We start from the raw sequence: 53564 nt of genomic DNA, 5'->3' as shown, positions 1-53564 counted from the left end.
AACCCCTTTTTAGCCTTCCAAAACATTCAAAAAAATTACCTGAACTTCGCTAGATGTGTTACTGTTTCTCTAAGCGGGTGCAAATATACAACTGTTTTTAATACTGACAACTTTATTTTGAAAAAAAATTATTTTTTTCTGAAGCAATAAAAACAACAATTCTAAGAACAACTCTTACAAATAAACCCCTATTTGTTAGCGGCTGCAAAACTACAACCTTTTTTGACTTTACAAACTATCTTTTGAAAATAATTTGAAATAAATTTTAAAGCCAATTAAACAAACATTTATAAGAACTACCGCTTGCAGTCAAACGGGTGGCAAAGATACACAGAAGTTCAAGTCTGACAAGTATTTTTTGATATTTAATTCAAATAAAAATCTAATCCTTTGACCTTGTTTAGTCTAGCTTTATTATTTATTTATTGAAGCATTTTTATCACTCACTTACTGCTAAAAAAGATACCCGTAAATAGACGACAAAGACTGTTTTCTTCCTACAAATAGTAAAGGTGTCTTATTGTAGAGCTTTTTGTGGATCTACTTAAGCTTTCGCGAAAGCGTAATTATTTAAAGAAAGAAGTTCCAAACGATACCAAAACGTATATTAAAGTCTCTATATGGATACCCTGGTGCGCTATAAAAGTCGTTACCTGTAAAGCTACTATTAAAGTGTTCGGCCTTGAGAAAGATTCTGGTCTGGCGAACTTTCATATTAATAAAGAAGTCTAGCAGGGGGAAGTTTCCAAACTCTTGAGAGTTTTGCACATAAAATTCTGCGAGTATGGGGTCATATGCATTGAGATTATACTTTGTAAAGTAGTTTGCAGTAAACCCTGTTTGTAAAAAAAGTGCTTTTTTAAACAAACGGTCTGTAAAATATAAGCTTCCTCTACCTACGAAATCTGGAACATTAAGCACTCCCTCTGCCCCACTCACGTTTTGATATGTGGCAGTGAGATCTAGATTAAACTTCTTATACTTGATATTTTTACTGGCTGTGACCTGAAGATGATTTATGGACTCACTGGTTTGAAAAGAGTTTACAAGTGAGTCTACAGGATCTAATGCAAAATATGCATAGTCTTTTATAGTAGCGGCAGAGGCTTTGAGGTTTACCCACTTTTTTGAATCTAACTGAGCCGTGAGTGTATTAGTCTTTACAGTTGCATAAGCTTCTTGATTAGACCAGTTATAGTTTATATAGTTGCTTTGAAAAAGTAGATGGTTAAATCCTGCCGGTCTTGCATTGCTCAATATACTTGCCGAAAAGCGCTTGTCTTTATCTATAGCATATCCAGCTTCTCCATATATATTGTATCCATCAAAATCTCCTGAGACATTTACTTGAGCATCTCCCAGTATATCAAAACCACCTATTTTATTTTTATACCCTCCTCCTACTGCAATTGTGGTAGTTTGTATTCTATTAGGTACTCTTACCGTTTGCTCGTCTATACCATCACCATCTTGATCTATACCTTGTATAAGTACTGCATCATAGCCATAGTTAAAATACGTAGCATTTGCTTGAAACTTGAGCTGCCCTAGTTTTTTATCTTCATAAACAACGTTAAGTTCGTTATAGGTTTCTTCGTGATCTGTTCTATCAGAAAAGTCGGTTTGTCTAAATGCTTCTCCAAAAAGATCATTTGCTGCATCTTGGCTATATCTATAAAATTTGTTCTCGCTATTAAAAATGTGACCTACTCTCAAACTATAATCTTTAAGGCTATCTTGTTTTTGAATAATATTATAGTGATGGTTTACATACACTCTTGTACCATCTAGTATATTTTCGGCATCTTCAAAGTTTACTGGCAATCTTGATCTATCATCAAAATCTTCGTCACCACTATTAAACTGCTCTATACCTAAAGTGGTTAATCCTCCGTTTTCTTGATTACTTAAATCTTGAGCAACCCAGTGTGCCTTTATGTAGTATCGCTTATTTTTTGTGTTATAGCTACCCGCAAATCTAAAATTACCCGAACTGGTTAATGCATTTTGATATTTACCTAAGCTACGCACTCCTTTATAAGCTATAGACATATTAAGTCTAGGGTGTATATTAAGGGTAAAGAAAGCATCTAGTTGTTGTCCTTGCTCAAAGGCGCTCTTATAAAACAACTCTGTGAGCGGTGTAGGTAGGTAGTGATACTTTATATCTTCTACCTCTTGATAAGCAAAGTGTCTAGCATTTGCAATATAGCCAGGCGTGGTGCGCCTGTTATCAAAATGATGTATGAGTGTATTGTTAGTTTGCCCGGTGTTTGCAAACGGCAATAAACCATAGCGGTCTTTACGCAGGTAATTAAATTTATAATCCTTTTCTATAGTAAGAGTAGTATCTACATATAAGGTATCTCTTTTTACAGAGATAATCTTATAATCCTCTACAGGAGGTCTTTCAAACTCTTTAATATTTGTAGATTTTGCATCTCTAGCATTAAGCGGGTCGTTATTATCACCAAGACCTTCACTTCGTTGCAATGTAGGCGTTTGCTGTATAGGTGATGTTTGCCCAAAGACTGCTACTTGCACTAGACAAAAAATAAACCCAAAAATCTTATTCATATAAACAATTTGATGTGTCAAAATTACATTATTTGCACCGATTCTAGTATTTTGACCCGTTCAATATATGCTTAAACTTAAATATCATACTCATCTTATAGAATGTGGCACAGACGAGGCTGGTCGTGGCTGTCTTGCAGGACCCGTTACGGCAGCTGCTGTGATGCTGCCCGATAGTTTTATAAACGAGATTCTTACAGATTCAAAACAACTCACAGAGAAGAAACGTGATTTACTCAAACCTATTATAGAGCAACAAGCAATTGCCTACTCTTTTTCTCACGTGATGATGGAGGAAATAGACGACATTAACATCCTTAACGCCTCTATCACTGCTATGCATCGTAGTATTGAGGGTATGATAGGTACGCTTTCGCGAAAGCAAAAAAAACCGCAACACATACTTGTAGACGGTAATCGCTTTAAACCATTTACTGGCCTAGAGCACACAACTGTTATTAAAGGTGATGGAAAATACCTCCCCATAGCCGCGGCATCTATCATTGCCAAAACAGAGCGTGACCTATTTATGGACCGCATACACGAAGAGTACCCTATGTATAACTGGAAAAAAAACAAAGGGTATCCTACAAAAGAACATCGAGAAGCGATACGCACCTATGGTATTACAAAATACCACCGCAAAAGCTTTAAACTATTACCCGAACAATACTCGCTAGACTTTACTTTTAAAGACCATAAGTAATATACTGTTGAAAAGGTGGTCAATAATATTATGACCACAAAGGCCGTAGGTCTCACACAAGACTGTATTTTTGAACAACCAGTCTTTACTATTTATGAAAATTCTATTATACCTCTCTGCCGTAGTTGTATTGCTAGCTAGCTGCACAACCTCAACAAAGAACTCGTCTTCACTCACAAAATACATTCCTCGCAAGGCATCTGTTGTTGTAAAAACTACAGATCTTAAAGATTTTAAAAGTGCGCTAGTCAATAATGATTTCATACAAGAGCTGGGCACCACTAGTCTATACAAAACACTAGTAGATAACCAAGCCGCATTTGCAGCTGTACAACCAGATGGAGAGACACTGTTTTGCTATACTAAGCTAGGTCGCAAAGCCTACGATTTGAGCATTATTACAAAAAACCACCTAGGCCTTTTTAAAAATGACTCAACACTTATAAGAGAAGCCTCACTCAATGACAAAAAAATTAAGTCACTAGGAGCAAATGCTCATTACCTTATATATAACGATGTTTTTATAGCAAGCACCTCAAAAATTTTACTTGAGAATGTGCTAAGAGAGAAAAATAGAGAAACGTACACAGACCCTTTGTTTGACCGTGCCTATAATTCTTCTAGTAACAGTGCGACTGCTTCTATTTTTATAAAAGGATCTGAAGGAGGAGATTTATACAAAACACTCTTTCCTGCAGCTGGCGTAAATGCGCTTAAAGACTCCTTTACTTGGGCCACGGCAGATATTGACCTTGACCAAAATGATGTACGTCTCAATGGCGTGGTACTCGTACAAGACTCTACAAACTTGCGTCTCTCCCTACTCAAGAACACAAACCCTGTGGTAAACAGAATCACTAGCATTACTCCCACCGCTGCCGTAGCTGTAGAAGCTATAAGCTATGACAGCTGGGAACAACTTAAATCTAATAAAGCAGACTTGCTCAAGGTAGACCTTGCTCAATATAATATCCCGCAAGAAGACCTCTTTGCTAGTTTTACAGAGATAGGTGTTATTCATCTTGCAAAGAGTTCGGTGATTGTAGGTGTTTCGGCAGATGTGAGTGTTACAGATAATGTGCTTGCAAGCGGGTCAGAACTTGCGACCTTTAGAAAAGTTAAGATATATGAAGTTGGGAATGCTTCCGCTTTCGCGAAAGCGTACTCACCTCTACTCAACCTCTCTTCTCCAAAGATGTATGCCACAATAGATGACTTTTATCTCTTTGCCGAAAATCAAGAAGCACTAGAAACTGTTATTGCAAATTATCAAAACCAAGCAATATTAGCTACCAGTGCGGCATTTGCTCCTACAAAAAACGCATTGAGTCGTGCATCAAGTTACTTGCACATCACAAATCTTGATAGCAAAAACTACCAGCAACTTGTATCACAACAGGGACAGAAAAACCTAAAAGAAACTACGCTAGAAGGCTATCACTATGCCGCTCTACAACTCGTGCAAGAGAAAGATTACCTACTGCTCAACACGACAATACTTAAAAATGAAGACAACACTACAGATGCTAGCATTGCACAAATTGCAAATGTGAAGCTCAGTGCACCTATTACAATGTCTCCACAGCTGGTAAAAAATCATCGTACAGATGGACAAGATATTGTTGTGCAAGACATAAATAATACCTTATACCTTATAAGTAATGCTGGCAAGGTGTTATGGCAAAAGGATCTGGATGGTCAAATACTGGGCGATATGCAGCAGATAGATATCTATCGTAACGGGAGATTACAGCTAGCCTTTACCACAGAGAAGTCGTTCTATATTCTAGACCGTAATGGTAATGATGTGGGGCCATACCCACTGTCTTTTAAAGATACGATCACGCAACCACTTGCGATATTTGACTATGATAACAATAGCAACTATCGTTTTGTTATTGTGCAGGGTGAAAAGGCACTTATGTATGATAAAAAGGCAAGCCCTGTTTCTGGATTTACCTTTAAAGAAGCTACGAGTACAGTTATATTTCCGCCAGCACACATACGTATTGCAAATAAGGATTATATCGTAATTGCCGAAAACAATGGAAAACTCAACATCTTGAGTCGTACTGGTACTTCTCGTATAGAGGTGAAGAAAAAAATAAACTTTGGTGATGTGCCAGTTTATAGAAACAGAAATACGTTTGAAACATATACTGTAAACGGAGAGAAGGTAAGAGTCACTACAAAGGGAGAAATCGTACAGACCATCTCAGATTTTGACTCAGACTCACGCATAGCGCTAGGCAAGTCTCTTGCGGTAGGACAGCGAGAGAATCTACTATTAATAAACGGTAAGAAAAAAGAAATAGCTTATGGTTCTTATAGTGCTCCACAAGTTTTTGAAGCTGCAAAAAAGCAATACATCACACTTACTAATACAGAATCTAGTGAGGTGTATCTATATGACAGCAAAGGAAATCTACTTCCTAACTTCCCTATTTACGGCACATCAAAAGCCTCTGTAGGTTTACTAGAAAAAAACAAGTCACTAGGTTTTGTCACACAGGGTGGTGACAAGTCTATCCTTATTTATAAAATAAACTAGTAAAATAGATTTTAAGTAATTGAGAGATGTGGAAATTACTCTGCAACTTCCGGAGTAATAAACTCCGCTTTAAAAAGGGCTGTAAAATGTTTTTTAAGCTTAGCCTTCACCTCCTCTTGATCTACTGTAGCTTTACCTAGCTCTACATTAAGTGAGGTAACGGCCTTATCTTTTATACCGCAAGGTATCATAAGATCAAAATAGCCTAGATCTGCATTTACATTAAGTGCAAAGCCGTGCATAGTAACCCAGCGGCTCGCTCTCACACCCATAGCACATATCTTTCTGGCAAATGGCGTCCCTACGTCAAACCAAACTCCCGTCTCCCCTGGAGAACGCTCGGCTTTGAGTCCGTATTCGGCTAGAGTGAGAATAACCATCTCTTCAAGTAAGCGCAAATATTTATGTATATCTCTAAAGAAGTTATCAAGATCTAATATAGGGTATCCCACTATCTGACCCGGCCCGTGGTAAGTAATATCACCACCTCTATTTATTTTATAGAATGTAGCATTTTTTTCGGCTAGCTCTTTTTCACTCACAAGCAGGTTAGACATATCACCACTCTTACCTAACGTAAAAACGTGTGGATGCTCTACAAAAAGAAAATGGTTATGAGTTACTAATCCTGCATCTTCTCTTCTGTTTGCAATTTTCATTGCAACAGTTTTCTTAAAAAGCTCATCTTGATAGTCCCAAGTTTCTTTGTAATCGCGATGTCCTAAATCCTGAAAAATGATATTTTTATTCACGCCGCAAAGGTAAGAATTACTTCACATTAAAAAACCTCCTACCAGATGGTAAGAGGTTATAAAATATCGTTAAAGACACTGTAGCCCCAACATAAAGCAATCACTTTTGTTCTTTCAAAAGATCATCAACACCTAGCAAAATAATGCTACTATATCGACCTCTCTTTAATTTTTGGGATTGTTTAAAATAACGAGTGCTGCAATCACGCCAGGCACCCAGCCACAGAGCCAAAGTAAGAAAACTATTAATACAGACCCACACCCTTTACCTATAACAGAAAGGGGCGGAAAAAAGATGGCTAGTAAGACACGCCAGATACTCATATAAATTGATTTTGATAGGTTACCACAAAGGTAACGCTTGATTGATGTACTTAATATGTCTACATATTATTAGAATTGTTACAAGCATTTCATTTCTGACCCTGCTATGACTATCTTTGCAAGCTTAAAAATTACCGTATGCAACTGTCAGAACAAGAACAAGTACGCCGCCAGAAATTATCTCGCTTGCGCGAAATAGGAATCAACCCCTATCCCGCAGCACAATACCACGTGACTCACGCTTCCGCGAAAGCGAAAAATGACTACACAGAAGGTGAAAAAGTAGTAATGGCTGGAAGGCTAATGTCAAGACGTATACAAGGAAATGCCTCTTTTGCCGAAATACAAGATGGTGAAGGTCGCATACAAGTATACTTTAACCGTGATGAAATCTGTACAGGAGAAGATAAATCTAAGTATAACGAGGTTTATAAAAAGCTTCTTGACATAGGAGACTTTATAGGTATAGAAGGTGAGATGTTTACCACTAAGGTAGGAGAGATCACTGTGCTTGTAAAAGACTTTACTCTATTAAGTAAAGCACTCAAGCCATTACCACAACCACGCACAGATGATGAAGGTAAAGTGCACGATGCATTTACAGATCCAGAGATGCGTTACAGACAGCGATATGTAGACCTTACTGTAAACCCGCACGTAAAAGAGGTTTTTGTAAAACGTACAAAGCTCTTTAACGCAATGCGTAATTTCTTTAACGACGCAGGATACTTTGAGGTTGAGACACCAGTATTACAACCTATCGCAGGTGGTGCAGCTGCAAGACCATTTATAACACACCATAACTCACTAGATATGCCATTATATATGCGTATTGCAAATGAGTTATACTTAAAACGACTTATTGTAGGTGGTTTTGAAGGAGTATATGAGTTCTCAAAAAACTTCAGAAATGAAGGAATGGACCGTACGCACAATCCAGAATTTACCGCAATGGAAATTTATGTAGCCTATAAGGATTACAACTGGATGATGGACTTCTGTGAGCAATTACTAGAGACTTGTGCCATTGCAGTAAATGGTACAACAGAGGCTACCTTTGGAGAGCACAAGGTAGACTTTAAAGCTCCATATGCCCGCGTTACTATGGCAGATAGTATCAAGCACTTCACAGGTTTTGACATTAACGGTAAGACCGAAGATGAGATACGCGCCGCTGCAGAGGGTATGGGTATCGAGGTAGATGATACAATGGGTAAAGGAAAACTCATAGATGAGATTTTTGGAGAGAAGTGTGAGGGTAACTATATACAGCCTACCTTTATTACAGATTACCCTAAAGAAATGAGTCCGCTTTGTAAAGAGCACCGCGATAACCCAGAGCTTACGGAGCGTTTTGAACTTATGGTATGTGGTAAGGAAATTGCAAATGCATACTCAGAGCTTAACGACCCTATAGATCAAAGAGAGCGTTTTGAAGCTCAGCTAGAACTTGCAAAGAGAGGTGATGATGAGGCAACAGCCTCTATAGATTATGACTTCTTAAGATCATTAGAGTACGGAATGCCTCCTACATCTGGTATGGGAATAGGGATGGATCGTTTAATAATGTTCTTAACAAATAACCAGTCTATACAAGAAGTACTTTTCTTCCCACAGATGAAACCAGAGAAGAAAGCACTTGACCTTAATGAAAATGAAAAAGCCATTTATGAATTACTCAAAAAGGAAAGTCCGCAGGAGCTTAGTGTTTTAAAGACAGCTGCCGGATTAAGTAACAAGGCTTGGGATAAAGGAATAAAAGGGCTTACAAAAATGGGCGCCGCAAAAGTTTCAAAAACAGATGACGGTCTATTTGTAACCATCGCAGACTAAGGTAACCGCCTTTCTTACTATATAAAACCTCTGTCTATCGGCAGGGGTTTTCTTATTTTTAGTGATGTGCTCAATGTTATAATTGATAACTACATCTTCATTATATGAGTTTATGAGGGCTTTATTACGCTTTCGCGAAAGCGCACTTACACCTAGCAGCATTATACTTCCCTAAGTGAAAAGGACAGTTTACAGTCATATAACTGGCATTTGCGCATTTATAATTTTAAGAAAGAGTTTCTCCCCATAGTTTTGATATAAACAAAAACACATTTATTATGAAAACAAAACACATCACAACAAAGAAGAAGGTAACAGGCGCCATTGCGACTATCTGTATGGTTCTAGCCTTCGTGTTTACATCTCAAACGGCACAAGCACAAGCTGTAGAGCGCACAGTATCTGGCGTAGTAAAAACGCATAATAGCGTTGTACCAGGAGCGGCAATCGTTCTCAAAGGAACAAACATAGGTGTTATGGCAGATGACGATGGCGTTTTTACCTTTCCGCAACCACTTAAGGATAATGATGTTCTTATCGTAAGCTCAATGGCTTTTGAAGATATGGAGGTAAAAATTGAACGTGGCACTACCTACATCGAACCATTTTTAGAAGGTACAGCCATTGTTATTGTAGGAGCTTTGAGAACTGCACCTGCCCAAAAGAAAGCTATACCTAAATCTATGTAACTATATGTACAAGCTTACGCTCTTTATATTCTTCATCTTCACAACTGTGACAAGTGCACAGCGCTCAGACTTTGCACACATTGACTTTACAACTGCCGATTATAAGGCATCACTTCTTGAAGGTGAAGAATTATATAATCTCCCACTATTAAGCCACAAACTCACCTCAACGCTTACTACAGATGTTGAAAAATTTAGAGCAATTTATTACTGGGTTACTCATAATATAAAAGGCAATGATGCACTTACACGCAAGAGCAAGAAGATGTATCTGGATAAAAGTTACTCAGATGCCAAGCGTTCTGTGTTTAAGCAAGAAGTTCTTACAACGTTAGTTAATGATAAGGAAACCCTGTGTACTGGATATGCCTATCTAATTAAAAAGCTTGCCCTATTATCTGGAATCACTTGTGAGGTCATAAATGGGTATGACCCTACAAGTACTTTTAAATCAAATGGGAAACTTATTGCAAATCACGCGTGGAATAGCATACAACTTAACGGGAAATGGTATGTATGTGATGCCACCTGGTCTAGCGGCTATACTGATGTTAAAAGTCAACTTTTTATTTACGACTTTGACCCTAGCTACTTTTTAATGGAACCAGAGGAGTTTTTAAAAAAGCATCACGCTACTAATGAACAATGGAACGACTTACTTGTAATGCAATAATGATATTACATTTTACCACTAGGCTGTTTATCTAGCCACTGCAGGTAATAAATTACGTTTGTTAACACATCACCATCTACATCACCATCTTGTGTATTGTTTATTGCTATACTAGCATTATAAGTGGGGATATAAATAAACAGCGTCCCCCAAAAACCAGAATGCAAATAGGTCTCTACGTCAAGTTTTTTACTGTAATAGCTATCAAAACCTAGACGTTGCTTAGGGATATTTCCTTCCTTATACCTGCCATCTAGTAATAGCATTGTGTCTAAGGTATTTTTATTTTCAAAAACACGATTATTAAAAACCGCTTGAAGAAATACACTTAAATCTCTTGTAGTAGAAACCAGACCACCACCTCCATATAAATCTACAGAGTTATGCCACTTTGTAGCATCAAGACTACCTACATAGCGATGCACTTCTTGTGGCAACTCTTGCGTAGGTTCTTCTAGACTTTGTAAATAGGTAGACGTCATACCTAGCTCGTCAAACTTAAGTAATGACCTAAGTGCAGCCGCAAGATCGAGCTTAGTTGTGCGTTCTATGATTTCGCCAAGTAAGATATAACCTGTATCGCTATAATTATTTTCTGCTCCGGGAGCAGCATAAGGACTCCCATTATCTATTGCAAATTGTATTTGCTCTGTACGGCTCCATATTTTGTTTGGAGTTTTTGAAGCGGCTTCTATATATTCTGGCCCTCCCTCTGCATAATCATATAAACCACTTGTATGACCTAGACAGTGGCGTATAGTTATTTTATCTGGATCATAACCGCCCTCTTTAAGTAATGCGATATGCTCCTGAGAGATATATTTTGAGATAGCATCTTCTAGCAACACTTCGCCTTGCTCATATAGACGTAATATAGCCACAGCTACAAATACCTTAGTCACACTCGCTATTCTAAAAGGCTGATTTGCCTTTAACAACGCATCCTTATCTATACTATCATATCCAGCCGCTCCAGAAAAATCTATTTTGGCAAAAGGGGCAATTACAGATAATGAGACACCGGTTACATCTTGCTTTGTATCAGTAAAAGTGTCATCTAGAAAAAATTGCAGCTGCTTATCAGTATCTTGAGTATAGTTTACCTCTTGTGTACTGCTGCAGCTTAGGGTTATTAAACAAAGTGCAATTAGGTATGGGATATATTTCATTTGTGTTATTTTTTACAAAGATTACGCTTTCGCGAAAGCGGTCATTGTAAATTTTCGTCAAAAGTAGTTAGGTCTTACTTCTATAAAAGATGGTGTCTTTAAGAGTTGTGACGGTGTATGATTTGTATATCTTTTTATCTCTTTAATAAAATGACTCTGATCATAATATCCATACTTTACTACATAATGCTGCCAGTCGCTATTGCGAGTGACATATAATTCTCGTATGGCTTTTTTATATCGCTGGAGTGATTGAAACTTTTTTGGAGTGAGACCTGTATCTCTCTTGAAGTGACGCTCTAGTGTAGAATAGGAGTAATTTGTAGCCTTAATAATAGTTTGTATATCACAACTAGCACTCACTTCTTGTGCCATTGCTACTACAAAACCTTCTCGCTCCTTTTTATACCTCTCTGCAAACCATTGATCTAATTCGCTTGCAATTTCTGAAGGTGATAATGTGAGTAGATGAATCTTAAGTAGCTCGACATCCATCCCAAAAACATCATCTGCAAAGGCGACGCTGTCTTTCATAATGGCTTCTGTCTTAAGGTCTAAAAATGGTTTGAGCGAAGACAGTCCCCTGCTTTTAAATTTTATGATGATACAGCTTTTGAGATGCGAGAGATCTACAACCACTTCCTTATGAATAAAGCTATACAACTTACTTCTATTAGATGTATAGGTTTTCCCCATATAGCTCATTGTGTAATGACCATCTAGCACAATAATCATATCTGGAGTGATGCCAGGGTATGCATACATTGTAGGGCTTCCCATAGACAAGAGCGCAGCATCTTTTACAATCCAGTAATGGTCTATGTGCTTTTTTACCTCTGCCATATGTGGCTCAAAAATCATAAGACCAAGCTACTCATTAAAAAATAGAAACCTACTCTTAAAAAACTGTTTTTGAAAAGTTCACTATTTTTTTTCGACTCAATGGTTAATTACAAAATTGATTTACTATGAAGAATCCAGTTACTAAGAGCCTTATAATTTTTGACGGAGAGTGTAACCTTTGCAATGGCGTTGTGGGGTGGTTATTAAAATTTGCTCCAGAAGACCTCTTTGAATTTATAGCTTATCAATCTCCCAGAGGTCAACATATTTTGATAGATAACAACAGACCTACAGATAGTCTAGATACGGTAATTCTTATAGATAATAATGTTTTGCACACACACTCTGATGGATTTTTAAAGATTGTATCAAAAATACCAAAGTGGCAGCGTGTTGCCGCCTTACTCGCTTTTATACCTAGAATGCTTAGAGACTTTGTATACCGTACGGCTTCTCGCAATAGGGTACGATGGTTTGGTACATCTTCCTCTTGTACTATTAATTTTAAATAATAAACCCAACACTCCCTAGGGAGCATCGGGTTATCAAACAACAAAATGCGGTGCCCTAGAGCACCGCATTTTGTTACTTATCTTCTTGATTATCTATGAATTTTACATCTCTCGTGTTTTTTTGAACTGCAATAGCAGCAAAGAGACTTAGCGTAAATGACATCCCGTAAAAACCTTTTTCACTTAACTCTAGATCTGCGTTCCATAAACCTACTACGAGTAATAAGATTGAAATAATGGTCACAAACCAACTTATGCCATAATAAATGTCTGTAACAGGTACTCCCTCTAGTCTATCGCGTACACTTTTTTGCACAGAGACTACTGCAAAAAGACCAAAGAGTAAAATTGTAAAATAATATCCTTTTTCATTGAGATACATATCTGCGTTCCATAAACCTACACAGAACGATATCATCCCAACAAATAAGGCACTCCACGATGCACTTATAAAAGCGCCGGTAGGCTTATTTGAAAATGAAGGTTTTTCTTTTACTTTCTTCTCAGTTACTGGTGTTTCAAATTGATTTTCCATAATGTTTTGTTGTTGTTTAACGAGGTCAAAGATGCAACCCAACCTCACATCAAAAAATCAATAATTTCACTATTACTTACGATATACAATATACTAGTATTACATTTATACAATTAAAATAAGCTTTCAAACACATATAACTTACGATATAAAATGTCATTATTTTCTATTATTACTAGTTTTTCTAAAGAAGAAAGTGATCTTTTTATACAATACATACGCTCCAGAAATAAAAGAAAGGACACAAAAAACACAGAACTCTATATGCTCTTGCGTAAAGGAGTACCTGTAAATGATATCATCACCACATTATATGGCTCGTCAAACAGAAATGCCTATCACGCATTATCAAAGCGACTGCAAGACTCACTCATAGATTTTATTGCTACACGCAGTTTTGAGACAGAAACCTCAGAAGATATGACCGTCTTTAAGTGGATACTTACAGCACGTATACTTTATGAGCAAGACCAGATTGACCCTGCCCATAAACTACTCAAAAAAGCTATTAAAAGAGCAAAACAACTAGACCTCTACACAGCACTAGTCGAGGCATATCATACACAAATACAATACAGCCACCTTCACCCTGAGCAAGATCTACCTGAGCTTGTGGCAGCGGCACAGCAGTGTCACAAGCTCTTTTTACAGCAAGAAAGGCTCAATATGGCATATGCTCACATTAAGAGAACCGTCCAGTTTAACACAGCCCTATTACAACAAGGAGTACAAGAAACTATAGAACAAATTCTAGCAGATTTTAAAATAGACATACAAAAAGATCTTACCTATAAGTCCCTCTACCAACTCCTTGAGATTATTAATACAGCAGCACATCTAGATCATAACTTTAGCAAGGCATTACCGTTTATAACAAAGGTTTATAAACTTATAGAGCAGAAGGATCACGTTGCTGCAAAGCATCGTTTTTACCATATACAGGTCCTCTATTTTATGGCAAATGCACATTTTAGAGTGCGTGATTTTACACAGGCTCAGTCATATCTCAAGCTTATGGACGAGCAAATAGGTGCAGATAGAAGAAAATGGGAATCCCGCTTTCGCGAAAGCTACTTACTTATACACAGTTTTGTTATGAATTATAGTGGCAGTTATACAACCGCCATCACCTCTTTAGAAGAATACATAAAAAATACTAAAGGAAAATCACACCCAGATACCAGACTAGCGCTTGTTGTTTTTCTCACCCAGCAAGGTTTATATAAAGAAGCCTTAGGCCAGCTTAATAAATTAAAACACTCAGATCAATGGTATAAGACGCAATTAGGCAAAGACTGGTTAATAAAAAGAGATCTTCTCACCCTTATTATTTATTATGAACTAGAGTATATAGACCTGGCGCACGCTACTTTGAGAAGTTTTAAGCGCAAGCATAAATCTATCATTCGCTCTGAGGCGAGGTTACATTCATTTATTGCAGTTTACACAGCTATGCATAACAATCCTCTCGTGATAGATGAAGACCGCTTTCGCGAAAGCGTAAAAAATAACTTTACCACCTCCACCCTCAAAGAAGAAGACATCTTTATGGTGAGCTTTTTTGCCTGGATAAAATCTAAGCTTGACAATACACCACTTTATAACACTACCCTTCACTTGTTATGATTTTCTTAACAAGATAGGCGGGATCTGGGCAGTACCTTTTAGCCTTGTAAAACATCCAATTGAATGAATAGAAAATTATCCTACGTAATTGCTACACTACTAGCTATTACAATTGCGAGTTGTGGCGCATCACAATCTAAAGTTGCCAGTAAGGCAAGTGCCTCAAAATCTGCAAAAAAAGACAAGAAAGAGGCCATAAAACCTTATGGCAAAGTAATCACAAAAGAAGCAAAAACAGACGAAGGTCTCTTTACCGTACATAAACTAGACGGCAAGTACTTTTATGAGATTCCAGACACATTGATGGGTCGCGAGATGCTTATGGTCACTCGTATTGCAAAGACTGCCACAGGACTTGGCTTTGGGGGAGGAAAACAAAACACCTCTGTACTACGCTGGGAAGTAAAAGATAAAAAGGTATTACTACGTGTGGTGTCACATCAAATTTATGCCGCAGACTCACTTCCTATTTCTGAGGCTGTAAAGAATAGTAATTTTGAGCCAGTTCTGTATGCTTTTGATGTAAAGGCATATAAGAAGGACTCAGTTTCTGGCAATAAGAATATTGTGATAGACGCGAGCCCTTTATTTGAAACAGATGTTAAACCGCTAGGTTTACCACAGAGACGTCGCAAAAGTCTTAAAGTGTCTAAACTAGATGCAAAGCGCTCTTACATAGATACAATAAGAAGTTACCCGCAAAACATAGAAGTACGTACCGTAAAAACATACAGCGGTAGCGCATTACCGTCTAATAATGCTACGGGTACACTCTCACTTATGATGAGTAACTCTATGATTTTATTACCAGAAGTACCTATGCAACGCCGTATGTTTGATGAGCGTGTAGGGTGGTTTGGACGCGGCCAAACAGATTACGGTCTAGATTTACAAAAAAGTAAAACCATACGTTACTTAGACAGATGGAGATTAGAAGTTAAGGACGAAGATATGGCAGCCTTTAAAAGAGGCGAGCTTGTTGAGCCTAAAAAGCAAATCGTTTATTATATAGATAGAGCAACACCAAAAAAATGGGTGCCATATATCAAACAAGGTATAGAAGACTGGCAAGTAGCTTTTGAAGCTGCTGGATTTAAAAATGCTATAATCGCGGCAGATCCTCCTTCTGTAGAAGAAGATCCAGACTGGAGCCCAGAAGATGTACGTTATAGTGTAGTGCGCTACCTTGCGTCTCCTATTCCTAATGCAAATGGACCTCACGTGAGTGATCCCAGATCTGGAGAAATTTTAGAAAGTGATATAAACTGGTACCATAATGTTATGACCTTATTACATAACTGGTACTTTGTACAGACAGCAGCGATTAATCCAGAAGCAAGATCTAACGAGTTTAAAGATGAGATTATGGGACGATTAATTCGTTTTGTGAGTTCTCACGAGGTAGGTCACACTCTTGGTCTTCCTCACAATATGGGAAGTAGTGTAGCATATGCTGTAGACGATTTACGTGATCCTGAGTTTACAAAAAAGTATGGAACAGCACCTTCTATTATGGATTATGCTCGTTTTAACTATATCGCACAACCAGGTGACGGTGATGTAGCCTTGATGCCTAACATAGGTATTTATGACAAGTATGCTATTAAGTGGGGATACCGTCCTATACTTGAGGCAAAAAGTGCCGAAGACGAAAAGAAAACCCTAGACAGCTGGATACTTGAGCACGCTGGAGACCCTATGTACCGTTTTGGGAGACAGCAAAGAGGCGTTATAGACCCTAGCTCTCAAACAGAAGATCTAGGTGATGATGCTATGAAAGCTAGTGCTTACGGTATTGCAAACCTTAAACGTATTGTACCTAACCTTATCACTTGGACTGCAGAAGAGGGCCAAAACTATGATGAGCTAGATAAAATGTATGGTCAAGTACTCTCTCAGTATAACCGCTATATGGGGCACGTTGCCGCAAATGTAGGTGGTGTGTATGAGATGTATAAAACCTATGATCAAGATGGGGCTGTATACACACACGTACCTAAAGAGAAACAAAAAGAAGCACTTACCTTCTTACAAGAAAACCTTTTTGAGACGCCAGAGTGGTTACTAGACACAAACATTTTTGATAAAATAGAAAATGCAGGTAGTGTAGAACGTATAAGACGTTTCCAGACTAGAACGCTTAACAACCTTCTAGATTTTGGAAGAATGGGACGTATGCTAGAGAACGAAACTCTTAATGGCAACAGTGCATATACCTTTATGGATATGATGGAAGATACTCGCGAGGGCCTCTTTAGTGAGTTAAGGACAAGAAGTACCATAGACATCTACCGTCGTAACCTACAGCGTGCATATGTAGAGCGTCTGGAATATTTAATGACTAATGAGCAAGGAGCTTCTAGCCGTTTTAGCACTAGAACTTCTATTGATGTAAGCCAGAGTGACATTAGAGCCGTAGTACGTGCAGAGCTTAAAGACCTTAAACGTGATTTACAAAACAGCAGACTACGTGATCGTATGAGTCGTATTCACACAGAAGATCTTGTAGAGCGTATCAATTTAATACTTGACCCCAAATAAGGGATAATTTACCCCTAAGATTTCCCCTTCCCATATAAGCCGGCTGTCATTGACAGTCGGCTTTTTTTTATGTAAAAAATTCTCGTTACCAGACTACTCTAGAGTTCATAAATTACTGAGGATATATACGCTTTCGCGAAAGCGTAACAAATCACAAATAAATCCTAAAAATAAAAATGGATTAAACTTTGTGCATTTTACACAGTCATATAAGTGTTCAGTAATTAAAAAAATAAAGAATATGAAAAAGTTAATAATGGCATTTTTAGTACTAGCTACTATATCAATGTCTGCACAAAGAGGACCAAGAGGCGGAGAAGACAGAAGAGGAAAAGACCTTACTGTAGAACAAATGGCTACGCTTAAAACTAAGAAAATGACCCTAGCACTTGCTCTAAACGATAACCAGTCTAAAAAAGTGTACAATGTACTGCTTGCACAAGCAAAAGACCGCAAGCAAGCAATGGAAGCTCGCAAAGCTCAAACAGAAAAACCTGAGCTTACAAAAGAGCAAAAATTTGCTAAGACAAATGAACGTCTAGATAAACAAATAGCTATGCAACAAGAGATGCAAAGTATCTTATCTGAAGACCAATTTAAGCAGTTTAAGAAGATGAGCGCAAAGCGCAAAGGTGAAGGAAGACGCGGTGGCAAACGTGGTAGAGGCCAGCGTGGTAAATAATGTTTTTATTGATTGATTAATTTGGTTTGAGAACGGCATCCTTTAGTTAGGATGCCGTTTTCTTTTATATGTAAACTTATAAGGTTTTACTCACCTTTGCTACAGCAGCAATTGTATCATCTAGATCTTGATAAGACAGTGCATCGTTTAAAAACCAGCTCTCATAAGCACTAGGCGCTATATAAATACCCTCTGCGAGTAAACCGTGAAAGAATTTTTTAAAAGTATCATTATCTCCAGCTGCCGCTGTTTTAAAATCTACCACAGCTTCTTTTGCAAAGTGCACAGAGATCATAGACCCTAGTCTATTTATTGTAAATATTACACCGCTTTCTGTAAGTGCCTGTTCTATACCTTTATGTAGATACTCGGTCTTGTCTTTAAGGCTTGTAAATACTTCTGGGTTCTCATTAAGTTCTGTAAGCATAGCAAGACCTGCAGCCATCGCTAGCGGGTTGCCACTAAGTGTACCAGCCTGGTAAACGGGACCTTCTGGTGCGAGGTGACTCATAATCTCTGCTCGAGCTGCAAATGCTCCTACAGGTAGACCACCTCCTATTACTTTTCCAAAGGTTACAATATCTGCTTGTACATCCATAAGTTCTTGAACGCCTCCCTTTGCAAGGCGGAAGCCGGTCATAACCTCATCAAATATAAGCAGAGCACCATTTTCATCACACAGCTCACGAAGTCCTTGTAAGAAACCTTCGGCTGGGAGTATGCACCCCATATTACCTGCAACAGGCTCTAGGATAATGGCTGCAATCTCTCCAGGGTTTGCTGCAAAAAGGGCTTTTACTTGCTCAAGATTGTTATAGTCTGCTAGTAAAGTATCTTTTGCCGTACCGGTAGTTACTCCCGGACTATTAGGAGAGCCAAAAGTCACTGCACCACTCCCGGCTTGTATTAAAAATGAGTCAGAGTGACCGTGGTAACAACCTGCAAATTTTATAATTTTCTCTCTTCCAGAAAAACCTCTCGCAAGTCGTACCGCACTCATACAAGCCTCTGTACCACTATTTACAAAACGTATTTTATCTATACCGGGTACCATTGAGACAGCAAGCTCTGCTATTTTTGTCTCTATCTCTGTAGGCATTCCAAAAGAGGTTCCTTTTTGAGCTTTTTGCACTACGGCATCTACCACAGGCTTATGTGCGTGACCTAATATCATAGGCCCCCACGATGCGATATAGTCTATAAGCTTGCGACCATCCTCATCATATAAATAAGCTCCTTTTGCTTCTTTTACAAAAATAGGATCACCACCTACAGATTTAAAAGCTCTTACTGGGCTGTTTACTCCACCTGGTATTACTTTTTGAGCCGCTACAAATAACTCACTACTTCTCTTATAAATCATATGCTATATATTTCACTCTGCTAGAGTGCTTTTTTCCTTTATGCCTTACTAAAAAATTAATACCCTCTATCAAACGGCTTGATGTATAACACCTGCCCTTCAAAGATATTATCGCCATCGATACCATTCCATTCTTTAAGTTGGTCTACAGTTACGTCATATTTTTTTGCTAGACGATACAGCGTTTCACCCTTTCTTACAGTGTGCTGGTTATTATTATCTGTTACTTTCCTATAGTCTTCTACAGGCTTACCTAGCACCTCGCCGTCGTACGTATATAACTTATAACGCTCTATAAGACTTATTAACTTTTGAGGATATTTCTTATCTGTTGCATACCCTGCTCTACGTAGTCCTTTTGCCCAGCCTTTATAATCGTCTTTTGGTAGTTTAAAGAGGTCCGTATATCGCTTGCGGCCAGTTAAGAATAAAGAGTGATCTCTATATGAGAATTTTGGTAAACTATATTTTCTAAAACACTCGCCTTGTGTATCATCATCGTGATATACTTTTTGACCTTTCCAGTCGTGGCATTTTATACCAAAGTGGTTATTTGCTTTTTTTACAAGCTCCCCTTTTCCTGCACCAGATTCTAGAATTCCTTGTGCTAGCGTAATAGATGCCGGGATGCCGTAAAGCTCCATCTCTTCTTTTGCAATGGCAGCATATTGTTCTATATAACCGTCTACACCACCCTTTGGAACAGGATTTACACCATTATCAAGATTATCATCTGGTGTGGCAGCTTCTTCTACATCTAGCTCTGAGTTAGTCCTCTCAACCGTGCGAATTTTTTTTGTGCGTTTTGTGCTGCGTGTCACCTTTTTTGAACCACCGCAACCTACTGTAATTATTGCTATTACCAGAAGTACAGTTAATCTTTTTAACATAAATCTATTGTATGAGTGGGAGTCCCTTTTTTGCAAGTCGAGTATTCATACCCGAGATGCCCTGTAAACCTCCCGTATGAATGGCTAAAATACGAGAATTCTCTGGGAAATACCCACGATTCATCAAGTCTGAAAGCCCAAAAAGCATCTTACCCGTATACACCGGATCAAGCGGAATGCCATATGCATCCTTAAAGTCATTTATAAAAGTGATTAACTCCCTATTTACTTTTGCATATCCTCCACAATGATAGTCGGCTATGATTTCCCATTGCTCACTATCCACATATTGTGCTACCTCATCACGTACCCAATCTCCTTTTAGGGCGGGAAAGCCCAGCACCTTTTGATGTTTACCAGCACTATTTATGATACCGGATATCGTACCCGCCGTTCCTATAGGGCAACTTATATAATCAAACTGACTATCCTCTGTAGTTAGAATCTCTTCACATCCTTTTATTGCAAGCGCATTTGTACCTCCTTCGGGTATAATAAATGGGTTATTAAAGGTTTTTTTTACGCTTTCGCGAAAGCGTAATTCATCCTTCTCCTTATACTCAGCCCTAGTAACAAAATGAAATTCCATCCCACAAGAGTGAGCAAATGCTAGCGTAGGGTTTTGAGCTAGTGTTTTTTTAAGATCACGGCCCAACTCCTCGCCTCTTATAACCCCTACGGTTTTAAAACCTTCTAGTTTACCCGCCGCCGCAGTAGCAGCAATATGATTTGAGTATGCACCACCAAAGGTGAGTAATGTATCGTGACCAAGTGCTCTGGCTTGAAGTAGGTTATACTTAAGCTTTCTAAACTTATTACCGGAAACGGTGGGATGTAACTCGTCCTCACGCTTTATGAAAAGCGTACAGCCATTTTGCTCAAAGACAAATTGATTTTTTGAAGTAAAATTCACAAGTTTATAAATAAGCTATAAAGCTCCAGAACGGGCGTTCTCTAAGATAATTAATTTCACACTCACGAGCATAAGCCTCTCGCTCAAAACTTATATTAAGATATGCCACATAATTATCTCTATACTGTACAAGCCTATAAAGGTACTCTATTGCATACCATATAAAGAAAGGAATCACCAGCATCTCGGCTTGCTGTCTTATGTGTATTTTTTCGTGATTAATAAATACCTCATCCTTTTTAAGATCTGGTGTGCGCATCACAATAAATGGCCAGAGTGTAACTCCCACAAAGCGCCTGCGCAACAAGTATTTATTTACAACAAAAAACATAGGTCAAAAGTACTTTAATATCTTTTTTAAAAAACATCGCCAGCCATATATTTATCTACCGCATTGTTAACAGGTTAAGCAGTATTCAAAGTTTGTGCCGTATCCTTATCTTTGTATATGTCTTACTTAAAAAAACATATCCCTATAGAAGACGGCGACTATTACTTAACGCCAGAAGGCTATAGATGTTTTACAGAACAGTATCATCTCAAAAGAGGATACTGTTGTGAGAGTGGCTGCCGTCATTGCCCTTATGGCTATAGTAAAAAGACAAATACTCAAAATGGATAGACTGCTACTCTTATATCGTAAGTGTGTCTATAGAAGCTACCATAGAGTAGATATACGTTATCCATAGTGTGTGAGTAAGAGTTTTTAAACTAGTACTTACTTAATATCATTACTTATGACATTTCAACAACAAATACTTGAAGGGATTCCTGCAGTACTTCCTGCACAAAAGGAATATGACCCGGCTATAAACCACGCCCCAAAAAGAAAAAAGATACTCTCTCCTAGTGAAGAGAAACTCGCACTTCAAAACGCCCTGCGCTATTTTGAACCCCAGCATCACGCAACACTATTACCTGAATTTAAAAATGAGCTAGAAACGTATGGCCGCATTTATATGTATCGCTTTGAGCCAGAATATAAAATATATGCGAGACCTATAGACGCCTATCCGGCTAAATCTAAGCAAGCGGCAGCTATTATGCTTATGATTCAGAACAATCTAGATCACGCTGTGGCACAGCACCCGCTAGAGCTTATCACTTATGGTGGTAATGGAGCAGTTTTTTCAAACTGGGCTCAGTATCGCCTCACGATGCAATATCTCGCTCAGATGACAGATGAGCAAACGCTGGTTATGTACTCTGGTCACCCTATGGGCTTGTTCCCATCTCACAAAGAAGCACCTAGAGTAGTTGTCACAAACGGAATGATGATTCCTAACTATAGTAAGCCAGACGACTGGGAAAAATACAACGCCCTAGGCGTCACCCAGTACGGCCAGATGACGGCTGGTAGTTATATGTACATAGGCCCTCAAGGCATTGTACACGGCACCACAATTACCGTTCTTAACGCTTTTAGAAAAATAGGCAAATCACCCAAGGGAGGGATTTTTGTCACTTCTGGACTAGGCGGTATGTCTGGGGCACAACCTAAGGCTGGTAATATTGCAGGCTGTATCACCATATGTGCAGAAGTAAATAAAAAAGCGGTACACACAAGGCACTCACAAGGATGGGTAGATGAAATAATTGATAACACAACAGCTCTCGTTACCCGTGTACAGCAGGCACAACTTGATAAGGAGACGATCTCCATCGCATATCACGGTAATGTGGTAGAAGTATGGGAGGCCTTTAATGAGCACAATATAAAGATTGATATAGGTAGCGATCAGACTTCTTTACATAATCCTTGGGCTGGTGGTTACTACCCTATGGGATACACTGTTGAGGAGGCAAATGATATGATGGCAAATGATGTAGAGCGCTTTCGCGAAAGCGTAAAAACCACCCTCTGTCGTCACGCCGCAGCAGTAAATGCACACACCGCAAAGGGCACCTACTTTTTTGATTACGGAAATGCTTTTCTACTAGAATCCAGCCGTGCAGGAGCAGATGTACTCGCCGAAAATGGCATTGACTTTAAATACCCCAGCTATGTACAAGACATAATGGGACCTATGTGTTTTGATTACGGTTTTGGACCCTTTAGGTGGGTTTGCGCTTCTGGAAAGGAAGAAGACCTTGCAAAAACTGATGCGATTGCTTGCGCTGTCTTGGAAGAACTAGCAGTAAATGCTCCAGCAGAAATACAACAGCAATTACAAGATAACATCACCTGGATACAAGGTGCACAACAAAACACGCTCGTAGTAGGCTCACAAGCACGTATACTCTATGCAGATGCAGAGGGACGTTCAAAAATTGCACAAGCCTTTAACGATGCTATTGCTCGCAACGAGATAGGATTAGTTATATTAGGTCGTGATCATCACGATGTATCTGGTACAGACTCTCCGTACCGCGAGACGAGTAATATTTATGACGGCAGTCGCTTTACGGCAGATATGGCAATTCACAATGTAATAGGTGATAGTTTTAGAGGAGCTACCTGGGTGAGTATTCACAATGGTGGTGGTGTAGGCTGGGGCGAAGTTGTAAATGGTGGTTTTGGTATGGTAATTGATGGTAGTAAGGAAGCCGAAAGACGCTTACAATCAATGCTTTTCTGGGATGTAAACAACGGAATTGCAAGAAGAAGTTGGGCTCGTAATGAAGGTGCTGTTTTTGCCATAAAAAGAGCAATGGAAATCGAACCAAATCTTAAGGTCACCATACCAAATATTGTAGAAGAAGATTTATTTAATAACATTTAAAAAAAACTACTATGAAAGCATTAAGACTTTTACCCTTACTAGGAGCCGTATTATTACTCGCTTCTTGTAGCACTGTGCGCGTAGCATCAGACTACGACAAAGACACAAACTTTAGTGATTACAAAACATTTGCCTTCTACAAGCCAGGTATAGATAAAGCAGAGATATCTGACCTTGATAAAAAACGTGTGCTACGCGCCGTAGAGGCACAAATGCTCGCAAAAGGTTTTACAAAATCTAGCAACCCAGCTGTGCTTGTAAGCATATTTACAAAAGCAAAAGAGCGTGTGGATGTATATCAAAACAACTTTGGTTTCAACGGTGGTTGGGGCTGGGGAGGCGGCTTTTGGGGTGGCCCTTGGGGATGGAATAATGGCTTTTACAACAATACCGTCTCAAGATCTACACAAGGAACATTATACATAGACCTTATAGATGCAAATAAGAAACAACTTATATGGCAAGGGCAAGGTACAGCGCCACTCGTATCTGGAGATGTAAACAAACGTGAGGAGCGCATTAACCTTATCGTACAAGAAATTATGGAAGTATACCCTCCACAAGTTGCAGGTAACTAATCCATACTTTAATAGTAACAATAAAAAAAGCACTCATCTGGGTGCTTTTTTTATTACTTAAGCTAGCCATACTAGTATGCAATTAACTCTTCTATCTTTTTCTTTACCTTCTCAGTACTAGGTATCATCGTTTGTTCTAACACACTATTGAGCGGTATTGCTGGCATATTTTCAGATCCTATGAGCATTACTGGCGCATCTAGATATTGAAAACATTCTTCTTGTATACTTCCTTGCAACCCTCTGCTAAAGCCATTATTAGAAGGCTCTTCTGTTATAACAAGACACTTGCCACATTTCTTTACAGACTTAAATACCGTCTCATAATCTAGTGGATGTAGTGTTCTTAAATCTACCACCTCAACGCTATCTTGTAATCCTAATTCTGCACTAGCATTCATAGCCCAGTGCACACCCATACCGTAAGTGATGATAGAAATTGTTTCTTCATCTTCTTGCTTCCAGATTTCTTGCAGCACATTTGCTTTCCCAAAAGGAAGTACATAATCTTCATCTGGCATTACAGATGTAGCGCCTTGCGTTCCTTTTACCTTAGACCAATATAGCCCCTTGTGCTCAAAAATCACAACTGGGTTAGGATCATAATAAGCCGCCTTAAGAAGTCCCTTAAGGTCTGCTCCATTAGAAGGATATGCAATTTTAAGACCGCGTATGTTAGTCACCACACTTTCAACAGAAGATGAGTGATACGGCCCTCCAGAACCATAAGCTCCTATAGGTACTCTCAAAATCATTGAGACTGGCCATTTACCATTACTCAAGTAACACGATCGAGACACCTCTGTAAATAGTTGATTGAGGCCCGGCCATATATAATCTGCAAATTGAACTTCTACTATAGGCTTGAGCCCTACGGCGCTCATCCCTACTGTAGACCCTACGATAAAAGCTTCTTGTATAGGAGTATTAAAAACACGGTTATCACCAAATTTTTGAGCAAGTGTCGCCGCTTCTCTAAAAACGCCTCCCAGTCTACCTCCTACATCTTGACCATACATCAAGCATTCTGGATGTTTACGCATAAGCTCTTCTACGGCAAACAATGCACAGTCTACCATCACTACCTTTTCTCCATCCTTTGGTGAGCGCTCGCCACGCTCTTCGGTGATAGGTATGGGAGCAAAGTCGTGTGTAAATAAATCTGCTGGAACTGGATCTTCGGCTTGTTGTGCTTTGTCAAAATCTTTTTGGACTTCCGCTTTCGCGAAAGCGGTCATCTCCTCAATCTCTTTTTTATCAAATCCATTATTGAGTAGTAGCTCAATCATTTTTGGATACGGGTCGCGGCTTTGTGCCTCTTCAAGATCATCTCTGTACCACTCCATACGCACACCAGAGGTATGGTGATTAAGCAGGGGAACTTTTGCGTGTACTAAAAATGGTCTACGCTCTGTCCTGATGGTCTTAATGACCTTCTCGAGCGTCGTGTAACTTTCTTCAAAATCTGTCCCGTCTATGGTTACTGCCTCAAGACCGTGAAAACCTTGTGCGTACTCAAATGCATTTTGAGCACGGGTCTCGGCAGCATTTGCAGAGATGTCCCAGCCGTTATCTTGCACTAAATATAAGATAGGCAACTGCTTGAGCGCTGCCATCTGGAAGGCTTCGGCTATTTCACCCTCAGTCACAGATGCATCTCCTAGTGAGCAAACTACAAAAGGGGCTTCTGTGCTGGAAACTGCACTTTCTGTCTCATTGAGCGCAGCCGACAGTTTTTCAGAAAGTCCTTCTTTATAATAAAAACCCATTGCAACACCCGTTGCAGGTATGGCTTGCATACCTGTAGCACTACTCTGGTGCGGTATTTTAGGCTTATCATCATCTCGTAAACTTGGGTGAGAGTAATACGTACGCCCCGCCGAAAATGGATCATCCTTCTTTGCTAGCACTTGTAACATTAACTCATAAGGCTTCATCCCTATGGCAAGAAGCATACTATCATCTCTGTAGTAAGGAAAAGCATAATCTTGTGGTTGCAACTGCATCCCTATAGCGGTTTGTATCACCTCGTGACCACGGCTTGTAGCGTGTACATACTTTGATACCACCTTAAAATTTTCTTCATATAACTCTGTGAGTGCTTTTGCTGTACTTACGTTATGAAATGCTTTTTTTAATACCTCTTTATTCATATTACAATGTATTAATGTGCTGTAGTAAACTATTATTAAAGTACCGGTGTCATCCAGTTAAAAGGGTCTTCGCCCCCGGTTTTGATATCGTTAAGCATATCATTTACCGCCTTACCTACAGGGAATTCTGTAGAAACAGGTATTACATCATCACCCCAACCTATTTCTTGTATATGAGCAATACCTACTGCAGTACCTGTACCAAAAGCTTCTTCAAGCGTTCCTTGTGCTGCAGCTTCTTTTATTTCTTGTATCGATATTTTACGCTCTGTAACCGTATAGCCTTTGTGCTTTAAAACATCTATCACACTTTTACGAGTGATACCGTGCAGCACAGACCCGTCTAGCGTAGGCGTTATAAAGTTGCCATCTACTTTAAAGAAAATGTTCATTGTACCTACCTCTTGTATATAGGCGTGCTCTTGTGCATCTAGCCATAGTACTTGATCATATCCTTTAGACTTTGCAATCTCTGTTGGGCGTATGGCGGCAGCATAATTTCCTGCGGCTTTTGCCTCTCCAGTTCCTCCACTAGCAGCACGTATATAATGTTTTTCTGCCCAAAGCTTTACAGGCTTTGTAAAAAATGGTCCTGCTGGTGAGCCTATGATGATAAACTTATAACTAGTGGCTGCACGCATCCCTATAAAAGGTTCATCTGCATACATAAATGGTCTTAAGTATAATGCACTACCATCTACCGGCGGAATCCAGTCTTGCTCCATACTAACTAGCGCTTTTAAACCGTCTACAAAAAGATCTTCTGGAAATGCCGGCATCCCCATACGCTCTGCACTCGCGTTAAGACGGGCAGCATTTTCATATGGTCTAAAAAGTAGGGGTTCACGCTTTCGCGAAAGCGTACTCTTCATCCCTTCAAAAATTGCTTGACCATAGTGAAGCGCCATTGCCGCTGGGTGTGTAGGTATCATTGCTAAAGGGTCTACACGGGGGTTTTGCCACTTACCATCTTCATAATCACAGATAAACATATGGTCTGTAAAGGTTCTTCCTAGTGGGATGTTATCAAAATCTATACTCGCTAGTTTAGAATTTGTTGTTTTTGTGACTTCTATTTTCATAGCAATAGGTGTTTACCACTGCGTTATGCAGTGGCGTGGTGGTTGGTTTTTATAATGCTCTAGTGGTATCAAACTGCTCGAGATGGTCTGCTATTTTACGCAAGAAGCTCCCGCCCAGATAACCATCTACTATACGGTGGTCAAAACTTAAAGACAAGTACATCATCTGGCGTATCTCTATGGTGTCACCTTCTGGGCGTTCCATTACCTCGGCTCTTTTCTTAATAATCCCTGTGGCAAGAATCGCCGCCTCTGGCTGGTTTATAATAGGTGTTCCCATCACACTCCCAAAGGTCCCTACGTTACTTATCGTAAAGGTGCTTCCCTTTACATCATCACCTCCTAGTTTGTTTTCTCTAGCTAGTGACGAAAGTCTGTTTACCTCTGCTGCAATTTCTACAAGGTTTTTTTGATTTGCATTTTTTACTACTGGTACAATTAAGTTTCCAGAGGGTAACGCAGTTGCCATCCCTATATTTATATCTTCTTTGACAATGATATTTTTACCATCTACAGATACGTTTATCATTGGGAACTCTTCGACGGCTTTTGCAACGGCTTCTACAAAAAGAGGTGTAAACGTAAGACGCTCACCGTGTTTTTCTTGAAAGGCAACCTTATTATCATTACGCCATTGTACCATCTCTGTTAAGTCTGCCTCTACATATGCGGTTACGTGCGGGCTGGTATGCTTACTGTAGACCATATGATCTGCAATCATCTGGCGCATACGATCCATCTCTACTATTTTACCTTTACCCTTATCGAGTTTAAGATTTGGTATTTTATAAGCATCTGGATCTGGTTGAGCTACTGGCTGTGCAAATTGAAATGGTCTACCATCATCTATATATTGCATTATATCTTTCTTTCTTAATCTGCCTTTAGTTCCTGTACCAGGTATTCTAGCGATTTCTTCATAAGATATATGATGCTTGCGCGCAATACTATCTATAAGCGGACTCACAAAAACATTCTCGTTTGAGACAATTGCTCTTGTAGCTGGTGCTACTTTTTGTTTAGGTTGTTTTTTTGGTGTTTGCGCTTTAGTAGGCTGCGCTTCTTTCTTTTCTGAAGGGTTGATAGCTTTTTCTGCATCTCCTCCTTGTGCTAGATAGGTTGCGATAGGCTCGCCTACAGCAACAACGGCATTTGCATCATAAAGGTGCTTTTGCATCACACCTGCACTGGTAGCAGGCACCTCGTTATCTACTTTATCTGTAGCAATCTCTACAAGGATATCACCTTCTTCAAAAGATTCACCCTCGGTAACAAGCCAGTTTATGATGGTTCCCTCAGTGATAGACTCTCCCATTTTGGGCATTAATAAAGATGTTGCGCTCATAAGTATAGGTATTTCTATATCCATACAAATTACTACAGAATAAGCTAATTTTATTTATAAAATCTACTTTATACTTTCACAATAGAATAAACCACTATATTACCTTATTAATTGTTTTTTTATTCTAAATAGCTCATCTTTACAGTCTAAATAAAGTGATTTATTATGCGACTAGATGCTACAGACCAGCAATTACTCATATTACTACAAGAGGATTCTAACCAAACGGTAAAAGCCCTGGCAGAAAAGCTAGGTAAGTCTACAACGCCCATTTTTGAACGTATCAAAAAGTTAGAAAAAGAAGGATTAATAGATGGGTACTCTGCTCGTATAAATGCAAAAAAAGTCGGGCTTAAACAAACTGTCTTTATCGCTATATCGCTGCAAGGACACACCCGTAGCTACCTAGAGAAATTTGTAAATGAGATAAACAGCTTTCCAGAAGTAATAGAGTGTCACCGTGTGAGTGGAGGCTTCGACTACCTGCTCAAACTTGTGGTTGAAGATATAGAAGCCTATGAGCGCTTTATCATCACAAAGCTTACCCTGCTCCCATACATAGGTAATTTACAAAGTCACATTGTACTATCAAGTAGTAAGGAAACTAATAGGCTAGACTTGAGTTCCTTGTTTTAGTTTTCTTTTCTAAAATCTTGCAGCGTTTTATAAAAATCTTCTTGCTCTGGTCTGTCTAGGGGTATCTCTCGTAAAGGCTCCACCTCTCTTAAACTCCCGTGACAGTCTGCAGGTAACTGCTGGTATAACCTTGTTCCTGCAGTTTTCCAAGCTATCATTTGATCTGTAACCTCCTTAATAACCTTTGCAGGATTTCCTACGATGAGCTGGCGAGGTTCAAAAACACTTTCGGCTTTTACAAATGCCATTGCACCTACTATACATTCATCACCTATAACAGCATCATCCATAATCACGCTATTCATCCCTATCAAGCAGTTACGCCCTAAGTTTGCTCCGTGTATAACGGCTCCGTGACCTATATGTGCGCTTTCGCGAAAGCGTATACTCTTACCTGGAAACATATGTACAGTACAGTTTTCTTGTACGTTTACACCATCTTCAAGAATGATCTCACCCCAATCACCACGTATTGCGGCACCTGGGCCTATGTAGCAATTTTTACCAATAATGACATTACCAGTAACCGCCGCCAGCGGATGTACAAAACTACTCTCGTGAACTACCGGTATATGTCTGTTAAAAGAATATATCATTATGCTAAAGTTGTTTTAAAGTGTGAATGGTACTCACTAGAACTTGTTAGTTTTATTATAAATATACGACGTATATAAAAAGAGAAGGATTATGAAAGGAGATACAGAAATATACAACACTACAAAAGAACGACTACATTTACACCAATTTGCAGAAGACGAGGTAATTAACAACGAAACTGATAAACGTAGAAGGTCACTTGCGCTCATACGAGCAATGCGACTGGGAAACCTCTTTAAAAACAAAGTCTCAATTTATTTTAGAGATTCTTTAAACCGTCTTATAAGAGTACACACTACAATTTGGGGTGTTACTCAGAGGGATGTTATACTTAAAAAAGGTACATTGATTCCTATACACAGTATAGAGCGCATAGATTAAAAAAAAGCTCTCAAGCACTTATTTAAAGCGCTTGAGGGTCTCTTTTGTAAAATCTGATAACACAAGCTTTCCTGAAATAGCTGCACGCTCTGCAAGTAGCTCATCCCAGTGCTCTGTACCAGCCCACATCATCTTTTTCATCTCACGCATTGCCTCTGGGTTATACTTGCAAAGATTTTCGGCAGTGGCTTGTACTGCAGCATCTAGCTCTTCTGTACTATCATAAACGTGTGCATATAACCCTTTTTGCCTTGCCCACTCTGCATCATAAAATGTATTTGCATCGATAGCGATTTGAGACATCCCTGTAAGCCCTAATTTACGCTCTACAGCTGGACCTACCACAAAAGGACCTATCCCTATGTTTAGTTCGCTCAGTTTTATACTGGCAAATTTGCTTGCCATACAGTAGTCTGTTGCACTGGCAACACCTACACCGCCACCTACAGTTTTACCTTGCACGCGCCCTATAATAAACTTAGGACACTTACGCATTGCATTAATCACATTTGCAAAGCCTGAGAAAAACACACGTCCAGTCTCTTTATCATTAATACTTATAAGCTCCTTAAAACTTGCTCCTGCACAAAAAGTACGGTCACCTCCAGATTTAAGTACAATTACTTTTACGGCATCATTCTCACCAGCTTCTTGTATAGTCAAGGCTAGTTTTGCAAGTATATCACCTGGCAAACTATTATGCGCTGGGTGAAAAAACTCAATGGTTGAAATTCCGTTTTCTATATGTTCTTTTACGTGTGGATCACTCATATTGTAAAATTACTATTATCGTTGCTTGTAAAAATCACAGGCAATACGTTTATTAATCAATAAGGTTAAATTGTTCAAAGTGGTGATTAAGATGCTTGCGCTCCATTAAGTACCACTCATATTTGTTAAGCTTGCCAAAGACTGCATTGTTAGTCGTTGCCTTTTTATTGTTCTTGTAAAAATCTAGATATGCCTTTCTTGCGTCTAGCATCGCTTTTTTTGCTTCATCTAGGTCTTTGTGTTGTAAAGCCGGTTGAATTCCTGCTTCATATAGCGGGAAGTTGTAATCTCTAGGCATTTTATTATAATCCCAGAGGGTTGCAGCCACCTTGTCAAGTACTTTTTCTGGTGTGGCCACCTCAAAATCTTGTATTTCACCAGCGGCTATACGGTAGGTCAACTCAAGGTGCTCTACCATTTGTTGTGGAGTCATTGTTCCCCAAGATGGTTGGGTATTTTCATTGAGTTTTGACAAACAATTATTAATGCGGCTCTCTGTCATTTCAACAAAGGTAGTTTGTTTCTTTTCTACCATTGTAAGGATGGTCGCCACTGCTACTAGCGCCTCTGCCTCTTCATCTGTCTTTCCATTTTCATAATCTACTGGCTCTGCGTCAAACACCTCAACATACCATTTTACAATACCGCTAGGGTGCTCCCTACCGCTCACATCTCTCTCACGCTTTTCCTTACAGGTAAGGCGCACATAGATGGTATCATTGTGATATAACGGTCTCAAGAAGCGAATATCTTCAAGCCCATAGTTTGCACTCACCGGACCTTTGTTAGGATACACAAATAATCCTGCCGCAGCCGAAATAATAAAGTAACCGTGTGCCGTTCTTTTCTCAAATATACTCCCATCTAAACTTGTAATATCAGTATGTGCATAAAAGTGATCCCAGGTAAGATTTGCAAAATTCTGTATATCATTATCAGTAATCGTACGCTTATGAGTTTTTAAACTCATCCCTGGTTTAATATCTTCATAATGGTATGCAAAAGGATGCTGTTCTGCCTCCTTGTAATCTCCATTAGGCTGGTAGATACCTGTAATTTCAGTAAGGCTTGTAGGGCTTCCCTGCACGGCACAACGCTGCATATAATGTTTTATACCGCGTATTCCTCCCATCTCTTCACCTCCACCGGCACGACCTGGACCTCCGTGTACCAGTAATGGTAATGGTGAGCCGTGACCCGTACTTTGTGGCGCACTGTCGCGGTTAAGTGTTAATATTCTTCCGTGGTGTGATGCTGCTTCTATGGTGTACGCTTTCGCGAAAGCGTCATCTGCAGTAACTACACTACTCACAAGAGACCCCTTACCCATCTGGGCGAGTTCTATTGCTTCTTCTACACCGTTATATGGCATAAGTGTCGTTACGGGGCCAAAGGCTTCAATCTCGTGCACCTGTGTATTTTTAAACGGATTATTTTCACGCATCACAATAGGGCTCATAAAAGCTCCCTTTGCTCCATCTGCACCCATCGCCTCTATGGTATCTGTAGATCCATACACCATATCTGCTGTTTGGGCTATTTTGGCAATTTGCGTTTTTATAGCATCACGCTGGTCATTATTAATGAGGGCTCCCATTCTTACCTCACGCAATTTTGGGTCTCCTATAACCGTGCGTTCTAGCTGTTTGCCTAGAGCAATCTGCACATCTTCCATCAAATTTTCTGGTACAATCACACGGCGTATTGCCGTACATTTTTGACCACACTTAGACGTAATCTCTTTACGTACCTCCTTAATAAAAATAGCAAACTCTGGTGTACCCGGTACAGCGTCTGGACCAAGTATTGATGCGTTAAGACTATCTGCCTCCATTGTAAAAGGCACACTCTCTTCTGTAAGTCGAGGATGTACTTTTAACTTTCTACCAGTATGCGCGCTTCCAGTAAAGGTTACCACGTCTTGACTATTTACGGTATCTAGTATAGATGTTGTAAGACCTGAGAGTAATTGTAAAGCTCCCTTGGGTAATATACCGCTGTTTATAATCTCTCTCACAACAGCCTCTGTTAAGAAAGCGGTTTGTGGTGCTGGTAACACAACTGCTGGCATACCTGCCATCCAGTTTACAGCACATTTTTCTAACATACCCCAAACAGGGAAGTTAAAAGCGTTAATATGAACCGCAACACCTTTTTTTGGAACCAAAATATGGTGCGCCATAAAACGCCCACCTCTTGATAAATCTATTGCATCACCTTCTACAGCATAGCTTTGATCTGGAAAGAGCTTACGCAAGCTAGCATTTGCAAAGAGGTTTCCAAAACCTCCTTCTATATCTACCCAGCTATCTGCTCTTGTTGCTCCGGTTTTGTAACTAATCTCATAAAACTGCTCCTTGCGCTTGTTAAGGTAAAGCGCCAGTTTTTTAATCATATTACCACGCTGCTGAAAGGTCATATCTCGTAACGCCTTTCCATTATCACGTCCAAATTGTAATGCACTGGCAATATCTAGACCTTCGGTACTTGTGAGGCCTATTACATCTCCCGTGATGGCGTCATACATATTACGTGTATTGCTGTCATCACCTTTTACCCAATGGCCATTTATATAAGATTCTAAAATCATAAAACTCTCGTTTTTGAAATCGGAAACTGAAATCGATATCAGCGCCGATGTTATTCTTTTTTTTGCTTTCGCGAAAGCGGTCTACCCTCGTATTACAATCGAGTAGGAATTATAATACTAAACAGCCATATTTTCGATCACTGCCGCATAGCCTTGACCTACGCCGATACACATTGTCACAAGTGCATAGCGTTTTCCTTGTTCTTTAAGCTCTACAGCCGCCGAATATGCAATACGCGCCCCTGTTACACCTAGCGGATGACCTATTGCGATAGAGCCACCGTTAGGGTTTATTCTCGCATCATCATCTGCCAGTCCCCACTCGCGTATACAAGCTAGAGCCTGTGAGGCAAATGCTTCATTAAGTTCTATAACATCCATATCTTCAAGTGTAAGACCTGCTTTTTGAAGCGCCTTGTTTGAAGCTTGTACTGGCCCTATTCCCATAATGCGTGGTTCAACACCTACCACTGCAGAACTTACAATTCTTGCAAGCGGTGTAAGGCTATATTTTTTTACAGCAGCTTCACTGGCTACAATGGTTGCAGCTGCACCATCATTAAGTCCTGAGCTATTACCTGCGGTTACGCTTCCGCCCTCCTTTTTAAAAGCTGGACGAAGCTTTGCAAGCACTTCCTTTGAACTATTAGGCTTTATAAATTCGTCATCCTTAAAGATGATGGGATCTTTTTTACGCTGTGGGATTTCTACAGGTACAATTTCCTTTGCTAGACGGCCACTTTTTTGAGCAGCTGCAGCTTTCATCTGGCTGTGATATGCAAAGGCATCTTGATCTTCACGTGAGATGTTATATTTTTCTACAAGATTTTCGGCAGTGGTTCCCATTCCATCTACTCCGTATAGTTCTTTCATCTTTGGGTTAATAAAACGCCACCCAAAAGTCGAGTCATACATCTTACTATCTCCACCAAAAGCTGTAGAAGGCTTTGCCATCACATACGGGCCACGTGTCATATTTTCTACACCACCAGAGATAAATAGGTCTCCGTCTCCAGCTTTTATAGCTCGGTTTGCGTGTATAATGGCCGAAAGTCCAGAACTACATAAACGGTTTACGGTCTCTCCAGGTACGGTAAAAGGTAGTCCAGCAAGTAGCAAACTCATACGCGCTACATTACGGTTATCTTCTCCAGCCTGGTTTGCACACCCCATAATCACATCGTCATATGCTTCTTTTGGGATATTTGGGTTACGTTTTACGACCTCGCGTATCACTTGCGCTCCCAAATCGTCTGTGCGCACAGCACTTAATGTTCCTTTATAATTTCCTATAGGAGTACGAACTCCGTCTATGATATATGCTTCCATATTTTGAAATTGAAGTCGAAATCGAAGTCGAAATCGAAGTTCTTTTTTTATTATTTAATCTATTTCCCAATCTTTTGAAGTACGATATACTACCCCTTTAAAAAGTGCAACAAGCTCGTCACCTCTTTTTACCTCCACAACATTAAAACCTACTTTAGTTTTCTGGAGGTTTACCGTCGCCTCTGCAGTGATGTAATCTCCTTCCTCTAAAGCTTCTATATGATTTATACTTGTCTCAATAGACACGGCATATTTTCCGTGCGTGTTTGCAGTAAATCCAAAAGTCGTATCTGCCAGTGAGTAACTTATCCCACCGTGAGCCTTACCCATACTATTGAGCATCTCCTTGCGTATAGTCATCCCCACTTTTACAAAACCTACTTGTGCCTCTATAATCTCAATACCTAGCCAACTGCTGTATGCGTCTTGAGATAACATTTTATAAGGTATTTGCGCTCCAGTCATAACAGCATCTAGATTAGGCAAAAAATTGTTTTCCCTCTTTTTCCATCCTTCTTAAAAGTGGGCTGCATCTGTATCTATCTTCTCTATACTCATCATACAGAGCATCCATTTTTTGCACACACCAGCTTATTCCTTTCTCATCTGCCCAGGCTAGTAATCCTTTTGGGTAGTTTACCCCTTTGGTCATCGCATTGTCTATATCTTCGGCACTTGCTACATTCCAGAACAACGCATCTGCTGCTTCGTTAATAAGCATTATAAGAATACGCTCAAAAATTGCTTCCTTATCTTGAGTAGCTGTTGCTGCTTGTGATGGCGCTTTCGCGAAAGCGTTATCTGCCTCCACATTTTTATAATCATAATAACCGCGTCCCGATTTACGACCTAGATATCCCGCCTGGCTATATCGCTGTTGGGTAAAAGATGGCTTGTATCTTGGATCTTGATAAAAGGCATTAAACACGGTTTCTGTAACGGTATAATTTACATCGTTACCTATAAAATCCATCAACTCAAAAGGTCCCATACGGAACCCTCCCACACTTTTCATAGCTGCGTCTATAGTTGCAAAATTTGCCACACCTTCTTCATACATACGTAACGCCTCCCCATAAAATGGTCGTGCAACGCGGTTTACAATAAACCCTGGAGTATCTTTTGCGATGGCTACAACTTTTTTCCAACGTGTAATTTCGGCAACGCAAGTGTTTAAAACGTTTTGCGAGGTTTGTACCGCAGGTATCACCTCAACAAGCTTCATTAATGGCGCAGGATTAAAAAAGTGAATCCCAATGCAACGCTCTGGATTTTGCAATGATGCTGCAATTGATGCGATAGAAAGACTTGAAGTGTTTGAGGCTATTATCGCTGTGTCAGAAACGTAGGTTTCTAATTCTTGAAATACTTTTTTCTTGACCTCAAGATTTTCTACAATAGCTTCAATGGTAAGATCTGCTTTTGCTAACTCTTTAAGCGCAGTAACATACCTAATATTAGCTTGTATTCTATCTTTTTCTGAGGCGTCTATGCGTCCCTTCTCTATAAGACGTTTGAGTACTTTTTCTAGTGCTGCCTTTGCTTTATCAAGCGCCTCTTGATTTACATCAAAGAGTTTTACAGCACAACCAGCGGTTGCAGCTACTTGAGCAATGCCAGAACCCATTGTACCAGCGCCTATAATTCCTATGTTTTTTATCATTAACAATGCTTATTTTTTGAACACCGAATATCGATTAATGAATATCGAATGCAGAAGTTTTTCTCACTCGTATAAAAACAGTTCGTCAGTCTCTACTTCCCTTTAAAAACCGGGCGTCTTTTATTTACAAAAGCGTCTACCCCTTCTTTAAAATCTTCACTCTCTGATGCTTCTATTTGTAATTTACCTTCTAGCGCAAGTTGATCTTCAAGATTATTAGTCATAGATACATTGAGTAATCTCTTTGTAAGACCTATTGCCTTTGTAGGCATTTGTGCTAGTGTCACTGCAGTCGTGGTTACAGTATTATTAAACTCGTCTAGCGTGGTCACCTTATAAATCATACCCATCTTCTCTGCCTCTGTTGCAGATATTTTATCACCCAGCATCATCAATGCGCTTGCTTTACCAAAACCTATGAGCCTAGGCAAGAAAAACGTACCTGCACTATCTGGCACGAGGCCTATCTTGCTAAAGGCTTGAATAAAACTTACCTTCTCGTGTGCAATAACAATATCACAGGCTAGTGCAATATTTGCTCCAGCTCCAGCGGCAACACCATTTACAGCGGCAATAATAGGTTTTTCAATCGCTCTTATTTTTTCTATAATCGGATTGTAATGCTCCTCTAGTATTTTCTTAAATCCTGGATTTAATGTAGGATCTGTAATTTCTTTTAAATCTTGACCAGCACAAAATGCCTTACCACTACCGGTGAGAACAATGGCTCTTACTTGTGTATCCTTATTACAAGCATCTAACTCATCTTGCAGTAAGAATGCCATCTCACGATTAAAACTATTAAATACTTCTGGGCGATTAAAGGTGAGCGTTGCTACACCATTCTCTATTGATTTCTGTATACTACTCATATAACAAAGAATCCCGCTGCTGCGGGAATTATTTTAAACATTTAAAATAGTCAAAAGGTTCTTGACACGTATCACATTTAAACAATGCTTTACAGGCGGTAGACCCAAACTGACTGACCAGATGTGTCTCTGTAGAGCCACAGTTGGTACATTTTACTATCTTCTTATTTCCTAGCAGGGCTTCTTTATCTGCTTCTGGAGATAATGGTGCTGCAATACCGTATTTTTCAAGCGCTTCTCTACCACGTGGAGTTATCCAGTCTGTGGTCCAGGCCGGAGCGAGTACGAGCTGGATTTTTGCGGTTTTTCCCGCTTTCGCGAAAGCGGAAACAATATCATCTCCTATAACATCCATTGCAGGGCAACCGGAGTAAGTAGGTGTTATTTTTACACGCACAATACCGTCTTGCTCTATTGCCTCACGTACCACACCCATATCCATAATAGACAACACAGGAATCTCTGGATCGCTTACTCCTTCAAGTATTGAGATCAAATGCGGTTGTATGTTTTGCGTTTCTAATATCAATTTTTAAATATCGAATAAAGAATAACAAATATGAAACGCCTAAGTAATACTTCGATGTTCAAAATTCGATATTCTGTGTTCATAATTCTCTACCATTCCATATTTGGGTAGGTGCGTTGCATATATTGCATATCTGAAAGTATATATCCCATATGCTCTGTATGTATTCCTTGCTTACCTCCCTTGTGCCAGTACTTACTTTCTGGAATAGGTAATGTAGCTCCTTCAAGAACATCTCCTATCATTTTATAATAGGTCTCTTTAAGTGCTAAGGTATCTACTCCTACGCCTTGGGCTATCATAGCCTTATCTGCCTCTGTCTGGTAAAAAAGCTCATCTGTATACATCCACAATTCATTTACAGCTTCAAGAACACGAGTGTGACTCTCTTCTGTACCGTCACCTAGCCTGCGCACCCAGTCTGATGAGAAGCGCCAGTGATAGCTTACTTCTTTTATGGATTTTTTTGCAATGGCCGCCAGCGTCTCATCTTTGCTAGTTTCTAACGCTTTAAGAAATAAGAGATGAAAGGCATCAAAATAAAACTGACGTACAATTGTATATGCAAAGTCTGTATTGGGTTGCTCTACGAGTAACACGTTTTTATACTCTCTTTCTATACGTAAAAACGCAAGGGTATCTTCTGTAGCATTCTCATCACCTGAGACTTGTGCCGCATACTGAAAATAACTGCGCACTTGTCCAAACAAATCTAAAGAGATGTTTGTACCTGCAATATCTGTCTCTAGGCTAGGGCCGTGACCACATAATTCTCCCAGACGCTGCCCAAGTATCAAGCTATTATCTGCAATACCTATGATGTAGTTATATAAATCTTTGTTCATAATAAACTTTTAAAAATAAAACTGAAATTGAAACTATAATCGACCATCTTAGGTCTATGTCTTCATTTTTTGAGTTTGAGTTTCAGTTTCGATTTCGATTTCACTATTACATATGTTTTACCTCATCTGGCAAATCGTAAAATGTAGGGTGACGGTATACCTTATCTGCAGCTGGTTCAAATAGCTCTCCATTATTTTCTGGATTGCTTGCTGTGATATTATTGCTTTCTACTACCCATATGCTCACTCCCTCACTGCGACGTGTGTATACATCGCGAGCGTTCTCCATTGCCATTTCAGCATCTGCAGCGCGTAGACTTCCAAAGTGTCTATGCTCCAATCCGTTCTTGCTTCTTACGAAGACTTCCCAAAGGGGCCAATTCTTGCTCATACTAGACTGCTTTCTTAGTTTGATTTTTTCTTTCTTCTTTCTTTTTGGCGTGTGCCATTGCTGCATCACGTACCCACTCACCACGTTCCCAAGCGCCTACTCTATCTTTCATACGCTTTTTATTACTTGGCCCGTGACCTTTTACTACTTGCCAGAACTCCTCCCAGTCTATTTCTCCAAAATCGTAGTGTCCCGTCTCCTCATTCCATTTTAAATCTGGATCAGGTATGGTAAGTCCAAGCAACTCTGCTTGTGGTACAGTTTGATCTATAAATTGCTGGCGTAGCTCGTCATTAGTCTTACGCTTTAATTTCCATTTCATAGACTGGGCTGTGTGTACAGACTCTGCATCTGTAGGGCCTAGCATCATAAGTGACGGCCACCACCATCTATTAAGTGCATCTTGCGCCATATCTTTTTGCTCCTGCGACCCGTTTGAGAGTTTAAGCATAATCTCAAACCCTTGACGCTGGTGAAAACTCTCTTCTTTACACACTCTAATCATCGCTCGTGCATAAGGACCATAAGAAGTACTACAAAGCGGTACTTGATTTATAATGGCTGCACCATCTACTAGCCAACCTATTGCTCCCATATCTGCCCAAGTAACCGTAGGGTAATTAAATATAGAAGAGTACTTTGCCTTACCAGAGTGTAGTTGCTCATATAACTCCTCACGCGATACACCTAGAGTCTCACAAGCCGAGTATAAGTATAAACCGTGTCCTGCCTCATCTTGCACCTTTGCAAGTAACGCCACTTTACGACGTAACGATGGGGCACGTGAGATCCAGTTGCCCTCTGGCAGCATCCCTACAATTTCAGAATGTGCGTGCTGACTTATCTGGCGTATGTGGGTTTTACGATACTTCTCAGGCATCCAGTCTTTTGGCTCTATCTTTTCATCACGCGCAATGCGAGCATCAAAAAGATCTTCTAGGTTTTTTACTTCTTTATCACTCATAGCAATTTGTATTAGATTTCCGCTTTCGCGAAAGCTTAAACATCAAAATTTACTTTTACACGCTCTGTTGTAGGTACTGCCTGGCAACTTAATACTAGGTTTTGTGCTACCTCATCTTCTTCTAGCGCATAATTTATTTTCATCTCTACATTTCCTCCTTCTACCTTACACTTACAGGTAGAACACACCCCACCTTTACAAGCAAATGGAAGATCTGCCCCAGCACCTAGTGCCGCGTCGAGTATATTATCATACTCATCTGTCATAGTAAAGTGAAATTCTTTACCACCATCAATAATGGTAACTTCTACTCCCTCTACCTTTTGCTCTGCCAGTCGTGCAGCACGTTTTTTATCTTCTTCAGAGAGTCCTGTTACAAAGAGTTCGTAGTGTACTTTCTCTTTTTCTAAACCTGCCGCTACTAGCTCATCACGTATTAAGAAAATCATCTCTTCTGGACCGCAAATAAAAACCTCATCTGTAGTGCTTACATCGATAAGCGTTTTCGTAAGCGTCTGTAATTTTTCTGAATTAAATCTACCGTTAAAAAGCTCGATATCTCGTTGCTCTTTTGTGAGAAAATAAAATATCTCAAACCTTCCAAAATATTGATTACGAAGCTGTTCTACCTCTTCTTTAAAGATAATAGATTTAACCGTGCGGTTCAAATAAAACAGCTTGAAGGTCGCGTCTGGCTCTGCTGCTAGATGTGTCTTTATGATAGACAGCATAGGTGTTATACCACTTCCTGCCGCAAAGGCTACATAGTTTTTTTTCTTTTGTGTATCTACCGGCACTCCAAATTTTCCACTAGGCGCCATTACCTCTAGTGTGTCTCCGGTTTGCAACTCTTCATTTACATAGGTAGAAAAGAGTCCTCCTGGTATTTGCTTTACAGCTACCTTCCACTGCTGCTCTAGCGGACTAGAACAAAGACTATATGAACGTCTTACATCTTCTCCATTTATAATGGCTTTAAGAGTTAAATGCTGCCCAGCGTTAAAACTAAAATCCTGATAGAGATCTACAGGTACATCAAAGGTTACAACAGAACAGTCTGTGGTTTCTTTATAAATATCTTTTACTCTTAGAGAATGAAAAAGTGCCATAGTATAGTTTAGAACTATGTAAAACTAACGATTGTTAGTTAATATTACAACTATTTAACATAAACCACAAAAGCACAACAAGTTAACCCTACTAAATAGTGGTTTGTGATATATATCTCAATAAAAGTAAAAAGTAAGTTATGCAGTTTTAACCCCATTAAGTAGGGTCTCACAGAGAGAATCTATGAGCTTTGATCGTTGTAAATCTGCCTTTTTAGGAATCCACAGGTAGAGATTTCTTAAAGTTCCTAAGGTTGAAAAGAGAATTATTTCCTCATCTATATCCTTAAGTACATTTTGTGCTTTACCCTCTTTTATAATTTCTCTAAAGTGCTGCTCATAGCTACTACGTAAGGCAAGATACTTTTCTTTGCCCTCCCCCAGGTGCATCCAGTCATTATTGAGCGATGCCATTCCATAAGGATTATCTGCCGTGAGGTGTACGTGCTGGGCTATAACAGCTTCAAGTTTTTCTGCCACTTTTGTATCTGCAAGGCGTATGTCTTGTATGCCCTCGGTAAAACTTTCGGCTATGTTTACTATTACCTCGTTAAGTATTTCTTCTTTTGAGGCAATGTGATTATATAAACTTGCCGCTTTTACACCTACCTCTGCAGCGAGATCACGCATTGTTACAGCGCTATACCCTTTCTGTTTAAAAAGTCTTGCGGCTGTGATACAGATCTCTTGTTTTCGCGTAAGCGTAGTAGATTTCATTATGTGCAAGATAATGCACAACAACTAACTGTAAAAACATCTTAACTATTACAGCCAGATTATTACCCACTCAACATAAAAAAAGCCACCTTTAACGGGTGGCTTTACTATTATATCAAATCAAGACTATTGGTTTGTTTTACCATCACGTATTTTCTTGAGCTCCTTAGTCTCCTCTTTATATTCTTCTTGACCATCTTTGCCGTTCATCATTTTAGAACGGTTTTTTTCAATTTCTTCTTTATACTCTTCATTACCATCCATCACGTTTTTACGGTAGTCAATAAAAGTTTCCATCGCTTCTTCTCTTAAATCTTCATACTGTTCTGAAATTTCTTCAAGATTTTCTCTGAACTCATCATTATCTACATTCATCTCTGAGGTGAGTTCCATATACTCTTTCTTAAAATCTGATACATCTTCATTAATCTCCTCTGTGTTCATCCACATAGGCTTTGTAGCTTCTAGTGACATCACTGTAGGCTCCATAGCGCGTATCATTTTAATAGTATTAAAGTAGTTTGCTCCTTTAAGTTTATACATCTGTGAGCTCAACTCATTAAAACTTGTCCAGCCGCTTATCCCTACCACGCCTGTCTCATTTATATCATCTTGGGTACCGTTCATCTCAACTGGCGTACTATTTACTGCCATTGTTTCGGTTTGTGCTTGTATTCCTGTTGCTATTGCAATTGCAAATAACGATGTGATTATTGTCTTCTTCATAGTCTTATATTTTTTGTTTGATACAAATGTATAAGGACATCGAGGCTACATAAAATATATAGTTATAAGCCTATGCTAAAGTCTGGAGACATCCTTAACATAACCCTCCAGTCTCTTAACAAACGCTTGGGCATTAGCATAATTTTTCCAAATATTAACGAGTACTTATGATACTCCTTATTCTAAAAAAGGGGCTAATGGGCTTTATAACGCTTTCGCGAAAGCGAACTTATGAGATTCACGATCTAAGGGAGAGCAAAGCGATAAAGTGCAACAACACTCCCCACAATTATCAAACAAATCTTGAAATTATATGAGGACAACCACGACTTATGAATTAATTTTACGCTATGCATACAAACGTTGAGAGTAATCCTCTATTAGACAGGCTTCCGCCGCACTTAAAACAATATATCAAAGCACAAGATTATGAGCAGTACACGCCCATAAATCAAGCCGTATGGCGATATGTGATGCGTAAAAACGTAGACTATCTAAGTAAAGTAGCTCACGAGAGTTATGTAATGGGGTTAGAAAAAACTGGTATCTCTATAGATAACATTCCTTCTATGTACGGGATGAATCGTATCCTTAAAGAAATAGGGTGGGCAGCCGTGGCGGTAGATGGTTTTATACCACCTAATGCTTTTATGGAGTTTCAAGCTTACAAAGTGCTTGTTATTGCCAGTGATATACGCCAGCTAGAAAACATAGAGTACACCCCTGCGCCAGATATTATACACGAGGGAGCCGGGCACGCGCCTATTATTGCAAGTCCAGACTATGCGGAGTACTTGAGAAGATTTGGAGAGATAGGTGCAAAAGCTATCTCTAGTGCCCACGATATGGAAATGTATGAAGCTGTACGTACATTATCTATTCTTAAAGAGGCAGATGGCATCACACAAGAGGCCATAGACGCCGCTGAAAGAAGTGTCGAACAATTACAAAACAAAGAGGTACAGCCTTCTGAAATTGCACTTATACGCAACCTGCACTGGTGGACGGTAGAGTACGGGCTCGTAGGTACTGTAGAAAACCCAAAAATATACGGAGCAGGATTACTCTCTTCTATAGGAGAGAGCACCTGGTGTATGACAGACGAGGTAAAGAAAATACCTTACTCGATAGATGCTGCTTACCAAGAATTTGACATTACAAAACCGCAACCTCAACTCTTTGTCACACCAGACTTTGCATACCTAATGCAAGTCTTAGAAGAATTTGCAGGTACAATGGCAGTACGTAAAGGTGGCTGGCGCGGACTAAAAAAACTCATAGAATCAAAGCAAATAGGCACACTAGAACTCAACACAGGTTTGCAAGTAAGTGGCATTTTTACAGAGATGATTCAAAATGACGATAACGAGGTGGTTTACTTTGCTACTCAAGGTGAAACAGCACTTTCTTATAGAGAGAAAGAGCTTATAGGTCACGGAGTAAACCGTTACAAGAACGGTTATAGCTCTCCTCTAGGTAAGCTTAAGGGCATAAATCTCTCTATAGAAAATATGGGACCAAGAGACTTAAAAGCTTATGACTTTTATGATGGTAAGCCTATCTCTTTTGAATATGAAAGTGGCATCACCGTAAGCGGGTTAAATGTTACTGGGATGCGTAACCTAGGTGGGCAGTTAATGCTTATACAGTTTACAGATTGTACGGTAACTTATGGTGACAAAATTTTACACGACCCATCTATGGGAGACTTTGATCTAGTGATAGGCTCACAAATCGTCTCTGCCTTTGCAGGAGCGGCAGACTTCTTATCTTTTGATCTCATTACACACGTCGCAGAGACTAATACGGTAAAACCTACGCTCTCAGAAAAAGAAGACACGCTTAACAGGCTCTACCAGCAAGTACGATTACAAAGAGAAAGCAATCAAATAGACAAACAAGCACTTCTTGAGGTATTTACAAGCTTACAAAAAGACTATCCTCAAGACTGGTTATGTGCCTTAGAAATTTATGAACTCACAAAAGACTCCGCCGTACTCGCACATCTTAAAGAGGTGCAAAAACACAAAGAGAAGGTAGCACACCTCATCACAAATGGCCTAGAATTAATACAGTAAACTATGGGATTTTTAAGTAAGCTCTTTGGTAATAAAAAGGATAAACTTAATGAGTATATCTCTCGTGGCGGTATCATTATAGACGTACGCTCAAAAGCCGAGTATGATAGCGGCGCCATACCAGGCTCAAAGCACATAACTGTGCAAAACATAGCCGCCCAAGCCACAACGATTAAAAAATGGAACAAACCTGTAATATGCGTTTGTGCCAGCGGTGGCCGCAGTGCTACAGCCGCAGCCGTCCTTAGATCAAAAGGTGTTGAAGCTATGAATGGAGGTGCCTGGATGAGTGCTTATAAGAAAATGAATGAATAATCCTTTTTTACTTTTATTATCTAGAACCTCATAAAAGGATACACTTCAGTTAATGCTTGCTGTTTTTTTGTGAGATCAGTAATAAATTTTTGGTGAGCAGCGCTGTCTTCATTAAAAGGTTTGTGAGCTAACCCTTGTTGGACTTGAGCTACTTTTTTCATTATTTGTTGCGCTTTCGCGAAAGCGTACACCTCAATAAAACGCTCCCCTACATAGGTCACAGCTTGCTCAGATGGGTGTACCATATCACTTGCATAAAAGCGATAGTCACGTAACTCATCCATCACAATCTCATAAGCCGGAAAATAACTCGCCTCACGACTATCTACAAGTTGATGAACTGCTGTAAGTAAATGTGACTTGCTGCGGGTATTTTCTACTATACCATCTTTAATATGACGCACTGGCGACACCGTAAAGGCAATCTCAATTTTTGGATTAAGAGTTTTTGCCAGCTCACATATACGAGACAGACTTTCTTGAATTTCGGTGACAGATAGTAATTTTTTAGTAAAAGCTTGTTGAGGAACCTTGTGACAGTTTGCCACCACCTCATCACGTTCAAGATGTTTATAAACCCAAGCAGTACCTAATGTGATAAATAAATGAGAAGCGTCTATGAGCTGTTGCCTGAGCAATTGCTGCGCCTCTTGTAGGTATATCACAGCTCCTAGTCTCGTAAGGGCGTTTTTATCACTGTGTGCATAAAAAGATTTCCAGATGCCGTCTAGTTCAAAAACATCTGCTTCTGTATAGGTTTTATTTGCAACAGCATCTGCTACTAACCGTTCTAGTGCGACGGGATTAAAAATAATTCCAAACGGATTTGTAACCGCTTGGAATTTATAATATGCTAGCTTGTCACCTATGTTCTGCGCAAAGCAAGAACCTAACAACAATAATTTATGATCATACCCAAATTGACGAGCAGCAGGCTCTAACGCTATTTGGGTCTGTAGTTTCATTATACAAGATAGTTCTTAACCTCTGCAATGGCAGCGTCTATACCTGCTGGATTTTTACCTCCTGCAGTTGCAAAGAAAGGTTGTCCTCCACCTCCACCTTGGATGTGCTTTCCTAACTCACGCACGACAGTACCTGCGTTGAGATTTTTTGAAGCGACAAGCCCTTTTGAGATGTAGCAACTTAGTAATGCTTTACCATTTTGCTCTGTTCCAAATAGCAAGAATACGTTGTCTTTATTCTCTCCTAATTTAAAAGCAAGATCTTTAATAGCTCCCGCATCTAGATCTACCTTCTTTGCTAAGAAATCTACTCCATCTATATCTTCAAATTCTTTTGCTAGATCACCACTTAGGTTTTGAGCTTTCTCTTTTATAAGTGCTTCTACTTGCTTTTTTAAAGCAGCATTCTCATCTAGTAGGCTAGTAATCGCCTTTACTGGATCTTGATTCCCTTTAAGGGTTGCTTTTACTTGATTATAGGCTTCGGTTTCTGATGTAAAGTAATCTTTGGCAGCATCGCTAGTAATTGCTTCTATACGGCGTATACCAGATGCCACTGCCCCTTCTGAAGTGATTTTAAAATGCCAGATGTCTCCTGTATTTTTTACGTGTGTACCACCACAAAGCTCCATAGACTTCCCAAAGCGTATTGTCCTTACTGCATCACCATACTTCTCTCCAAATAATGCTATCGCTCCTTCTTGAATAGCTTGATCATAAGGAATACCACGTTGCTCTTCTAGAGATAAGTTTTCGCGTATGCGTGCATTTACAAAATCTTCTACCTCTTTTAACTCCTCGCTTGTCACTTTAGAAAAGTGAGAGAAGTCAAAACGTAGGTTTCTGCTATGTACCATACTTCCCTTTTGCTCCACGTGTGTTCCTAGTATCTTACGAAGCCCTTGGTGCAATAAGTGTGTTGCAGTATGGTTTGCAGCTGTACGGCTACGTTGCTTCACATCTACCACTGCCTTAAACGTTCCCTCGGTAGATCTTGGGAGGTTTTTGGCAAGGTGTATAATAAGGTTGTTTTCTTTCTTTGTATCTATGATATAAACCACCTCTCCGCTTGGAGTTTCTAGATACCCTTTATCACCTACTTGTCCTCCTCCTTCTGGATAGAATGGCGTAAGATTAAATACTAGTTGATATAACTCCCCGTCTTTTTTACTCTCTGTCTTACGGTAGCGAGTGATTTTTACAGATGCTTCTAGTGTATCGTAGCCTATGAATTCCTCTTCAGCATCTTCCTGTAAGATATTCCAGTCGTCTGTCTCAACTTTGGTTGCTGCACGAGAACGGTCTTTTTGCTCTTTAAGAGCAGCTTCAAAGCCAGCTTCGTCTAGTTTTAGATTTTTCTCACTAAGTATAAGTGCTGTAAGATCTATTGGGAAGCCATAGGTGTCATAAAGCTCAAAAGCCTTATCTCCAGAAACCGTATCTCCAGAGGTATTTGCAATTACATTATCTAATAAGATGAGTCCTTTATCAAGTGTACGCAAGAACGAAGCCTCCTCTTCTCTTATCACATTTGTAATAAGATTTTTTTGTGCTTCCAGCTCTGGAAAGGCTTCTCCCATCTGGTTTACAAGTGTAGAAACCAGTTTATAGATAAATGGTTCCTTAGTGTCAAGAAACGTAAACCCATAACGAATGGCACGACGCAGTATACGTCTTATCACATACCCAGCACCTGTGTTAGACGGTAACTGTCCATCTGCTATAGAAAATGAGACAGCTCTCACGTGATCTGCAATCACACGTACAGCGATATCTGTTTCTTCTGCCTCTCCACATTTTGATGAAGTAATAGTTTCTACCTCACGCATAAGCGGTGTAAACACATCTGTATCATAATTAGATTGTACACCTTGAAGAACCATACACAATCTCTCAAAGCCCATTCCCGTATCTACGTGCTGGTTAGGAAGCTTTGTGAGCGACCCGTTTGCCAGACGGTTGTATTGCATAAATACCAGATTCCAGATCTCGATTACGAGCGGGTGATCCATATTTACAAGTGACTTACCGTCTACGGCTGCTTTTTCTTCGGCAGAGCGTATATCTACGTGTATCTCAGAGCAAGGTCCACAAGGACCTTGAGCACCCATCTCCCAGAAGTTATCTTTCTTGTTTCCGTTTATAATGCGGCTCTCGTCTATATGTTTTGTCCATATATCATATGCCTCTTGATCGCGCTCAAGCCCTTCAGACTCGTCACCTTCAAAAATCGAAACATATATACTGTCCTTATCTACCTTTACTACCTCTGTAAGAAACTCCCAAGCCCAAGCAATCGCTTCTTCCTTAAAGTAATCTCCAAAAGACCAGTTACCCAGCATCTCAAACATCGTGTGGTGATACGTATCTTTTCCTACCTCCTCAAGATCATTATGCTTACCAGATACACGTAAACACTTTTGGGTGTCAGTAAGTCGTGAATTTTTTGGCGTAGCGTTTCCTAAAAAGTATTCTTTAAACGGAACCATTCCAGCGTTTGTAAACATCAGGGTCGGGTCATCCTTCAAAACCATTGGCGCAGAGGCGACTATGGAATGATTTTTGGACTTGAAAAATTCTAAAAACTGTTTACGTACCTCTTGAGATTTCATACGATAGAAGGTGTGGATAATTTATTTTATATTTGACTGTTATGAAGTTGAGAAATCACGCTTTCGCGAAAGCGCACAGCTCCATAAATAAACCTCAAAAATAAGCATTTTAACTTATGTCTAAGGTAAAATATTACTATGATAGTGAGACACTATCTTACCGAAAAGTAGAGCGAAAAAAGGGACGCACCTTTGGAGCCGCACTTATATTTATTGCTTCTTCTGCTCTTATGGGGCTTCTTATAACAATTGCTGTATTTAACTCTGGTGTAGATACGCCTAAAGAACGTAAGTTAGAGAGAGAACTTGCAAATATGTCTCTGCAGTTTGAGATGCAAGAAAAAAAACTCGATCAGATAGAACGCGTGCTTGCAAATGTAGAAGAGCGTGATAATAATGTATACCGCGTACTCTTTGAAGCAAGTCCTATACCTAATGATGTGCGTCTAGCCGGTTTTGGAGGAGTAAACCGTTATAAAAACCTTGAGGGTTATGACAACTCTGCTCTAATTACAAATAGCGCTAAGCGTATAGACCAGATCACAAAACGACTTGTTATACAATCTAAATCACTAGACGAGATTGCAAAACTCGCCGAAGAAAAAGAAGCTCTTCTCAAAACTATACCAGCCATACAACCGGTACAAAACAAGGACCTCTCTAGAGTTGCCTCTGGTTATGGTATGCGTGTACACCCTATTTTAAAGTATAGAAAAATGCACAATGGGATGGATTTTACAGCCCCTCCAGGTACACCTATTTATGCAACCGGTGATGGTACTGTAACAAAAGTAGGTTTAGGTAGCGGGTATGGTAAGATGGTAATTATAGAACACGGTTTTGGGTACAAAACCTACTATGCTCATATGAGCAAGTACAATACAAAAGTAGGACGCAAGGTAAAACGTGGAGAGATCATAGGTTATGTAGGTAACACCGGCCTCTCATCTGGACCACACCTACATTACGAAGTTTGGAAAAACGGTAAGGTGGTAAACCCAGTAAATTTTTATCACAATGATCTTACTCCTGAGGAGTATGATATTATGCTAGCTGCCGCTGCACTAGAAAATCAATCACTTGACTAATGCACATAGATCTTCCAGAAAAGCGATATTATAGTATAGGTGAGGTTGCAAAGGCCTTTGATGTAAACGCATCGCTCCTGCGCTTCTGGGAGAAAGAGTTTGACGTGCTTCAACCTAAAAAGAATGCGCGTGGCACTCGTAAGTTTACTCCAAGTGACATTAAGAATTTAGAGCTTATCTATCACCTAGTAAAAGAGCGTGGCTTTACACTAGAAGGCGCAAAAATCCATCTTAAGGAAGGAAAAAAGGAAATCTTGAGCAACTTTGACATTATACGCAAGCTAGAAGGCGTAAAGGCGCAGTTGCTAGAGATTAAAGGTGACCTCTAGATTGCCTTGCTATATCTATTATAGCGAGTATGATAAATAGTGTACTTACTAAAACAGCACAAAAACTCATCACAGCATAATCTCCATAAACCAAATGGTATAGTCCGGTAAAAACACCGAGCAATCCCATAGAGCCGAGTATATGTATTAGTTTTAAGGTCATAAACAATTTATTCATTAAGTCGATAAGAGTGCAAAAATCATACATAAAATGTTATGACTAGGCCCTCTTAACAAAACCTTATCCTTAATAGTTACATAAATTAGTACCTTGCTACTAGAATGGTAGTGTGTAACAAATACTACTATAAGACAACTAACAATCAAAACCAATTTATATTATGAATAAAACTAAAATCGCAGGTCTAGGGTGTCTTGGAATTATACTAATAGGTGCTGTTATTGCAGTAGTTATTGCATTTGCAGTAGGACCTAAATTTTACAATACAGCAATAGATCTCCAAGAAAATGCTACATCTCAATGGGCTAATGTTCAAAGCTCTTATCAACGTCGTGCAGACCTTATACCTAACATAGTAAACACAGCAAAAGGGTACGCAGAATTTGAGCAAAGCACACTTATAGGTGTTATCGAAGCACGCTCTAAAGCAACTTCTATTACAATAGATCCATCTAATATTACTCCAGCACAATTAAAGCAATTCCAACAAGCTCAAGAAGGTCTTACCTCTGCGCTATCTCGACTTTTAGCTGTTTTTGAACGTTACCCGGATCTTAAGGCAAATGAAAATTTTAAGGAACTTATCAATGAGTTAGAACGCACAGAGAACCGCATCAATGTAGAACGAAATCGTTTTAATGAATCAGTGAAACCTTTCAATGTACACATCAAAAAATTCCCGAATAACTTTATAAACAATTTCATTGGTAAATTCTCTGAGATGGAATACTTTGAGGCAGATGCAGGATCAGAAAATGCTCCAAATGTAGAATTTGATTTTGGAAGCTAGATGGCATCTACGGTAGAAGACTTTTTAAGCAAAGAAGATGAGCAGGCTATCATTACAGCCATACGCGAGTCTGAGCAACAGACCTCTGGAGAAATAAGAGTGCACCTAGAGCATCATTCTAAAAAGGATGCTCTAGTGCGTGCTCAAGAGTTATTTCACCTACTTAAAATGGACAATACTAAAGATGAAAACGGCGTGCTCATTTATGTAGCTGTAGATGATCATAAACTTGCCATTTGTGGCGACAGGGGGATTAACAACAAGGTTCCTGCAGACTTCTGGGAGTCTACAAAAGACAAAATAATTGCTCAGTTTAAGCAAGACAACTTCCGTGATGGACTTATAGATGGGGTGCGCTGTGCTGGTGAGAAGCTTGCACAATACTTTCCGTGGAAGCACGGAGATGTAAATGAACTTCCAGACGAAATAACGACTTCTTAATGCTAGAAAAAGAATTTTTTATGGGATTCCGCTTTCGCGAAAGCGTACTCACACTTCTTCTCTGTATTGTGAGTATAACGGCAGTTGCACAATACACAATACCAGATAAACCCACCAAGGCAAATCCAGATGCTGTTTATGACTATATAGGTTTACTCTCTGAAGGTCAAAAAAACGCTTTAGAACGTAAACTTATTAAGTATAGTGATACCACCTCAACACAAATTGTAGTTGCTGTAATCTCATCATCAAACGGTGAAGGTCTCGATATGCTAGGTGCAAAATGGGGACAAAAATGGGGAATAGGTCAGGCAGATGAAGACAATGGGATTCTTATACTCCTAGCAAAAGACGACCGAAAGATTGATATCAATACTGGCTATGGTATTGAGAGTATTATCTCAGATCGTGACGCAGAGCAAATCATAAATCGCATAATGATTCCGCAATTTAAACAGGGGAATTTTTATGCAGGCCTTGACCAAGGTACAGATGCTATCTTTCAAGGGTTGCAGGGTAATTTTACAGGCTCTCGACCAGAGGATAGTGGTTTCCCCATACAACCTATCTTAATGTTTATCTTCTTTGTCATCATATTGATTATCATAAGTCGTAACAATCACCGTGGTGGTGGTCGTGACGGTGGTAACGGTACTAGAAGAACTGGCTCACTACTAGACGTTATTATACTCAGTAATATGGGGCGCGGCGGTTTTGGTGGCGGTGGCGGTTCCTTTGGAGGTGGCGGCAGCTTTGGAGGCGGCGGTGGCTTTGGGGGAGGTTTTGGCGGTGGCGGCTTTGGCGGCGGTGGTGCTTCTGGAGGTTGGTAAGTTCTTATTTTATCTACAAAGGCCTATTGCATCTTTTATTTAGAAAATGAACTGAGTATCGATAAGCTGCATAAACTCACGATGTAATTCACAACTAGACTAATCTTAATATTCTAAACACCTCGCACTCTTATTACTAACATATTGCTTAACTTTAAGGAAAACAACAATTTATTAATTCTTAAAACCAATAAAATGGCAGTATTAAAAGTAATAGAAGTATTAGCAAGTTCAGAAAAAAGCTGGGAAAACGCAGCAGAAAATGCGCTCGAGCACGCAAGCAAGTCTCTTAAAAACATACGCTCTTTATATGTAAATGAGCAAAACTGTGTAGTAGGTGAAGACGGAAAAATTAAAGAATACCGTATGAACTGTAAGATTACTTTTGAAGTAAAATAATAAGAGGCTTTTTAAAGAGCTATATAAGGTCCCGCTCTAAAGTGGGACTTTTTTTGTTTGTATTTTTACCTTATGAAATTACATATCCCTGTACTTGCCTTTATTACTGCGATTCTCATTACAAGCTGTGAGGGGAAAACCGACACTACTATGCAACACGATTATACAAACGACCTTATAAAAGAAACAAGTCCTTACCTTTTACAACACGCCCACAACCCTGTAGACTGGAAAGCCTGGAACGACGAAACGCTCGCTCAAGCAAAAAAAGAAAATAAGCTCATACTGGTAAGTATAGGATACTCATCGTGTCACTGGTGTCACGTGATGGAGCACGAGAGTTTTGAAGATACTCT

53 protein-coding genes (1 of these 53 cut by a window edge) are annotated in these 53564 nt (G+C 39.5%); 23 read left to right on the top strand and 30 right to left on the bottom strand.

The window, feature by feature from the left end:
• Positions 1 to 570: 570 nt before the first annotated feature.
• Positions 571 to 2577 carry a putative porin gene (locus ACFO5T_RS09655; protein WP_380033931.1) on the bottom strand — a complete coding sequence of 669 codons (2007 nt, stop codon included), beginning with the start codon at positions 2575 to 2577 and terminating at the stop codon, positions 571 to 573.
• A 67-nt stretch (positions 2578 to 2644) separates the two neighbouring features.
• Between ACFO5T_RS09655 and ACFO5T_RS09650 the strand changes: the two genes are divergently transcribed.
• Positions 2645 to 3283, top strand: coding sequence for a ribonuclease HII (locus ACFO5T_RS09650; protein WP_375253144.1), 639 nt, complete (start codon positions 2645 to 2647; stop codon positions 3281 to 3283).
• Between the two features lie 94 nt (positions 3284 to 3377).
• Positions 3378 to 5834, top strand: a complete 2457-nt coding sequence (locus ACFO5T_RS09645) for a hypothetical protein (RefSeq protein ID WP_380033929.1) — start codon at positions 3378 to 3380, stop codon at positions 5832 to 5834.
• A 35-nt stretch (positions 5835 to 5869) separates the two neighbouring features.
• Here the strand turns inward: ACFO5T_RS09645 and lipB are convergent, their stop codons facing one another.
• On the bottom strand, positions 5870 to 6586 hold the full coding sequence (gene lipB, locus ACFO5T_RS09640; RefSeq protein WP_380033927.1) for a lipoyl(octanoyl) transferase LipB: 717 nt from the start codon (positions 6584 to 6586) through the stop codon (positions 5870 to 5872).
• Positions 6587 to 6751: 165 nt separating this feature from the next.
• Positions 6752 to 6910 carry a YqaE/Pmp3 family membrane protein gene (locus ACFO5T_RS09635; protein ID WP_081965011.1) on the bottom strand — a complete coding sequence of 53 codons (159 nt, stop codon included), beginning with the start codon at positions 6908 to 6910 and terminating at the stop codon, positions 6752 to 6754.
• A gap of 138 nt (positions 6911 to 7048) precedes the next feature.
• On the opposite strand from ACFO5T_RS09635, the gene lysS reads away from it, so the two are divergent.
• From lysS to ACFO5T_RS09620, 3 genes are all read left to right on the top strand, one after another.
• The gene (gene lysS, locus ACFO5T_RS09630) at positions 7049 to 8743 is read left to right on the top strand and encodes a lysine--tRNA ligase (protein ID WP_380033924.1); all 1695 of its coding nucleotides are present in this window, start codon (positions 7049 to 7051) and stop codon (positions 8741 to 8743) included.
• Positions 8744 to 9021: 278 nt separating this feature from the next.
• Positions 9022 to 9432: a carboxypeptidase-like regulatory domain-containing protein gene (locus tag ACFO5T_RS09625; RefSeq protein ID WP_380033922.1), complete on the top strand. Its 411-nt coding sequence runs from the start codon at positions 9022 to 9024 to the stop codon at positions 9430 to 9432.
• A gap of 4 nt (positions 9433 to 9436) precedes the next feature.
• Positions 9437 to 10105, top strand: coding sequence for a transglutaminase domain-containing protein (locus ACFO5T_RS09620; protein ID WP_380033920.1), 669 nt, complete (start codon positions 9437 to 9439; stop codon positions 10103 to 10105).
• A 5-nt stretch (positions 10106 to 10110) separates the two neighbouring features.
• Here ACFO5T_RS09620 and ACFO5T_RS09615 read toward each other — a convergent pair whose 3' ends face one another.
• Positions 10111 to 11274, bottom strand: a complete 1164-nt coding sequence (locus tag ACFO5T_RS09615) for a serine hydrolase domain-containing protein (protein ID WP_380033918.1) — start codon at positions 11272 to 11274, stop codon at positions 10111 to 10113.
• A gap of 57 nt (positions 11275 to 11331) precedes the next feature.
• Positions 11332 to 12135 carry a helix-turn-helix domain-containing protein gene (locus tag ACFO5T_RS09610; RefSeq protein WP_380033916.1) on the bottom strand — a complete coding sequence of 268 codons (804 nt, stop codon included), beginning with the start codon at positions 12133 to 12135 and terminating at the stop codon, positions 11332 to 11334.
• A 107-nt stretch (positions 12136 to 12242) separates the two neighbouring features.
• Here ACFO5T_RS09610 and ACFO5T_RS09605 point away from each other — a divergent pair, with 107 nt between their 5' ends.
• Complete coding sequence (locus ACFO5T_RS09605) at positions 12243 to 12629, top strand: thiol-disulfide oxidoreductase DCC family protein (protein WP_380033914.1); 387 nt, start codon at positions 12243 to 12245, stop codon at positions 12627 to 12629.
• Positions 12630 to 12702: 73 nt separating this feature from the next.
• Here the strand turns inward: ACFO5T_RS09605 and yiaA are convergent, their stop codons facing one another.
• Complete coding sequence (gene yiaA / locus ACFO5T_RS09600) at positions 12703 to 13164, bottom strand: inner membrane protein YiaA (protein WP_298353324.1); 462 nt, start codon at positions 13162 to 13164, stop codon at positions 12703 to 12705.
• A gap of 153 nt (positions 13165 to 13317) precedes the next feature.
• Here yiaA and ACFO5T_RS09595 point away from each other — a divergent pair, with 153 nt between their 5' ends.
• The 3 genes from ACFO5T_RS09595 (at position 13318) to ACFO5T_RS09585 (ending at position 18013) form a co-directional block, all read left to right on the top strand.
• On the top strand, positions 13318 to 14790 hold the full coding sequence (locus ACFO5T_RS09595; protein ID WP_380033912.1) for a hypothetical protein: 1473 nt from the start codon (positions 13318 to 13320) through the stop codon (positions 14788 to 14790).
• Positions 14791 to 14853: 63 nt separating this feature from the next.
• On the top strand, positions 14854 to 17331 hold the full coding sequence (locus ACFO5T_RS09590) for a zinc-dependent metalloprotease (protein ID WP_380033910.1): 2478 nt from the start codon (positions 14854 to 14856) through the stop codon (positions 17329 to 17331).
• A 241-nt stretch (positions 17332 to 17572) separates the two neighbouring features.
• A complete protein-coding gene (locus ACFO5T_RS09585) occupies positions 17573 to 18013 on the top strand; it encodes a hypothetical protein (RefSeq protein WP_375252234.1) in 441 nt (146 codons plus the stop codon).
• A gap of 76 nt (positions 18014 to 18089) precedes the next feature.
• Here ACFO5T_RS09585 and hemL read toward each other — a convergent pair whose 3' ends face one another.
• Genes hemL through ACFO5T_RS09565 form a run of 4 tightly spaced genes read right to left on the bottom strand, consistent with a single transcriptional unit; the run spans position 18090 to position 21510 of the window.
• Positions 18090 to 19376 (bottom strand): glutamate-1-semialdehyde 2,1-aminomutase, encoded by a 1287-nt coding sequence (gene hemL, locus ACFO5T_RS09580; RefSeq protein WP_380033908.1) that lies wholly within the window; start codon positions 19374 to 19376, stop codon positions 18090 to 18092.
• 56 nt (positions 19377 to 19432) lie between these two features.
• Positions 19433 to 20266, bottom strand: coding sequence for a glucosaminidase domain-containing protein (locus tag ACFO5T_RS09575; RefSeq protein WP_380033906.1), 834 nt, complete (start codon positions 20264 to 20266; stop codon positions 19433 to 19435).
• 4 nt (positions 20267 to 20270) lie between these two features.
• The gene (locus tag ACFO5T_RS09570) at positions 20271 to 21179 is read right to left on the bottom strand and encodes a 1-aminocyclopropane-1-carboxylate deaminase/D-cysteine desulfhydrase (protein ID WP_380033904.1); all 909 of its coding nucleotides are present in this window, start codon (positions 21177 to 21179) and stop codon (positions 20271 to 20273) included.
• 4 nt (positions 21180 to 21183) lie between these two features.
• Positions 21184 to 21510, bottom strand: coding sequence for a hypothetical protein (locus tag ACFO5T_RS09565; protein WP_375252238.1), 327 nt, complete (start codon positions 21508 to 21510; stop codon positions 21184 to 21186).
• A gap of 117 nt (positions 21511 to 21627) precedes the next feature.
• Here ACFO5T_RS09565 and ACFO5T_RS09560 point away from each other — a divergent pair, with 117 nt between their 5' ends.
• From ACFO5T_RS09560 to ACFO5T_RS09550, 3 genes are all read left to right on the top strand, one after another.
• A complete protein-coding gene (locus ACFO5T_RS09560) occupies positions 21628 to 21801 on the top strand; it encodes a DUF5522 domain-containing protein (protein ID WP_298353301.1) in 174 nt (57 codons plus the stop codon).
• A gap of 115 nt (positions 21802 to 21916) precedes the next feature.
• Entirely contained in the window at positions 21917 to 23902 is a 1986-nt protein-coding gene (locus ACFO5T_RS09555; RefSeq protein ID WP_380033901.1) for a urocanate hydratase, read from the top strand.
• Between the two features lie 11 nt (positions 23903 to 23913).
• A complete protein-coding gene (locus ACFO5T_RS09550) occupies positions 23914 to 24480 on the top strand; it encodes a DUF4136 domain-containing protein (RefSeq protein ID WP_380033899.1) in 567 nt (188 codons plus the stop codon).
• Positions 24481 to 24551: 71 nt separating this feature from the next.
• Here the strand turns inward: ACFO5T_RS09550 and ACFO5T_RS09545 are convergent, their stop codons facing one another.
• Genes ACFO5T_RS09545 through ACFO5T_RS09535 form a run of 3 tightly spaced genes read right to left on the bottom strand, consistent with a single transcriptional unit; the run spans position 24552 to position 29060 of the window.
• Complete coding sequence (locus ACFO5T_RS09545; RefSeq protein ID WP_380033897.1) at positions 24552 to 26633, bottom strand: alpha-ketoacid dehydrogenase subunit alpha/beta; 2082 nt, start codon at positions 26631 to 26633, stop codon at positions 24552 to 24554.
• Positions 26634 to 26668: 35 nt separating this feature from the next.
• On the bottom strand, positions 26669 to 27715 hold the full coding sequence (locus tag ACFO5T_RS09540) for a branched-chain amino acid aminotransferase (RefSeq protein WP_380033895.1): 1047 nt from the start codon (positions 27713 to 27715) through the stop codon (positions 26669 to 26671).
• 49 nt (positions 27716 to 27764) lie between these two features.
• Positions 27765 to 29060: a dihydrolipoamide acetyltransferase family protein gene (locus tag ACFO5T_RS09535; RefSeq protein ID WP_380033893.1), complete on the bottom strand. Its 1296-nt coding sequence runs from the start codon at positions 29058 to 29060 to the stop codon at positions 27765 to 27767.
• A gap of 165 nt (positions 29061 to 29225) precedes the next feature.
• Between ACFO5T_RS09535 and ACFO5T_RS09530 the strand changes: the two genes are divergently transcribed.
• Positions 29226 to 29696, top strand: coding sequence for an Lrp/AsnC family transcriptional regulator (locus ACFO5T_RS09530; protein ID WP_038599266.1), 471 nt, complete (start codon positions 29226 to 29228; stop codon positions 29694 to 29696).
• Here ACFO5T_RS09530 and ACFO5T_RS09525 read toward each other — a convergent pair.
• Complete coding sequence (locus ACFO5T_RS09525) at positions 29693 to 30292, bottom strand: acyltransferase (RefSeq protein WP_380033891.1); 600 nt, start codon at positions 30290 to 30292, stop codon at positions 29693 to 29695. The two genes, ACFO5T_RS09530 and ACFO5T_RS09525, sit on opposite strands and share 4 nt — an antisense overlap.
• A gap of 91 nt (positions 30293 to 30383) precedes the next feature.
• Between ACFO5T_RS09525 and ACFO5T_RS09520 the strand changes: the two genes are divergently transcribed.
• Complete coding sequence (locus ACFO5T_RS09520) at positions 30384 to 30674, top strand: hypothetical protein (protein ID WP_380033889.1); 291 nt, start codon at positions 30384 to 30386, stop codon at positions 30672 to 30674.
• Between the two features lie 18 nt (positions 30675 to 30692).
• On the opposite strand, the gene ACFO5T_RS09515 is transcribed toward ACFO5T_RS09520, so the two are convergent.
• The 13 genes from ACFO5T_RS09515 to ACFO5T_RS09455 all read right to left on the bottom strand — a co-directional run bounded on the left by ACFO5T_RS09515 (position 30693) and on the right by ACFO5T_RS09455 (position 43180).
• The gene (locus ACFO5T_RS09515; RefSeq protein WP_380033887.1) at positions 30693 to 31445 is read right to left on the bottom strand and encodes an enoyl-CoA hydratase/isomerase family protein; all 753 of its coding nucleotides are present in this window, start codon (positions 31443 to 31445) and stop codon (positions 30693 to 30695) included.
• 52 nt (positions 31446 to 31497) lie between these two features.
• A complete protein-coding gene (gene paaZ / locus ACFO5T_RS09510; RefSeq protein ID WP_380033885.1) occupies positions 31498 to 34035 on the bottom strand; it encodes a phenylacetic acid degradation bifunctional protein PaaZ in 2538 nt (845 codons plus the stop codon).
• A 117-nt stretch (positions 34036 to 34152) separates the two neighbouring features.
• Entirely contained in the window at positions 34153 to 35364 is a 1212-nt protein-coding gene (gene pcaF / locus ACFO5T_RS09505; RefSeq protein ID WP_380033882.1) for a 3-oxoadipyl-CoA thiolase, read from the bottom strand.
• Between the two features lie 54 nt (positions 35365 to 35418).
• Positions 35419 to 35829, bottom strand: a complete 411-nt coding sequence (locus ACFO5T_RS09500; RefSeq protein WP_380033938.1) for a PaaI family thioesterase — start codon at positions 35827 to 35829, stop codon at positions 35419 to 35421.
• 13 nt (positions 35830 to 35842) lie between these two features.
• Positions 35843 to 37027 (bottom strand): 3-hydroxyacyl-CoA dehydrogenase NAD-binding domain-containing protein, encoded by a 1185-nt coding sequence (locus tag ACFO5T_RS09495; protein ID WP_380033880.1) that lies wholly within the window; start codon positions 37025 to 37027, stop codon positions 35843 to 35845.
• 92 nt (positions 37028 to 37119) lie between these two features.
• On the bottom strand, positions 37120 to 37899 hold the full coding sequence (locus tag ACFO5T_RS09490; RefSeq protein WP_380033878.1) for an enoyl-CoA hydratase-related protein: 780 nt from the start codon (positions 37897 to 37899) through the stop codon (positions 37120 to 37122).
• Positions 37900 to 37927: 28 nt separating this feature from the next.
• Entirely contained in the window at positions 37928 to 38428 is a 501-nt protein-coding gene (gene paaD / locus ACFO5T_RS09485; protein WP_298353266.1) for a 1,2-phenylacetyl-CoA epoxidase subunit PaaD, read from the bottom strand.
• Between the two features lie 89 nt (positions 38429 to 38517).
• Entirely contained in the window at positions 38518 to 39273 is a 756-nt protein-coding gene (gene paaC, locus ACFO5T_RS09480; protein WP_380033876.1) for a 1,2-phenylacetyl-CoA epoxidase subunit PaaC, read from the bottom strand.
• A 106-nt stretch (positions 39274 to 39379) separates the two neighbouring features.
• Complete coding sequence (paaB, locus tag ACFO5T_RS09475; RefSeq protein ID WP_035327289.1) at positions 39380 to 39664, bottom strand: 1,2-phenylacetyl-CoA epoxidase subunit PaaB; 285 nt, start codon at positions 39662 to 39664, stop codon at positions 39380 to 39382.
• 1 nt (position 39665) lies between these two features.
• Positions 39666 to 40628, bottom strand: a complete 963-nt coding sequence (gene paaA / locus ACFO5T_RS09470) for a 1,2-phenylacetyl-CoA epoxidase subunit PaaA (RefSeq protein ID WP_380033873.1) — start codon at positions 40626 to 40628, stop codon at positions 39666 to 39668.
• Positions 40629 to 40663: 35 nt separating this feature from the next.
• Complete coding sequence (gene paaE / locus ACFO5T_RS09465; RefSeq protein WP_380033871.1) at positions 40664 to 41737, bottom strand: 1,2-phenylacetyl-CoA epoxidase subunit PaaE; 1074 nt, start codon at positions 41735 to 41737, stop codon at positions 40664 to 40666.
• 138 nt (positions 41738 to 41875) lie between these two features.
• Positions 41876 to 42454 carry a TetR/AcrR family transcriptional regulator gene (locus tag ACFO5T_RS09460; RefSeq protein ID WP_380033869.1) on the bottom strand — a complete coding sequence of 193 codons (579 nt, stop codon included), beginning with the start codon at positions 42452 to 42454 and terminating at the stop codon, positions 41876 to 41878.
• 126 nt (positions 42455 to 42580) lie between these two features.
• Positions 42581 to 43180 carry a hypothetical protein gene (locus tag ACFO5T_RS09455; protein WP_380033867.1) on the bottom strand — a complete coding sequence of 200 codons (600 nt, stop codon included), beginning with the start codon at positions 43178 to 43180 and terminating at the stop codon, positions 42581 to 42583.
• 350 nt (positions 43181 to 43530) lie between these two features.
• On the opposite strand from ACFO5T_RS09455, the gene ACFO5T_RS09450 reads away from it, so the two are divergent.
• Together ACFO5T_RS09450 and ACFO5T_RS09445 are read left to right on the top strand one after the other, a co-directional pair.
• Complete coding sequence (locus ACFO5T_RS09450) at positions 43531 to 45258, top strand: aromatic amino acid hydroxylase (protein WP_380033865.1); 1728 nt, start codon at positions 43531 to 43533, stop codon at positions 45256 to 45258.
• Between the two features lie 3 nt (positions 45259 to 45261).
• The gene (locus ACFO5T_RS09445; RefSeq protein ID WP_380033863.1) at positions 45262 to 45573 is read left to right on the top strand and encodes a rhodanese-like domain-containing protein; all 312 of its coding nucleotides are present in this window, start codon (positions 45262 to 45264) and stop codon (positions 45571 to 45573) included.
• Between the two features lie 20 nt (positions 45574 to 45593).
• Here ACFO5T_RS09445 and ACFO5T_RS09440 read toward each other — a convergent pair whose 3' ends face one another.
• Complete coding sequence (locus ACFO5T_RS09440) at positions 45594 to 46538, bottom strand: GSCFA domain-containing protein (protein ID WP_380033861.1); 945 nt, start codon at positions 46536 to 46538, stop codon at positions 45594 to 45596.
• Positions 46538 to 49150, bottom strand: a complete 2613-nt coding sequence (gene alaS / locus ACFO5T_RS09435) for an alanine--tRNA ligase (protein WP_380033859.1) — start codon at positions 49148 to 49150, stop codon at positions 46538 to 46540. Before alaS ends, ACFO5T_RS09440 begins: the two co-directional genes overlap by 1 nt.
• A gap of 116 nt (positions 49151 to 49266) precedes the next feature.
• Between alaS and ACFO5T_RS09430 the strand changes: the two genes are divergently transcribed.
• Together ACFO5T_RS09430 and ACFO5T_RS09425 are read left to right on the top strand one after the other, a co-directional pair.
• Entirely contained in the window at positions 49267 to 50238 is a 972-nt protein-coding gene (locus ACFO5T_RS09430; protein ID WP_038599207.1) for a M23 family metallopeptidase, read from the top strand.
• On the top strand, positions 50238 to 50567 hold the full coding sequence (locus ACFO5T_RS09425) for a MerR family transcriptional regulator (RefSeq protein WP_035327266.1): 330 nt from the start codon (positions 50238 to 50240) through the stop codon (positions 50565 to 50567). The genes ACFO5T_RS09430 and ACFO5T_RS09425 overlap by 1 nt, the downstream gene beginning before the upstream one ends.
• On the opposite strand, the gene ACFO5T_RS09420 is transcribed toward ACFO5T_RS09425, so the two are convergent.
• Positions 50551 to 50730: a hypothetical protein gene (locus tag ACFO5T_RS09420; protein WP_148305664.1), complete on the bottom strand. Its 180-nt coding sequence runs from the start codon at positions 50728 to 50730 to the stop codon at positions 50551 to 50553. The two genes, ACFO5T_RS09425 and ACFO5T_RS09420, sit on opposite strands and share 17 nt — an antisense overlap.
• 178 nt (positions 50731 to 50908) lie before the next feature.
• Between ACFO5T_RS09420 and ACFO5T_RS09415 the strand changes: the two genes are divergently transcribed.
• The 5 genes from ACFO5T_RS09415 to ACFO5T_RS09395 all read left to right on the top strand — a co-directional run.
• Positions 50909 to 51538, top strand: a complete 630-nt coding sequence (locus ACFO5T_RS09415) for a LemA family protein (RefSeq protein WP_380033855.1) — start codon at positions 50909 to 50911, stop codon at positions 51536 to 51538.
• A complete protein-coding gene (locus tag ACFO5T_RS09410; RefSeq protein WP_038599201.1) occupies positions 51539 to 51979 on the top strand; it encodes a TPM domain-containing protein in 441 nt (146 codons plus the stop codon). It abuts the gene before it with no gap.
• Positions 51979 to 52809: a TPM domain-containing protein gene (locus ACFO5T_RS09405; RefSeq protein WP_380033853.1), complete on the top strand. Its 831-nt coding sequence runs from the start codon at positions 51979 to 51981 to the stop codon at positions 52807 to 52809. Before ACFO5T_RS09410 ends, ACFO5T_RS09405 begins: the two co-directional genes overlap by 1 nt.
• A 195-nt stretch (positions 52810 to 53004) precedes the next feature.
• Positions 53005 to 53208, top strand: coding sequence for a dodecin family protein (locus tag ACFO5T_RS09400; RefSeq protein WP_380033851.1), 204 nt, complete (start codon positions 53005 to 53007; stop codon positions 53206 to 53208).
• A 150-nt stretch (positions 53209 to 53358) separates the two neighbouring features.
• Positions 53359 to 53564 carry the 5' portion of a thioredoxin domain-containing protein gene (locus ACFO5T_RS09395; RefSeq protein WP_417323387.1) on the top strand. 1834 nt of this gene lie beyond the right edge of the window, so 206 of the gene's 2040 nt are visible here — the first part of the coding sequence; the start codon lies at positions 53359 to 53361; its stop codon lies beyond the right edge, outside the window.

Origin of the sequence: Dokdonia genika, assembly GCF_042652845.1 — a bacterium.
Lineage (GTDB): Bacteria > Bacteroidota > Bacteroidia > Flavobacteriales > Flavobacteriaceae > Dokdonia > Dokdonia donghaensis.
The sequence above is the reverse complement of the archived record's forward strand: the minus strand, read 5'-3'. Positions and strand labels throughout refer to the sequence as shown.

Bases quoted from the DNA above. Each gene is read 5' to 3' on its own strand.
- ACFO5T_RS09655 (WP_380033931.1), bottom strand. From the start codon at position 2,577: ATGAATAAGATTTTTGGGTTTATTTTTTGTCTAGTGCAAGTAGCAGTC.
- ACFO5T_RS09650 (WP_375253144.1), top strand. From the start codon at position 2,645: ATGCTTAAACTTAAATATCATACTCATCTTATAGAATGTGGCACAGAC.
- ACFO5T_RS09645 (WP_380033929.1), top strand. From the start codon at position 3,378: ATGAAAATTCTATTATACCTCTCTGCCGTAGTTGTATTGCTAGCTAGC.
- ACFO5T_RS09635 (WP_081965011.1), bottom strand. From the start codon at position 6,910: ATGAGTATCTGGCGTGTCTTACTAGCCATCTTTTTTCCGCCCCTTTCT.
- lysS (WP_380033924.1), top strand. From the start codon at position 7,049: ATGCAACTGTCAGAACAAGAACAAGTACGCCGCCAGAAATTATCTCGC.
- ACFO5T_RS09625 (WP_380033922.1), top strand. From the start codon at position 9,022: ATGAAAACAAAACACATCACAACAAAGAAGAAGGTAACAGGCGCCATT.
- ACFO5T_RS09620 (WP_380033920.1), top strand. From the start codon at position 9,437: ATGTACAAGCTTACGCTCTTTATATTCTTCATCTTCACAACTGTGACA.
- ACFO5T_RS09615 (WP_380033918.1), bottom strand. From the start codon at position 11,274: ATGAAATATATCCCATACCTAATTGCACTTTGTTTAATAACCCTAAGC.
- ACFO5T_RS09610 (WP_380033916.1), bottom strand. From the start codon at position 12,135: ATGATTTTTGAGCCACATATGGCAGAGGTAAAAAAGCACATAGACCAT.
- ACFO5T_RS09605 (WP_380033914.1), top strand. From the start codon at position 12,243: ATGAAGAATCCAGTTACTAAGAGCCTTATAATTTTTGACGGAGAGTGT.
- yiaA (WP_298353324.1), bottom strand. From the start codon at position 13,164: ATGGAAAATCAATTTGAAACACCAGTAACTGAGAAGAAAGTAAAAGAA.
- ACFO5T_RS09595 (WP_380033912.1), top strand. From the start codon at position 13,318: ATGTCATTATTTTCTATTATTACTAGTTTTTCTAAAGAAGAAAGTGAT.
- ACFO5T_RS09590 (WP_380033910.1), top strand. From the start codon at position 14,854: ATGAATAGAAAATTATCCTACGTAATTGCTACACTACTAGCTATTACA.
- ACFO5T_RS09585 (WP_375252234.1), top strand. From the start codon at position 17,573: ATGAAAAAGTTAATAATGGCATTTTTAGTACTAGCTACTATATCAATG.
- hemL (WP_380033908.1), bottom strand. From the start codon at position 19,376: ATGATTTATAAGAGAAGTAGTGAGTTATTTGTAGCGGCTCAAAAAGTA.
- ACFO5T_RS09575 (WP_380033906.1), bottom strand. From the start codon at position 20,266: ATGTTAAAAAGATTAACTGTACTTCTGGTAATAGCAATAATTACAGTA.
- ACFO5T_RS09565 (WP_375252238.1), bottom strand. From the start codon at position 21,510: ATGTTTTTTGTTGTAAATAAATACTTGTTGCGCAGGCGCTTTGTGGGA.
- ACFO5T_RS09560 (WP_298353301.1), top strand. From the start codon at position 21,628: ATGTCTTACTTAAAAAAACATATCCCTATAGAAGACGGCGACTATTAC.
- ACFO5T_RS09555 (WP_380033901.1), top strand. From the start codon at position 21,917: ATGACATTTCAACAACAAATACTTGAAGGGATTCCTGCAGTACTTCCT.
- ACFO5T_RS09550 (WP_380033899.1), top strand. From the start codon at position 23,914: ATGAAAGCATTAAGACTTTTACCCTTACTAGGAGCCGTATTATTACTC.
- ACFO5T_RS09545 (WP_380033897.1), bottom strand. From the start codon at position 26,633: ATGAATAAAGAGGTATTAAAAAAAGCATTTCATAACGTAAGTACAGCA.
- ACFO5T_RS09540 (WP_380033895.1), bottom strand. From the start codon at position 27,715: ATGAAAATAGAAGTCACAAAAACAACAAATTCTAAACTAGCGAGTATA.
- ACFO5T_RS09535 (WP_380033893.1), bottom strand. From the start codon at position 29,060: ATGAGCGCAACATCTTTATTAATGCCCAAAATGGGAGAGTCTATCACT.
- ACFO5T_RS09530 (WP_038599266.1), top strand. From the start codon at position 29,226: ATGCGACTAGATGCTACAGACCAGCAATTACTCATATTACTACAAGAG.
- ACFO5T_RS09525 (WP_380033891.1), bottom strand. From the start codon at position 30,292: ATGATATATTCTTTTAACAGACATATACCGGTAGTTCACGAGAGTAGT.
- ACFO5T_RS09520 (WP_380033889.1), top strand. From the start codon at position 30,384: ATGAAAGGAGATACAGAAATATACAACACTACAAAAGAACGACTACAT.
- ACFO5T_RS09515 (WP_380033887.1), bottom strand. From the start codon at position 31,445: ATGAGTGATCCACACGTAAAAGAACATATAGAAAACGGAATTTCAACC.
- paaZ (WP_380033885.1), bottom strand. From the start codon at position 34,035: ATGATTTTAGAATCTTATATAAATGGCCATTGGGTAAAAGGTGATGAC.
- pcaF (WP_380033882.1), bottom strand. From the start codon at position 35,364: ATGGAAGCATATATCATAGACGGAGTTCGTACTCCTATAGGAAATTAT.
- ACFO5T_RS09500 (WP_380033938.1), bottom strand. From the start codon at position 35,829: ATGACTGGAGCGCAAATACCTTATAAAATGTTATCTCAAGACGCATAC.
- ACFO5T_RS09495 (WP_380033880.1), bottom strand. From the start codon at position 37,027: ATGATAAAAAACATAGGAATTATAGGCGCTGGTACAATGGGTTCTGGC.
- ACFO5T_RS09490 (WP_380033878.1), bottom strand. From the start codon at position 37,899: ATGAGTAGTATACAGAAATCAATAGAGAATGGTGTAGCAACGCTCACC.
- paaC (WP_380033876.1), bottom strand. From the start codon at position 39,273: ATGAACAAAGATTTATATAACTACATCATAGGTATTGCAGATAATAGC.
- paaB (WP_035327289.1), bottom strand. From the start codon at position 39,664: ATGAGCAAGAATTGGCCCCTTTGGGAAGTCTTCGTAAGAAGCAAGAAC.
- paaA (WP_380033873.1), bottom strand. From the start codon at position 40,628: ATGAGTGATAAAGAAGTAAAAAACCTAGAAGATCTTTTTGATGCTCGC.
- paaE (WP_380033871.1), bottom strand. From the start codon at position 41,737: ATGGCACTTTTTCATTCTCTAAGAGTAAAAGATATTTATAAAGAAACC.
- ACFO5T_RS09460 (WP_380033869.1), bottom strand. From the start codon at position 42,454: ATGAAATCTACTACGCTTACGCGAAAACAAGAGATCTGTATCACAGCC.
- ACFO5T_RS09455 (WP_380033867.1), bottom strand. From the start codon at position 43,180: ATGAAGAAGACAATAATCACATCGTTATTTGCAATTGCAATAGCAACA.
- ACFO5T_RS09450 (WP_380033865.1), top strand. From the start codon at position 43,531: ATGCATACAAACGTTGAGAGTAATCCTCTATTAGACAGGCTTCCGCCG.
- ACFO5T_RS09445 (WP_380033863.1), top strand. From the start codon at position 45,262: ATGGGATTTTTAAGTAAGCTCTTTGGTAATAAAAAGGATAAACTTAAT.
- ACFO5T_RS09440 (WP_380033861.1), bottom strand. From the start codon at position 46,538: ATGAAACTACAGACCCAAATAGCGTTAGAGCCTGCTGCTCGTCAATTT.
- alaS (WP_380033859.1), bottom strand. From the start codon at position 49,150: ATGAAATCTCAAGAGGTACGTAAACAGTTTTTAGAATTTTTCAAGTCC.
- ACFO5T_RS09430 (WP_038599207.1), top strand. From the start codon at position 49,267: ATGTCTAAGGTAAAATATTACTATGATAGTGAGACACTATCTTACCGA.
- ACFO5T_RS09425 (WP_035327266.1), top strand. From the start codon at position 50,238: ATGCACATAGATCTTCCAGAAAAGCGATATTATAGTATAGGTGAGGTT.
- ACFO5T_RS09420 (WP_148305664.1), bottom strand. From the start codon at position 50,730: ATGACCTTAAAACTAATACATATACTCGGCTCTATGGGATTGCTCGGT.
- ACFO5T_RS09415 (WP_380033855.1), top strand. From the start codon at position 50,909: ATGAATAAAACTAAAATCGCAGGTCTAGGGTGTCTTGGAATTATACTA.
- ACFO5T_RS09410 (WP_038599201.1), top strand. From the start codon at position 51,539: ATGGCATCTACGGTAGAAGACTTTTTAAGCAAAGAAGATGAGCAGGCT.
- ACFO5T_RS09405 (WP_380033853.1), top strand. From the start codon at position 51,979: ATGCTAGAAAAAGAATTTTTTATGGGATTCCGCTTTCGCGAAAGCGTA.
- ACFO5T_RS09400 (WP_380033851.1), top strand. From the start codon at position 53,005: ATGGCAGTATTAAAAGTAATAGAAGTATTAGCAAGTTCAGAAAAAAGC.